At 19.3% G+C, this 57,671-nt stretch carries 53 protein-coding genes, 6 tRNA genes and 1 other RNA gene (1 of these 60 running past the window's edge); 30 read left to right on the top strand and 30 right to left on the bottom strand.

The window, feature by feature from the left end; translation table 11 throughout:
- Window positions 1–1,689, top strand: the 3' portion of a protein-coding gene (pta, locus tag GJT95_RS00320) for a phosphate acetyltransferase (protein ID WP_169785815.1). The gene continues 462 nt to the left of window position 1, outside the view; the window shows 1,689 of its 2,151 coding nt (coding positions 463–2,151); its start codon lies off the left edge, out of view; it ends in the stop codon at window positions 1,687–1,689.
- Between the two features lie 14 nt (window positions 1,690–1,703).
- On the opposite strand, the gene gpmA is transcribed toward pta, so the two are convergent.
- The 3 genes from gpmA to rpsT all read right to left on the bottom strand — a co-directional run bounded on the left by gpmA (window position 1,704) and on the right by rpsT (window position 3,077).
- Window positions 1,704–2,402, bottom strand: coding sequence for a 2,3-diphosphoglycerate-dependent phosphoglycerate mutase (gpmA, locus tag GJT95_RS00315; RefSeq protein WP_169785814.1), 699 nt, complete (start codon window positions 2,400–2,402; stop codon window positions 1,704–1,706).
- A gap of 35 nt (window positions 2,403–2,437) precedes the next feature.
- On the bottom strand, window positions 2,438–2,752 hold the full coding sequence (erpA, locus tag GJT95_RS00310; protein WP_169785813.1) for an iron-sulfur cluster insertion protein ErpA: 315 nt from the start codon (window positions 2,750–2,752) through the stop codon (window positions 2,438–2,440).
- Window positions 2,753–2,813: 61 nt separating this feature from the next.
- On the bottom strand, window positions 2,814–3,077 hold the full coding sequence (gene rpsT / locus GJT95_RS00305; protein WP_169785812.1) for a 30S ribosomal protein S20: 264 nt from the start codon (window positions 3,075–3,077) through the stop codon (window positions 2,814–2,816).
- A gap of 131 nt (window positions 3,078–3,208) precedes the next feature.
- Here rpsT and ileS point away from each other — a divergent pair, with 131 nt between their 5' ends.
- The 3 genes from ileS to dapB are packed head-to-tail and all read left to right on the top strand — an operon-like array spanning window position 3,209 to window position 7,272.
- Window positions 3,209–6,007: an isoleucine--tRNA ligase gene (gene ileS, locus GJT95_RS00300; RefSeq protein ID WP_169785811.1), complete on the top strand. Its 2,799-nt coding sequence runs from the start codon at window positions 3,209–3,211 to the stop codon at window positions 6,005–6,007.
- Window positions 5,982–6,467: a signal peptidase II gene (gene lspA, locus GJT95_RS00295; protein ID WP_169785810.1), complete on the top strand. Its 486-nt coding sequence runs from the start codon at window positions 5,982–5,984 to the stop codon at window positions 6,465–6,467. The genes ileS and lspA overlap by 26 nt, the downstream gene beginning before the upstream one ends.
- Before the next feature lie 28 nt (window positions 6,468–6,495).
- Window positions 6,496–7,272 carry a 4-hydroxy-tetrahydrodipicolinate reductase gene (gene dapB, locus GJT95_RS00290; RefSeq protein WP_169785809.1) on the top strand — a complete coding sequence of 259 codons (777 nt, stop codon included), beginning with the start codon at window positions 6,496–6,498 and terminating at the stop codon, window positions 7,270–7,272.
- Between the two features lie 80 nt (window positions 7,273–7,352).
- Here dapB and rplY read toward each other — a convergent pair whose 3' ends face one another.
- Genes rplY through GJT95_RS00275 form a run of 3 tightly spaced genes read right to left on the bottom strand, consistent with a single transcriptional unit; the run spans window position 7,353 to window position 9,614 of the window.
- On the bottom strand, window positions 7,353–7,646 hold the full coding sequence (gene rplY / locus GJT95_RS00285; RefSeq protein ID WP_169785808.1) for a 50S ribosomal protein L25: 294 nt from the start codon (window positions 7,644–7,646) through the stop codon (window positions 7,353–7,355).
- A gap of 27 nt (window positions 7,647–7,673) precedes the next feature.
- Window positions 7,674–8,636, bottom strand: a complete 963-nt coding sequence (pfkA, locus tag GJT95_RS00280) for a 6-phosphofructokinase (protein WP_169785807.1) — start codon at window positions 8,634–8,636, stop codon at window positions 7,674–7,676.
- A 33-nt stretch (window positions 8,637–8,669) separates the two neighbouring features.
- A complete protein-coding gene (locus GJT95_RS00275; RefSeq protein WP_281352183.1) occupies window positions 8,670–9,614 on the bottom strand; it encodes a cation diffusion facilitator family transporter in 945 nt (314 codons plus the stop codon).
- A gap of 183 nt (window positions 9,615–9,797) precedes the next feature.
- On the opposite strand from GJT95_RS00275, the gene glyQ reads away from it, so the two are divergent.
- Together glyQ and glyS are read left to right on the top strand one after the other, a co-directional pair.
- The gene (gene glyQ / locus GJT95_RS00270) at window positions 9,798–10,676 is read left to right on the top strand and encodes a glycine--tRNA ligase subunit alpha (RefSeq protein ID WP_169785806.1); all 879 of its coding nucleotides are present in this window, start codon (window positions 9,798–9,800) and stop codon (window positions 10,674–10,676) included.
- A 29-nt stretch (window positions 10,677–10,705) separates the two neighbouring features.
- Window positions 10,706–12,781, top strand: a complete 2,076-nt coding sequence (glyS, locus tag GJT95_RS00265) for a glycine--tRNA ligase subunit beta (protein WP_169785805.1) — start codon at window positions 10,706–10,708, stop codon at window positions 12,779–12,781.
- Here glyS and dapA read toward each other — a convergent pair.
- From dapA to leuA, 6 genes are all read right to left on the bottom strand, one after another.
- Window positions 12,773–13,651, bottom strand: coding sequence for a 4-hydroxy-tetrahydrodipicolinate synthase (gene dapA / locus GJT95_RS00260; protein WP_169785804.1), 879 nt, complete (start codon window positions 13,649–13,651; stop codon window positions 12,773–12,775). The genes glyS and dapA overlap by 9 nt on opposite strands.
- 129 nt (window positions 13,652–13,780) lie before the next feature.
- On the bottom strand, window positions 13,781–14,452 hold the full coding sequence (locus GJT95_RS00255) for a nucleoside monophosphate kinase (protein ID WP_169785803.1): 672 nt from the start codon (window positions 14,450–14,452) through the stop codon (window positions 13,781–13,783).
- A gap of 17 nt (window positions 14,453–14,469) precedes the next feature.
- Complete coding sequence (gene leuD / locus GJT95_RS00250; protein ID WP_169785802.1) at window positions 14,470–15,069, bottom strand: 3-isopropylmalate dehydratase small subunit; 600 nt, start codon at window positions 15,067–15,069, stop codon at window positions 14,470–14,472.
- Window positions 15,070–15,080: 11 nt separating this feature from the next.
- Window positions 15,081–16,478: a 3-isopropylmalate dehydratase large subunit gene (gene leuC, locus GJT95_RS00245; protein ID WP_169785801.1), complete on the bottom strand. Its 1,398-nt coding sequence runs from the start codon at window positions 16,476–16,478 to the stop codon at window positions 15,081–15,083.
- A 15-nt stretch (window positions 16,479–16,493) separates the two neighbouring features.
- Window positions 16,494–17,582, bottom strand: coding sequence for a 3-isopropylmalate dehydrogenase (leuB, locus tag GJT95_RS00240; protein WP_169785800.1), 1,089 nt, complete (start codon window positions 17,580–17,582; stop codon window positions 16,494–16,496).
- 15 nt (window positions 17,583–17,597) lie between these two features.
- Window positions 17,598–19,142, bottom strand: coding sequence for a 2-isopropylmalate synthase (leuA, locus tag GJT95_RS00235; RefSeq protein ID WP_169785799.1), 1,545 nt, complete (start codon window positions 19,140–19,142; stop codon window positions 17,598–17,600).
- 281 nt (window positions 19,143–19,423) lie between these two features.
- Here leuA and ribD point away from each other — a divergent pair, with 281 nt between their 5' ends.
- The 3 genes from ribD to nusB are packed head-to-tail and all read left to right on the top strand — an operon-like array spanning window position 19,424 to window position 21,478.
- Window positions 19,424–20,536: a bifunctional diaminohydroxyphosphoribosylaminopyrimidine deaminase/5-amino-6-(5-phosphoribosylamino)uracil reductase RibD gene (gene ribD / locus GJT95_RS00230; RefSeq protein WP_169785798.1), complete on the top strand. Its 1,113-nt coding sequence runs from the start codon at window positions 19,424–19,426 to the stop codon at window positions 20,534–20,536.
- A 24-nt stretch (window positions 20,537–20,560) separates the two neighbouring features.
- Window positions 20,561–21,058: a 6,7-dimethyl-8-ribityllumazine synthase gene (gene ribH / locus GJT95_RS00225; RefSeq protein ID WP_169785797.1), complete on the top strand. Its 498-nt coding sequence runs from the start codon at window positions 20,561–20,563 to the stop codon at window positions 21,056–21,058.
- Window positions 21,059–21,478 (top strand): transcription antitermination factor NusB, encoded by a 420-nt coding sequence (nusB, locus tag GJT95_RS00220; protein WP_169785796.1) that lies wholly within the window; start codon window positions 21,059–21,061, stop codon window positions 21,476–21,478. It abuts the gene before it with no gap.
- Window positions 21,479–21,553: 75 nt separating this feature from the next.
- Here nusB and GJT95_RS00215 read toward each other — a convergent pair whose 3' ends face one another.
- From GJT95_RS00215 to tadA, 3 genes are read right to left on the bottom strand one after another with little or no spacing between them, the layout of a single operon-like run.
- On the bottom strand, window positions 21,554–22,120 hold the full coding sequence (locus GJT95_RS00215) for a DJ-1/PfpI family protein (protein WP_169785795.1): 567 nt from the start codon (window positions 22,118–22,120) through the stop codon (window positions 21,554–21,556).
- 48 nt (window positions 22,121–22,168) lie between these two features.
- Entirely contained in the window at window positions 22,169–23,419 is a 1,251-nt protein-coding gene (locus tag GJT95_RS00210) for a serine hydroxymethyltransferase (protein WP_169785794.1), read from the bottom strand.
- Between the two features lies 1 nt (window position 23,420).
- Entirely contained in the window at window positions 23,421–23,900 is a 480-nt protein-coding gene (tadA, locus tag GJT95_RS00205) for a tRNA adenosine(34) deaminase TadA (protein WP_169785793.1), read from the bottom strand.
- A gap of 231 nt (window positions 23,901–24,131) precedes the next feature.
- Between tadA and hisS the strand changes: the two genes are divergently transcribed.
- From hisS to dapD, 7 genes are all read left to right on the top strand, one after another.
- Window positions 24,132–25,433 (top strand): histidine--tRNA ligase, encoded by a 1,302-nt coding sequence (gene hisS, locus GJT95_RS00200; protein WP_169785792.1) that lies wholly within the window; start codon window positions 24,132–24,134, stop codon window positions 25,431–25,433.
- Between the two features lie 453 nt (window positions 25,434–25,886).
- A complete protein-coding gene (gene der, locus GJT95_RS00195; RefSeq protein ID WP_169785791.1) occupies window positions 25,887–27,254 on the top strand; it encodes a ribosome biogenesis GTPase Der in 1,368 nt (455 codons plus the stop codon).
- A gap of 54 nt (window positions 27,255–27,308) precedes the next feature.
- Window positions 27,309–28,289 (top strand): tRNA dihydrouridine(20/20a) synthase DusA, encoded by a 981-nt coding sequence (gene dusA, locus GJT95_RS00190; RefSeq protein ID WP_169785790.1) that lies wholly within the window; start codon window positions 27,309–27,311, stop codon window positions 28,287–28,289.
- Between the two features lie 58 nt (window positions 28,290–28,347).
- Window positions 28,348–29,724, top strand: a complete 1,377-nt coding sequence (dnaB, locus tag GJT95_RS00185) for a replicative DNA helicase (protein ID WP_169785789.1) — start codon at window positions 28,348–28,350, stop codon at window positions 29,722–29,724.
- 93 nt (window positions 29,725–29,817) lie between these two features.
- Entirely contained in the window at window positions 29,818–31,227 is a 1,410-nt protein-coding gene (cysS, locus tag GJT95_RS00180; protein WP_169785788.1) for a cysteine--tRNA ligase, read from the top strand.
- Window positions 31,209–33,275 (top strand): NAD-dependent DNA ligase LigA, encoded by a 2,067-nt coding sequence (ligA, locus tag GJT95_RS00175; protein ID WP_169785787.1) that lies wholly within the window; start codon window positions 31,209–31,211, stop codon window positions 33,273–33,275. Before cysS ends, ligA begins: the two co-directional genes overlap by 19 nt.
- Before the next feature lie 91 nt (window positions 33,276–33,366).
- Window positions 33,367–34,194: a 2,3,4,5-tetrahydropyridine-2,6-dicarboxylate N-succinyltransferase gene (gene dapD, locus GJT95_RS00170; protein ID WP_169785786.1), complete on the top strand. Its 828-nt coding sequence runs from the start codon at window positions 33,367–33,369 to the stop codon at window positions 34,192–34,194.
- A gap of 116 nt (window positions 34,195–34,310) precedes the next feature.
- Here the strand turns inward: dapD and GJT95_RS00165 are convergent.
- From GJT95_RS00165 to recA, 5 genes are all read right to left on the bottom strand, one after another.
- Window positions 34,311–34,383: transfer RNA gene (locus GJT95_RS00165), tRNA-Arg, on the bottom strand.
- 7 nt (window positions 34,384–34,390) lie between these two features.
- A tRNA-Ser gene (locus tag GJT95_RS00160) sits at window positions 34,391–34,477 on the bottom strand.
- Between the two features lie 72 nt (window positions 34,478–34,549).
- Entirely contained in the window at window positions 34,550–34,741 is a 192-nt protein-coding gene (gene csrA / locus GJT95_RS00155; RefSeq protein WP_168893719.1) for a carbon storage regulator CsrA, read from the bottom strand.
- Between the two features lie 66 nt (window positions 34,742–34,807).
- Entirely contained in the window at window positions 34,808–37,447 is a 2,640-nt protein-coding gene (gene alaS, locus GJT95_RS00150; protein ID WP_169785785.1) for an alanine--tRNA ligase, read from the bottom strand.
- A 63-nt stretch (window positions 37,448–37,510) separates the two neighbouring features.
- A complete protein-coding gene (recA, locus tag GJT95_RS00145; RefSeq protein ID WP_169785784.1) occupies window positions 37,511–38,509 on the bottom strand; it encodes a recombinase RecA in 999 nt (332 codons plus the stop codon).
- A 105-nt stretch (window positions 38,510–38,614) separates the two neighbouring features.
- On the opposite strand from recA, the gene GJT95_RS00140 reads away from it, so the two are divergent.
- Complete coding sequence (locus GJT95_RS00140) at window positions 38,615–38,866, top strand: sulfurtransferase TusA family protein (protein WP_169785783.1); 252 nt, start codon at window positions 38,615–38,617, stop codon at window positions 38,864–38,866.
- 9 nt (window positions 38,867–38,875) lie between these two features.
- Here the strand turns inward: GJT95_RS00140 and rsmD are convergent, their stop codons facing one another.
- Window positions 38,876–39,457 (bottom strand): 16S rRNA (guanine(966)-N(2))-methyltransferase RsmD, encoded by a 582-nt coding sequence (rsmD, locus tag GJT95_RS00135; protein ID WP_169785782.1) that lies wholly within the window; start codon window positions 39,455–39,457, stop codon window positions 38,876–38,878.
- A gap of 123 nt (window positions 39,458–39,580) precedes the next feature.
- Between rsmD and ftsY the strand changes: the two genes are divergently transcribed.
- The 6 genes from ftsY (at window position 39,581) to metG (ending at window position 46,276) form a co-directional block, all read left to right on the top strand.
- On the top strand, window positions 39,581–40,537 hold the full coding sequence (ftsY, locus tag GJT95_RS00130) for a signal recognition particle-docking protein FtsY (protein WP_169785781.1): 957 nt from the start codon (window positions 39,581–39,583) through the stop codon (window positions 40,535–40,537).
- Between the two features lie 55 nt (window positions 40,538–40,592).
- A complete protein-coding gene (rpoH, locus tag GJT95_RS00125) occupies window positions 40,593–41,474 on the top strand; it encodes an RNA polymerase sigma factor RpoH (RefSeq protein WP_211080545.1) in 882 nt (293 codons plus the stop codon).
- Between the two features lie 78 nt (window positions 41,475–41,552).
- Window positions 41,553–42,071 (top strand): single-stranded DNA-binding protein, encoded by a 519-nt coding sequence (gene ssb, locus GJT95_RS00120; protein WP_169785779.1) that lies wholly within the window; start codon window positions 41,553–41,555, stop codon window positions 42,069–42,071.
- Window positions 42,072–42,114: 43 nt separating this feature from the next.
- Entirely contained in the window at window positions 42,115–44,052 is a 1,938-nt protein-coding gene (locus GJT95_RS00115) for an exoribonuclease II (RefSeq protein WP_169785778.1), read from the top strand.
- Window positions 44,053–44,082: 30 nt separating this feature from the next.
- On the top strand, window positions 44,083–44,604 hold the full coding sequence (locus GJT95_RS00110) for a metal-dependent hydrolase (RefSeq protein WP_169785777.1): 522 nt from the start codon (window positions 44,083–44,085) through the stop codon (window positions 44,602–44,604).
- Between the two features lie 40 nt (window positions 44,605–44,644).
- Window positions 44,645–46,276, top strand: coding sequence for a methionine--tRNA ligase (gene metG / locus GJT95_RS00105; protein WP_169785776.1), 1,632 nt, complete (start codon window positions 44,645–44,647; stop codon window positions 46,274–46,276).
- A 52-nt stretch (window positions 46,277–46,328) separates the two neighbouring features.
- Here metG and alr read toward each other — a convergent pair whose 3' ends face one another.
- The gene (gene alr, locus GJT95_RS00100; RefSeq protein WP_169785775.1) at window positions 46,329–47,408 is read right to left on the bottom strand and encodes an alanine racemase; all 1,080 of its coding nucleotides are present in this window, start codon (window positions 47,406–47,408) and stop codon (window positions 46,329–46,331) included.
- Between the two features lie 211 nt (window positions 47,409–47,619).
- On the opposite strand from alr, the gene hspQ reads away from it, so the two are divergent.
- The gene (gene hspQ, locus GJT95_RS00095; RefSeq protein WP_169785774.1) at window positions 47,620–47,940 is read left to right on the top strand and encodes a heat shock protein HspQ; all 321 of its coding nucleotides are present in this window, start codon (window positions 47,620–47,622) and stop codon (window positions 47,938–47,940) included.
- A 65-nt stretch (window positions 47,941–48,005) separates the two neighbouring features.
- Here the strand turns inward: hspQ and gltX are convergent, their stop codons facing one another.
- Window positions 48,006–49,412 carry a glutamate--tRNA ligase gene (gene gltX / locus GJT95_RS00090; protein WP_169785773.1) on the bottom strand — a complete coding sequence of 469 codons (1,407 nt, stop codon included), beginning with the start codon at window positions 49,410–49,412 and terminating at the stop codon, window positions 48,006–48,008.
- A gap of 143 nt (window positions 49,413–49,555) precedes the next feature.
- On the opposite strand from gltX, the gene GJT95_RS00085 reads away from it, so the two are divergent.
- Window positions 49,556–49,628 (top strand) — tRNA-Val (locus GJT95_RS00085).
- A gap of 37 nt (window positions 49,629–49,665) precedes the next feature.
- Window positions 49,666–49,738: transfer RNA gene (locus GJT95_RS00080), tRNA-Lys, on the top strand.
- 861 nt (window positions 49,739–50,599) lie between these two features.
- Here GJT95_RS00080 and GJT95_RS00075 read toward each other — a convergent pair.
- Window positions 50,600–50,673 (bottom strand) — tRNA-Arg (locus GJT95_RS00075).
- Window positions 50,674–50,766: 93 nt separating this feature from the next.
- Between GJT95_RS00075 and folD the strand changes: the two genes are divergently transcribed.
- Entirely contained in the window at window positions 50,767–51,615 is an 849-nt protein-coding gene (gene folD, locus GJT95_RS00070) for a bifunctional methylenetetrahydrofolate dehydrogenase/methenyltetrahydrofolate cyclohydrolase FolD (protein WP_169785772.1), read from the top strand.
- Window positions 51,616–51,638: 23 nt separating this feature from the next.
- Here folD and rnpB read toward each other — a convergent pair.
- Window positions 51,639–51,995: RNase P RNA component class A (gene rnpB / locus GJT95_RS00065), an RNA gene on the bottom strand.
- A gap of 32 nt (window positions 51,996–52,027) precedes the next feature.
- Entirely contained in the window at window positions 52,028–52,894 is an 867-nt protein-coding gene (gene rsmI, locus GJT95_RS00060) for a 16S rRNA (cytidine(1402)-2'-O)-methyltransferase (RefSeq protein WP_169785771.1), read from the bottom strand.
- Window positions 52,895–52,981: 87 nt separating this feature from the next.
- Between rsmI and GJT95_RS00055 the strand changes: the two genes are divergently transcribed.
- Both GJT95_RS00055 and GJT95_RS00050 read left to right on the top strand, forming a co-directional pair.
- Window positions 52,982–53,066: transfer RNA gene (locus GJT95_RS00055), tRNA-Ser, on the top strand.
- A 26-nt stretch (window positions 53,067–53,092) separates the two neighbouring features.
- Entirely contained in the window at window positions 53,093–53,392 is a 300-nt protein-coding gene (locus GJT95_RS00050) for a TusE/DsrC/DsvC family sulfur relay protein (protein ID WP_169785770.1), read from the top strand.
- A gap of 110 nt (window positions 53,393–53,502) precedes the next feature.
- Here the strand turns inward: GJT95_RS00050 and mreD are convergent, their stop codons facing one another.
- From mreD to GJT95_RS00035, 3 genes are read right to left on the bottom strand one after another with little or no spacing between them, the layout of a single operon-like run.
- A complete protein-coding gene (gene mreD, locus GJT95_RS02305; RefSeq protein WP_169785769.1) occupies window positions 53,503–53,964 on the bottom strand; it encodes a rod shape-determining protein MreD in 462 nt (153 codons plus the stop codon).
- A 3-nt stretch (window positions 53,965–53,967) separates the two neighbouring features.
- Complete coding sequence (gene mreC, locus GJT95_RS00040) at window positions 53,968–54,789, bottom strand: rod shape-determining protein MreC (RefSeq protein ID WP_169785768.1); 822 nt, start codon at window positions 54,787–54,789, stop codon at window positions 53,968–53,970.
- 25 nt (window positions 54,790–54,814) lie between these two features.
- Window positions 54,815–55,861: a rod shape-determining protein gene (locus GJT95_RS00035; protein WP_169785767.1), complete on the bottom strand. Its 1,047-nt coding sequence runs from the start codon at window positions 55,859–55,861 to the stop codon at window positions 54,815–54,817.
- Between the two features lie 198 nt (window positions 55,862–56,059).
- Here GJT95_RS00035 and aroQ point away from each other — a divergent pair, with 198 nt between their 5' ends.
- The gene (gene aroQ, locus GJT95_RS00030; RefSeq protein WP_169785766.1) at window positions 56,060–56,515 is read left to right on the top strand and encodes a type II 3-dehydroquinate dehydratase; all 456 of its coding nucleotides are present in this window, start codon (window positions 56,060–56,062) and stop codon (window positions 56,513–56,515) included.
- Window positions 56,516–56,547: 32 nt separating this feature from the next.
- On the opposite strand, the gene murB is transcribed toward aroQ, so the two are convergent.
- On the bottom strand, window positions 56,548–57,576 hold the full coding sequence (murB, locus tag GJT95_RS00025; protein ID WP_169785765.1) for a UDP-N-acetylmuramate dehydrogenase: 1,029 nt from the start codon (window positions 57,574–57,576) through the stop codon (window positions 56,548–56,550).
- Window positions 57,577–57,671: the final 95 nt, after the last annotated feature.

Genomic DNA, 57,671 nt, shown 5'->3' with positions numbered 1-57,671 from the left:
AAGATTAAAATTCTTTTTAAAAAAAAATTAAATAATTTTAATATTAAAAATACATATTTATTTATTAAAAATAAATATGAATATCAAAATAATAACCCTTTTTTTTATAATTTAAATATTTTTAAGTATTTTTTTTATATAAAAAAAAATAATTTTGTACATAAAAAACCTTTATTTCCCAAAAAAAAAAATATTATATTAATTCCATGGTTAAAAAATTTTGTATTTGGTATTAATGTAAAATTAATATGTAATTATTTAAATTGTAATGTAATTAATAATACTAAATTTAAAAAAATTAAATATATTATTTACTTTGATAATAAAATATTTATAGATCCACAAAAATTTAGTAAATCCTTACTAATTATTTCTTTTAAAAATGAAAAAATAATAAAAAATATATATAAAATATTATCTAAAAATATTTTTTTTAATACAATTTTATTTACAGATTTTATAAAAAATGATAAAACTTATGAAAATAATATAATAGATAAAATTATTAAAATTATTATTAATAATAATATATCTATATTTTATATAGAAGATAATTTATATAATACTTTTATAAAATTAGAAAATATTTATAAATATGATTTTCCAATAGACGATACTAATTTAATTACAAATATTATTAATTATACTAAATTATACATTCCTTCAAATATTTTTAATCAAAAATATTTGAATTATAAATTTTACATTTCTCCATTTATTTTTAAATATAATTTATTAAATAAAGCAAGTAAAATTAAAAAAACAATTTTATTACCAGAAGGCAATGAATTACGAATTTTAAAAGCAGCATCAATATGTTCTGAAAAAAATATTGCTAATTGTATTTTATTAGGAAAAATTGAAGAAATTATAAATATATCTAAAAAGAACAATATTATTGTTAATAATATTAATGTTATAGACCCAGATTTAATAAGAAATGATTATATAGAAAAATTAATATATATAAGAAAAAATAAATTTTTAAAAAAATACGAGGCGATACAATTATTAAAAGATAATATGTTTTTAGCAACTATGATGTTAAAAGAAAATAAAGTTGATGGTATAGTTTCAGGAGCTAATACAACTACAGCTAATACTATTAGACCTGCATTACAAATCATTAAAACTTTATCTAAATATTCTATTATTTCATCTATATTTATTATGTTATTACCTACAAATATATTAATATATGGTGATTGTGCAATTAATCCTAATCCTAATTATAAACAATTAGCTGAAATAGCTATACAATCAGTAGAAACTAGTAAATTATTTAATTTTAGACCTAAAGTAGCAATGATTTCTTACTCAACAGGTGCATCAGCTAAAGGTGTTGAAGTGGAAAAAGTATATAAAGCTACTAAATTAGTAAAAAATAAACTACCAAATCTTTTAATAGATGGTCCTCTACAATATGATACAGCTGTTATAAATGATGTTGCTAAATATAAAGCTCCAAACTCATTAGTTGCAGGGAAAGCTAATATTATTATATTCCCTGATCTTAATACAGGTAATACAACATATAAAGCAGTGCAAAGATCTTCTGATATTATTTCTATAGGACCTATTTTACAAGGTATAAAACAACCAATTAATGATCTTTCAAGAGGAGCTTCTATCGAAGATATAATTTATACTATTGCAGTAACAGCTATTCAATCTGCTAATAAATATTAGAAGATTGTATTTTATTAATTATTTAAATAATATTTATTAATATAATCTAAATTATTATTAAATTCATAAATAATAGGTATACCCGTAGCTATATTTAAATTGATAATATCTTTATCATTTATATTTTCTATATGTTTTATTAAAGCTCTTAATGAATTACCATGAGCAACAATTAAAATACGTTCTCCATTTCTAATTTTATTAGATATATGATTATCCCATACATGTATTACTCTTTTTAAAGTTGTAGATAAACTTTCTGATAAAGGTAATTGATAATCTTCTAATTTAGAATATTTAAAATCAAATCTAGGCCATCTGAAATCATCTATAGATAATGGGGGGGGAGCTATATTAAAACTACGTCTCCATTGTTTAACTTGTTCCTTACCAAATTTTTTTATAGCTTGATTTTTATTCATCCCCTGTAATTTTCCGTAATGTCTTTCATTTAATCTCCATGTTTTTTTTACAGGTATCCATAATTGATCTAATTTATTTAATGTTAACCACAAAGTACATATTGCTCTTTTTAAAAAAGATGTATATGCATAATCAAATTTTAAATTATTTATTTTTAAAATTTTTCCTGCTTGTTTTGCTTCAATTTCTCCTTCTTTGGTTAATTCAATATCATGCCAACCAGTAAATAAATTTTTTTTATTCCATTCACTTTCTCCATGACGTAATAAAACTAATTTAGTATTAGACATATATTTCCTCTTACAGAATAATTCTAGTTTTAATATTAAATGTCAAAAGAATAACCACAATTACATTTATTTTTCATATATGGATTTTTAATAATAAATTTTGCTTCTTCAATATTTTCAATATAATCAATTATACTTCCTGATAAATATTGTAAACTTATCATATCAATAATAATATTTACACCTAATGTTTTTATTAAAAAATCACTTTTTTTTATAATTTTATCTAATATAAAATCATATTTAAAACCACTACATCCTCCACCTTTAATAAATACTCTAAAATTCATATTTTTATGATTTAAAGATTTTATTTTTTTTGCGGCTTTGCTTGTCAAAGAAATTAGCATATTAATTATATAATACCTATTAATTATATTAATTTTATAATTTTACATAATTTAATAATATTTAGATGATTTTTGTAATTTTACTATAAATTCTAGATTTATAACGAGATGCTTTATTTTTATGAATTAAATTTTTTTGTGCTTGTTTATCTATTATAGATTGCATTTTTCTAAACATTTTTTTAGATAATTCAATATTTTTTTCAAAAATAGCATTATTAACTTTTTTAATAAAAGTACGTAACATAGAACGATATTTTATATTATGTTGTCTATTTTGTTCTGCTTTTAAAACTCTTTTTTTAGATGATTTTATGTTAGCCATATAATATCCAATAATTATAATACTTATTATATTTTATTTTTATAAAATATTTACATAAAATATTATTATATATAATATTCTTAAATAAATAAAATAAAATTTTATATTTGAAATAAATTTCAAAATTAAAGATGATAAGTATGAAAAATAAATTTCAATTAAATTTACCAAAAACAAAATTTCCAATGAAAGCTAATTTAGCAACTAATGAATTAATAATATTAAAACAATGGGAAAAAGATAATTTATATAAAAAAATTTTGAATATAAAAAAACAAAAAAAAAGAAAATTTATTTTACATGATGGACCACCTTATGCAAATGGTGATATTCACATTGGACATGCTTTTAATAAAATTTTAAAAGATATTATTTTAAAATCTAAAAATATGAATGGTTATTATACTCCTTTTGTTCCTGGATGGGATTGTCATGGTTTACCTATAGAACAAAAAGTAGAAAAAATTTTAAAAAATAAGAACAAAAATTTTTCTAAAAAAGAATTTAGAATTGAATGTAGAAAATATGTTTTAAAACAAATTTCCAGACAAAAAAAAGATTTTATTAGATTAGGAATATTAGCTGATTGGTTAAATCCTTATTTAACAATGAATTTTAAAACAGAAGCAAATATTGTACGTACTTTAGGTAAAGTTATTAAACATAATTATATATATAAAGGAGTAAAACCAGTATATTGGTGTATAAAATGCATTTCTTCTTTAGCAGAAGCTGAAGTAAATTATATAAAGAAAAAAACATTAACATGTTATATTAAATTTACTATTGTTAATAATGATTTTTTTTCAAAAATTTTAAATTTAAAAATAAAGAATAATAATAATATTTCTTTTTTAATATGGACTACTACACCGTGGAGTATACCAGCAAATCAAGCAATTGTTATTAATCCAAAAATATATTATCAATTAATTAAAATTAATAAAGATATTATAATTATAGCAAAAAACTTAGTAAATATTATTATGAATAAAGCAAAAATTATAAATTGGAAAATTTTAGGAGAAATACAAGGCCAAAATTTTAAAAATTTATTAATATATAATCCTTTAAATAATAAAATTTCATATTTAATTATAAATAATTATGTTTCTGAACAATCAGGTACTGGTATTGTTCATATAGCTCCTAATCACGGATTAGATGATTATAATATATGTCATCAACATAATATAAAACCTATGAAAAATATTATAGATAAAAAAGGATTTTTTATAAAAGGTATTCATCCTAAATTAGATAATATTAATGTATTTTATTCACAAAAAATAATATTAGATATTTTAAAAAAAAAAGAGTCATTATTTTTAATAGATGATTATATACATAAATATCCATATTGTTGGCGTCATAAAATTCCAATTATTTATATATCTACCCCACAATGGTTTATTAATATAGATAAAGATAATTTTAGACAACTAGTAAAAAAATCAATTAAAAAAGTAAAATGGATACCTAATTGGGGATATAAAAAAATGTCTATTATGTTAGATAAAAGACCTGATTGGTGTATTTCTAGACAAAGAATTTGGGGCATTCCAATTCCTTTATTTATTCATAAAAAAACACAAAAAATACACAGTCATTCATTAAAATTTATTGAAAAAATAGCTTGTATAATTGAACAAAAAGGTATACAAGCATGGTGGGATTTAGATATTAAAGAATTTTTAGGTAATGATTCTATTTTTTATGAAAAAGTTACAGATACATTAGATGTATGGTTTGATTCAGGTTCAACTTACAATTCAATTATAAATCAAATTAAAGAATTTAAAAATAATACTATTGATATGTATTTAGAAGGAACAGATCAATATAGAGGATGGTTTATATCATCATTAATTATTTCATTCATCATACATCGTCATCCTCCTTATAAAACAGTTATTAGTCATGGATTTACTGTAGATAGTCAAGGAAAAAAAATGTCTAAATCTTTAGGTAATATTATTAAACCTCAAGATATAATAACTAATTTAGGTAGTGATATTCTTAGATTATGGGTAGCTTCTACAGATTATTCTAATGAAATTAATATGTCTAATGACATTTTAAAAAGAATTACAGAAATTTACAGACGTATTCGTAACACAGCTAGATTTTTATTATCAAATTTATATGATTTTAAACCAGATAAAAATATAGTAGAACCGAGTAAAATGGTAATTTTGGATAAATGGATTATTAATAAAACAAAAATTGTGCAAAATAAAATTATTAAATATTATAAAATATATAATATACAAAATGTTATTAAAGAAATAATACAATTTTGTTCTATAGATTTAGGTTCAATATATTTTGATATTATTAAAGATAGACAATATACATTTAAAAAATGTAGTATAGAAAGATTAAGTTGTCAAACTGCTCTATATATGATTCTTGAATCTTTAGTAAGATGGATTGCTCCAATATTATCTTTTACAGCTCATGAAATTTGGAATTATATTCCTGGGTTAAGAAGTAAATATATTTTTATGGAAGAATGGTATTCTAATTTATTTTATTTTTCATCAAAAGACATCATGAATAATGAATATTGGAATGATATTTTTATTTTTAAAAATGAAATTAATCAAATTATAGAATTTGCAAGAAATAAAAAAATTATTAAAAGTTCTTTAGAAGTAGATATAATTGTATTTGTAAAAAAAGATACTTATGATAGGTTATCATTATTAGGTTCAGAATTACGTTTTTTATTACTAATTTCTAATATTACTATTTTTTTAGAAAAAACAGAAATTAAAAATAAATTAATACAAAAATTTCAAATTATGAAATCAAAATATATGAAGTGTCAACGTTGTTGGTATCATGAAAAACATATAGTAAATAATATTTGTAATCGTTGTCAATTAAATATGACAGGAAATGGAGAAAAACGTCTATTTATTTAATATTTTGTTTAAAACAATAAAATATTTATTTAATATTTATATTATATTACTTATAATTATAGATTTTTTTAGTAAAATTTTAATTATTAAAAATATAAAATTATATGAATATTATTATATAAATAATTATATAAATTTTACTTATATACGTAACTATGGTATTAGTTTAGGTTTTTTAAAAAACAATAAAATTACTATTTATTTTTTTACAATGATAAGTATTTTAATTTTATTTTATATTAAATTTTTATTAAAAAATAAAAATATTCAGTTATCATATAATTTTATAATTAGTGGAATATTAAGTAATCTAATTAATAGAATTTATTGTGGTTTTGTAATAGATTTTATCAATATACATATTTTTAATTATCAATTTCCTATTTTTAATTTTGCAGATATTTTAATTTTTATTGGTTTTATTGTTATATTAAAAAATAATATTTTTCTATCATTTTAAAAATAATATATTTTATAGGTTTATATTTATGAATAAAAATCAAATTCGTTTAGCTATTGCAGGAATTAATGGGCGTATGGGGCAAAGTATTTTAAAACTATTAAATACTCAAACAATAAAAAATATTTTATTAAATGGGGTTATAGAAACAAAATCTTCCTTGAAAGAAAAAAAAAAAATTCTTTATAAATCTAATTTTTTAAATATTAAATCTAATTTGATAGACATCATAAATTATTTTGATATTTTAATAGATTTTACAAATCCTAAATCAACTATAGAACATCTTCATATATGTAAGTCATATAATAAAAAAATTGTGATTGGTACCACAGGTTTTAGTATACAACAAAAATTAATAATTAAGAAAATATCAAAAAATATAGCTATTATTTTATCTTCTAATTTTAGTTTGGGTATTAATATTTTATTAAAAATTTTAGAAAATATTACAAAAATTTTTTGTAAAAATAAATTAGAAAATAAAATAGATATAGATATAATAGAAAAACATCATAAAAATAAAATAGATGCTCCTTCTGGAACAGCTTTATCATTAAAAAATAATATAATTAAAACCTATAAAAAATATAATTTTAAAAAAAAAATTAAATGTCATTCTATTAGAGCTGCTGATTTATATGGAGAACATAATGTTTTATTTTCTTTTATTGGAGAACAAATTGAATTAATTCATAGAGCATCTAATAGAAAGTCATTTGCAGAAGGTGCAATTAAAGCTGCTATTTGGTTATATACAAAAAAAACTGGTATGTATAATATGAGTAATGTATTAAAAATATAAATAATAAAATTTTTATAAAAGGATTAAATAATTATTTATCTTTATTTTAAATAAAGATTTTGAATTTTTAACATTAATTATTATATAATAATAAAATCTATATGATATAGTTTATTAATTTTAAAAGGATGATATTGAATATTTATAATTTTTACTTTAAATAAAATATTTTTTTCATTTATTAAAGTTAATAAAATTTTTTTTTTAAAAAAATTTTGCAAATTAATATGAGTTATATCGTTATTATTTATAATAATAGGCAGTGTTTTTATTTTTTTACCATAAACAATTGCTGGAATTTGATTATTTATTCTTAAACGTCTACTAAAACTTTTTCCTGTCTTTATTCTTTTAAAAAATTGTATTTTATACATATTTATATCTCAATTTTAATTTATTAATTAATATAATTTTTTAGCAATATTTAATAAATCTTTTTTAAAAATTTTTTTCATATTTAAAATAGCATCTATAATATCATGATATACCATTTTATCATTTTGAGTTCCTATACATTTTCCACTATATCCTTTATATAATAATTCAACTGAATAAGACCCCATTCTTGATCCTAAAATACGGTCATATGCTACAGGAGATCCTCCTCTTTGTAGATAACCTAAAACTGTAGTTCTTGTTTCACGTTTAATTTTTTTTTGGATAAACCTGGCTAATTTATTAATATCACAAATAAATTCTGTAATCAATACTATTGCATGTTTTTTACCTTTTTCTATTCCTAATTTTATTTCTTTAACCAAATCTTCTTGATTATAATCAATTTCAGGTAAAACAATAAATTCACATCCTCCTGCGATAGCTGCAGCTAAGGTTAAATCTCCGCAGTATCTTCCCATAATTTCTATAAGAGAGATTCTTTGATGAGAAGTAGAAGTATCTCTTAATTTATCTATTGCTTCTACTATAGTTTCCAAAGCTGTAAAATAACCAATACTATAATCAGTACCTACTACATCATTATCTATTGTTCCTGGTATTCCTATACAAGGAAAACCCATTTCTGTTAATAATTTAGCTCCCATGTATGTTCCATCACCACCTATTACAACTAATGCATTAATACCATGTTTTTTCATATTATTTATAGCAATAGAACGTATTTTTTTATTTTTAAATTGAGGAAAACGTGCAGATCCTAAAAAAGTACCTCCTTTATTAATTATATCAGATACACTATATCTATTTAATTTAATAATATTATTATTATATAATCCCATATAACCATTATATATTCCAAATACTTCAATATTATAACTAATAGCAGTTCTAACAACACCTCTTATAGCTGCATTCATGCCAGGTGCATCTCCCCCACTTGTAAGAACACCAATTTTTTGAATCATAAAATACCTCAAAATGTATAATTTTATTAATAATTAATTTTTAAAAAAACCTCTATATTTTTCAGATACAATAGAATATGGATCTTGATGAATAATTATATCCGAATAAGGAAATTTTTTATTTAAAGCTTTCTCTATTTTTTTTGCAATTGAATGTGATTCTAATAAAGGTAAATTATCCTCTAATACTAAATGAAGTTGTATAAAACGAGTAGGACCTGATTGTCTTGTTTTTAATTGATGTGCTCCTTTAACTTTAGGCCAAGATGTTATTAAATTTATTATAATTTTTTTTTCTTTGTCTGGTAAAGATCTGTCTAATAAAGATTGTATTGCTTTATATCCTACTTTAAAAGAATTATAAAAAATAAATATACTTATAATTAATGCTATAAAAGAATCTGCTTTTTTTATATTTAAAATATTTAAAATCAAAGCTAATAAAATTGCCGTATTAATTAGAATATCTGATTCATAATGTATCATATCAGCATGAGTTGCTTGACTATTTGTTTCTGCTATAACTTTTTTTTGAAAAATAACTAATATTAAAGTTAAAAAAAATGAAATAATAATAACTAATATTCCTATTATAGGATAATATATTTTTGTAGGATGAGATATATAATATAAACTATTTAAAAATAAAAATATTGCTGTTCCACAAATAAAAATACTTTGAGCTAAAGCAGATAATGATTCAGCTTTGCCATGACCAAAAGTATGTTCTGAATCTGCTGGTTGTAAAGAATAATATATAATTAATAAATTAATTGTTGAAGATGTAATATCAATTAATGAATCTATAGATGCTGCTAACATACTTATAGATTTAGTTTCCCACCAAGCCAATAATTTTAATATTAATAGTATTATAGATAATAAAATTGCTAAATTTGTAGCTTTAGTAATTAATTTATTATATTCATTTTTTTCTTTTTTTAAAAAAATTTTATTATATATATCATTTATATTCACAATTAGTTCCTGTTATTATTTATAATAAAATAAAATAATTTTATTTTAAATTTTATTAATAATAAATTATTTTAACATTATTTTTTTCTATAAAAAAAATATGTTAAATTTTAATTTGTATCTTTTAATATAAAATAATATATAATGATCATGTTAAAATAAAAAATTTAATAAATTTGAAATATGAAAATATTTAGTGAAAAAACTTTTCAAGGTATGATTTTAATTTTAAAAAATTATTGGGCAAAACAAGGTTGTAGTATTATTGAACCAATTGATATAGAAGTAGGAGCAGCAACATCTCATCCAATGACATGTTTATACGCAATAGGTAATAAACCAATAAAAATAGCTTATGTACAATTATCTAGAAGACCTTCAGATGGAAGATATGCTAATAATTCTAATAGATTACAACAATATTATCAATTTCAAGTAATAATGAAACCTCCACCTTATAATTTTCAATTTTTATATTTTGAATCTCTAAAAAAATTAAAATTAGATTTAAAAAATAATGATATTCGTTTTATAGATGATAATTGGGAAAATCCTACTTTAGGAGCTCATGGGATTGGTTGGGAAATATGGTTAAATGGAATAGAAATTACTCAATTTACATATTTTCAACAAATGGGAGGAATAAATTGTGATCCAATTACAGGAGAAATTACTTATGGTTTAGAACGATTAGCTATGCATATACAAAATATAAATAATATATTTCATATAGTATGGAATAAAAATAAGAATAAATATATTACATATGGTGATTTTTTTTATAAAAATGAACTTGAACAATCTATTTATAATTTTGAATATACAGATATTAATTTCATTAATTTATGTTTTCAACAATATGAAAAAGAAATTAATACTTTATTAAAATTAAAACAACCATTAATTTTTCCTGCATATGAAAAACTTTTAAAAGCTTCACATTGTTTTAACTTGTTAGAAGCACGTAAATCTTTATCTCATACAGAACGACAAAGATATATTTTAAAATTACGTAGTATGACTAAATTAATTGTTATAAAATATTGTGATTTTATAAGTTAAAATTCTTAATAATTAGGTAATATAATTTTATGGATAATAACATTTTATTATTAGAGATAGGTATAGAAGAAATACCTGCTAATTATTTATTAAAATTATCTCAAACAATTTTAAAAAATTTTAAAAATGAACTAAAAAAAAATTATTTTACATATAAAACAATAAAATGTTTTTTTACTTCTAGACGTATTGCAATACAAATATATTTATTAAATGTGATACAAACTAATTTTCAACATGTAATTAAAGGACCTTTTGTAAATAAAGAAGAAGAAATTTTTACAAATAAACAAGTTAAGTTTTGGATAAAAAAATATAATATTAAAAATAATAATAATTTAATATATAAAAATAATTATATTTTTTATAAAAAAGAAATTAAAGGATTACATATTAAAAATTTATTATCTAATATGTTAATAAATTCTTTAAAAGAAATAGTTTCTTTTCCTCATTTTATGTATTGGGAAAAAAATATATTTAAATTTATTAGACCTATAAGAAATATAGTATTTGTTCTTGGAAAAGAAAATATTAAACAAAAATTGTTAAATATTCAATCTAATAATATTATTCAAGGACATAGATTTATGTGTGAAAAAACAATTATTTTAAAACATGCAAAGGAATATGAAGATTTATTATTTAAAGAAGGTAAAATTGTCGTTGATTTTATAAAACGTAAAAATATTATTCTTAATAATATAAAAAATATTACAAATAACTTGAAGGCAATTGTAAAAATTAATAATTATTTTTTAGAAGAATTAACTTCGATGGTTGAGTGGCCTGTACTTTTAGTAGGAAAATTTCATAAAAAGTTTTTAGTATTACCATCTAAAATATTAGAATATGTAATGATAAAATATCAAAAATATATTCCTTTATATGATAAAAAAAATAATTTATTAACTTCTTTTATTATATTAATAAATATTAAAACCGAAAATAATGAAGTTATTATTCATAGTAATGAAAAAGTACTTACTTCAAAATTTGAAGATATTAAATTTTTTTTAAAAAATGATTTAAAAATAAAATTTGAAAATTTTTTAGAAAAATTAAAAAATATTATTTTTCAAAATAAATTAGGTAATTTATTTGAAAAAATTATACGCATTGAAATGATATCTAAATTTATAACTAAAACAGTTAAAAATGTTAATTATTTAAATTGTATTAGAGCAAGTAGATTATTTAAATGTGATCTAGCAACACAAATGGTTTATGAGTTTCCAGAATTACAAGGTCTTGTTGGCATGTATTATGCTAAATATAATAAAGAAAATATAGATGTTATTATAGCAATTAAAGAACAATATCAGTATAAGAAAAATAATTTGATACCTAAAAATATTATTTCTTGTATTTTATTTATTGCAGATAAAATAGATACTTTAGTAGGAATATTTAGTATATCTTTAATTCCTAAAGGTAATAAAGATCCTTATGCTTTAAAAAATATTACTTTATGTATTATACAAATTATTATAAAAAATAAATTAAACATTGACTTAATAAAATTAATTAATTTTAGTTTATCTTTATATAAGATAGAAGATAATTCATATAAAAAAGAAATTATAACTAATATAATTTCTTTTTTATATGATAGATGTAAAAATTGGTATATTTTTTTAGGTTATCAAAAAAATATTATTACTTCTATTCTAGATAAAAAAATTAATAATTTAGTAATTTTAGATCTTAAAATAAAAGCATTAGATATGTTTTTTAAAATTGAAAAAAAACAAAGTAAACTTTTAATTTTAACTGATAAAAGAATTAATAAAATTTTATTTAAAAATAATATATATATAAATATTAATGATGATATTAATGTTTCTTTATTAGAATATAAAGAGGAATTTATATTATTTAATCATATACGTAAATTATCTAAAATTATTAAATATCAAATAAAAAATAATGAATTTTATAAAATATTATTAATATTATCAGAATTATTTTATCCAATAAATATTTTTTTTAATAAAGTAATAATTAATCATAAAGATGATAAAATAAAAAGAAATAGAATTTTAATTCTAAGTAAAATAAAAAAATTTTTATCTAAAATAACTAATTTAAGTAGATTATATTAATTTTAATTTTTTTAATGTTATTTCTAAAATTTTCTGATTACACTTTTTAAGTGGTGTCATAGGAAGTCTCATTTTATCACTAATAATTAATCCTAATCTTTTTGCTACCCATTTTATGGGTATAGGATTAGATTCAATAAATAATTGATTATGTAATATATTTAAGTGTTGATTTATTTTTTTTGCTTTAATAATTTTATTATTTTTCATATAAAAACAAAATTTTTTCATTTCTACAGCGGCAATATTAGCTGTAACAGATATAACTCCATCTCCTCCTAATAACATAAATTCAAAAGAAGTTTTATCATCTCCACTAATTAAAAAAAAATTTTTATTAATTAAATTTCTAATTTTATTTACACGAGATAAATCACCAGTAGCTTCTTTAATACCTATTATATTATTAATTTTAGATAATTTATATATAGTTTTTGGTAATAAATCACATCCAGTACGTGATGGAACATTATATAATATTTGAGGTAATTTTGTACTATTTGCAATTTCTTTAAAATGTTGATATAAACCCTCTTGAGTAGGCCGATTATAATATGGGGTAACATTTAAACAACCAATAATTCCTGAATTTTCAAGATTAGATATTATAGATATACTTTTAGATGTTGAATTAAATCCTGTACCTGCTATAATAGGTATTTTTTTTTTTGCAAAATCTAATGCATACATTATTGTACTTATACGTTCATTATAAGTACATGTAGAAGATTCACCAGTAGTTCCCATAATAACAATAGCTTTTGTACCACTATCAATATGGTAATTAATAAGTTTTTTTAAACTATTTTTACAAATATTACCTTTAATATCCATTGGAGTTATAAGTGCTACAATACTTCCAGTAAACATATAGATTATAATCCATATTATTTGTATTTCAGATTTACTAATAATATCAAATTTAAAATAAATAAACAAATTATTATAAATATAACTATTTAATTAATTCTTAAAATAAAAAATAGTATTTAATTAAAATTAAATTTTTTTTATTTTAAAAGATTGTAAGATATTATCTATTTGTTTTTGCACATCTACAATAGGTAATGTATTATAAATTTTTTTATATAAAATTTTATTTTTTAAAAATTCTTTTTTATAATATTTTATTAATGGTTTAGTTTGTTTTGAATATTCTTTTAAACGATTATTAATTATTATAATATTATCATCTGTTCTAGTTATTAATTTTTCTCCAGTAATATCATCCCTATCTTTTATTTTTGGAGGATTTAAAATAGTATGGTAAATTCTTCCAGAAGGTAAATGTATTCTTCTACCTATAATTCTTTGAATTATTTCAGTATTTGGAATATATAATTCTAAAATTATATTTATATTAATTTTTTCTTTTTTTAAAATATGAGCTTGTAAAATGTTTCTAGGAAATCCATCTAACAAAAAACCTTTATTATAATTTATATTAAATAGTTTTGTTTTTACAATATTAAAGATGATATCATCAGGAATCATAACTCCTTTATGAATAAATTTGTTTAATTTATTGGTTAATAATAAATTTTTATTATTTAATAAAAAATTTCTTATTATATCTCCTATAGAAATATTAATTAAATTATATTTTTCAGATATAAATCTTGCATAAGTACCTTTACCTACTCCTGGAGGTCCTAATAAAATTATACGCATTGAATAATTTTCTCATTTTAAAAAAATTTAAAATATGTTTTTTCAAATACATAAATTTCTTTAGAATATTTCATAGTTAAATCTATTTGATCTAAATTATTTGTAATAAAATTAATTATATCTTTTTTTATTTTAAAAGTAAAAGATTGATTATTTATAGTAATTGTTTTATAAATTAAGTTTATATAACAAATTATTCCAGGAAATTGTTTAATTATTAAAAATAATTTTTCAATAATACTTTTTTTTAAAGTAATTAATAATAATTTATTATTAATTGCATTATTATAAAATATATCTGCATAACTAGAAGAAATAATAGTATGGAAACCAAAATCTAATAATGCCCATGGGGCATGTTCGCGCGAAGAACCACAACCAAAATTTTCTTTAGTTAATAAAATTTGAGAATTTTTAAATTTTTTTTTATTTAGAATAAAATTAGGATTAATAATTTTATTTTTTTCATCCAAATATCTCCAGTTATGAAATAAATTTTTACCAAACCCTTTTTTACTATTTTTTTTTAAAAATTGTTTTGGTATAATAGCATCTGTATCAATATTTGAAATATCTAACGGTAATATAATACCATTATATTGAAATTTTTTTTTCATAATTATATATTTTATAAAGTATTAATATTAATAAAATAACCATATATAGCTGTTATTGCAGCCATAATAGGACTTACTAAATGAGTTCGGCTATCTCTTCCTTGACGTCCTTCAAAATTTCTATTACTAGTAGACGCACATCTTTCCATGGGTTCTAATTTATCATTATTCATAGCCAAACACATAGAACAACCTGGATATCTCCATTCGAAACCAGCATTTTTAAAAATTTCATCTAATCCTTCTTTTTCTGCTTGTTTTTTTACCATATTAGAACCAGGCACGACTATTGCTATAACATGAGAAGCAATTTTTTTACCTATAATAATATTTGCAGCAGATCTTAAATCTTCAATTCTAGAATTTGTACAAGAACCAATAAAAACTTTATTGATTTTTATATTAATTAATTTTGTTCCTTCATATAAATTCATATATTTTAATGCTTTTATAGCCAATTTTTTTTTATTTATATCTTTATAAGAATTAATTAAAGGAATACATTCATCTATACCTATAATTTGTTCTGGATTAGTCCCCCAAGAAATTTGAGGTGTTAATTCTGAAATATTTATATTAATAATTTTATCAAATTTAGCATTATAATCACTATATAATGTTTTCCAATATTTTTTCGCTTGTTGCCATAATTGTTTTTTAGGAGTAAACTTTCTATTTTTTAAATATTGAAATGTAATATTATCTGGTGCAATTAATCCTGTTCTAGCACCCATTTCAATAGACATATTACAAATTGTCATTCTAGATTCCATACTTAATTTTTTTATAACATTTCCACTATATTCAATAATATATCCATTACCCCCGCTAATGCCAACTTTTTTTATAATTGATAAAATTATATCTTTTGCTGTAATATTTTTAGGTATATTACCAGTAATATTTATTAGCATATTTTTAGCACGATTTTGTTTTAAAGTTTGGGTAGCTAATACATGTTCTACTTCAGAAGTACCTATTCCAAAAGATAATGAACCAAATGCTCCATGTGTTGAAGTATGTGAATCACCACATACAATAGTCATTCCTGGTAATGTGATACCTTGTTCTGGACCTATAACATGTACTATTCCTTGTAAAGGATGATGAAGATCATATAATTTTATATTAAAATCATGACAATTTTTAATAAGTGTTTCCATTTGTTTTTTTGCTATATATCCAGATGCATTAATATTTTTAATTTTCGTAGAAACATTATGATCCATTGTTGCAAATGTTTTATCTGATCTATAAACCTTTCTATTTTTATTTCTTAAACCTTCAAATGCTTGAGGAGAAGTTACTTCATGAATAAAATGTCTGTCAATATATAATAAATTATTATTTTTTTTTATATTACAAATAATATGTTTATTATATATTTTTTCATATAATGTTTTTCCCATATTATTACCATTAATCTATAAAATAGATTCCATAATTAATGTTCCCATATCATCAGTTGTAACTATTTTTTCTTTTGAGCTATTTATTGATAAATCTTTAGTTCTATAACCTAAATTTAAAACTTTTTTAATAGCATCTTTAATTTTTAAAGATATATATTTTTCTTTTAAAGAATATTCAATTAACATCGCTAATGATAAAATTTGTGCAATTGGATTAGCTATATTTTTACCTGCAATATCAGGAGCAGATCCTCCTGCTGGTTCGTATAAACCAAAATAATTTTGGTTGAAACTAACTGATGGTAAATTACCTATTGATCCAGTAATAATTGCACATTGATCAGAAATTATATCTCCAAATAAATTTGGACATAATATAACATCAAATTGTGAAGGATTTTTAATTAATTGCATAACAGCATTATCAATGTACATATGTTTTAATTTAACTGATTTATATTTTTTAGATACTTCTATTAAAACTTCTCTCCATAATATGGATGTTTGTAATACATTTGCTTTGTCTATAGAACATATTTTTTTATTTCTTTTTAATGCTATATTAAAAGCAATATGTGCAATTCTTTCTATTTCAAATCTTGAATAAATTTCAGTATCAAATGCATATTCATTCATTCCTTGACCTTTTCTACCATTTAAACCAAAATATATACCACCAATTAATTCTCTAATACAAATAATATTAAATCCTTTATTTAAAATTCTTTCTTTTAAAGGACTTAAAATATTTAGATTTTTATAAAAAAAAGAAGGACGTAAATTAACAAATAAGTTAAAATGTTTCCTTAATTTTAATAAAGAACCTTTTTCAGGTCTTTTATGTAAAGGCAAATAATCCCATTCAGGACCACCAACTGATCCTAATAATATAGCATCAGATTTTTCACAACCATTTAATGTTTCTTTAGGTAAAGGATCATTATATTTATTAATAGCAATTCCTCCTATATAATAGGTATTAATAATTATTTTTTTTTTTATATATTTTTGAATATATTCTAATATTTTAATTGCTTGTGTCATTATTTCAGGTCCAATACCATCTCCTGGTAATATAGCTATTTTAAATATATTTGACATAATTATCTCTTCTTTTTAAGATTTATTAATTTGTAAAATATTTTTTTGTACTTGATTAGATCTCCATATATTATTGAGACAATTAATAATTGATATAACTGAAGCTTTAATAATATCTTTAGAAAAACCTATTCCATTAAATATTTTTTTTTTATATTTTATTTTAACATTAACTTGTCCTATTGATTCTTCAGTTTGACTTTTAGCTGTTAATATATAATTGATTAATTTTATATTATAATTTGTTATTTTAATTATAGTTTTGTATATTGCATTAACAACTCCTAAACCTGTTGCTGATTCTAATTTACTTAATTTTCCACATTTTAATTTTATTGTAGCAACAGATATATCAGAATTTGATTCTACATTAAAATATTTTAATGTAAAATATTCTGTATTATTATCTTTTTCACTATTAAAAGCTAATGATTCTAAATCGTAATTAAATATTTGTCCTTTTTTATCAGCTAATTTTATAAAATTACTATATAATAAATTAATATCATAAGTATTTTTTTTATATCCCATTAAATCCATATGATATTTTATTGCAGCTCTTCCTGATTTAGAAGTAAGATTAAATTCTGTTTTATCTAAACCAATATTTCTGGGATTTAATATTTCGTAAGTATTTCTATTTTTTATTATTCCATCTTGATGGATGCCAGAAGAATGAGAAAATGCATTACTTCCTACAATAGCTTTATTTGTTGATATAGGAATATTACATATTTTACTTACCAGTTTACTGGTATAATAAATATTATGAATATTTATATTAGTATAAAAATCCATACTTTTTTTTCTTGTATATAATGCCATAATTATCTCTTCTAAAGCACAATTACCTGCTCTTTCTCCTATTCCATTAATTGTTCCTTCTATTTGTCTTGCTCCTGCATTTATTGCTGTAATAGCGTTACCTACAGCCATTCCTAAATCATTATGTGTATGTACTGAAATGATACATTTATCTATATTATTTACTTTATTTTTTAAATTAGAAATTATATTAAAATATTCTTGAGGAAACGTATAACCTACTGTATCTGGAATATTAATTGTTGTAGCTCCTGCATTTATTGCAGTTTGTACAACATAACATAAATCATTAATAGGTGTGCGGCTGCTATCTTCACAAGAAAATTCAACATCATCAGTATATTTACGTGCATATTGAATCATAAATGATATTTTTTCTATTACTTTATTTAAAGTAGTTTTTAATTTTGTAATTATATGTATAGGGGAAGTTGCTAAAAAAATATGAATTCTAAAATTTCCTGTTTTTTTAAGTGATTTATATACCATATCTATATCTTTTTTTTTACATCTTGCTAAACCACATAATTTACTATTTTTTATAATTTTTGATAATTCTTTAGAAGTTTGATAATCTATTGGAGATGAAATAGGAAATCCTACTTCGATAATATCAATACCCATTTTCTCTAATGCTAATGCTATTTCTATCTTTTCCTTAGTATTTAAATTAAATTTTAAAGATTGTTCACCATCACGTAATGTAGTATCTAAAAGAATAATTTGTTTTTTCATATAAATATCATCTCTTTCAATAAAATTTTTTAAAAAAATTTTATTTATTAATAATTAAAAATTTTTATTTAAAAATATATTTTATATAAATAAAATAATATATTCTAAGTATAGAAAGAATATTTATTCTATTACATTTATTTTAAATAAATAATTAATTTTTATAATTATTTATTTAATTTTATATTTTAGATATTTGTAATATTAATTTAGTATAATTAATACTATATATATTAAAATTATTAAAACATTTTATTATTAAATAATAAATTAAGGTTATTATGTATTTAATAGATGAATTTTATATGATGCATGCAATTAGATTAGCTAAATTAGGTGTTTTTACTACAACCCCTAATCCTAATGTAGGATGTATTATTGTTAACAATAAAAAGATTATTGGTCAAGGATATCATTTTAAAACAGGTGAACATCATGCAGAAATTAATGCATTAAAAATGGCAGGAAATAATGCTGAAGGATCAACAATGTATGTTACATTAGAACCTTGTAATTATACAAATCTAACACCATCATGTTGTATTGCATTAATTAATGCTAAAATTAAACGTCTTGTAGTAGCAACAAAAGATCCTAGTCCGAAAGTAAATGGTAAAGGATTAAAATTTTTACATAGTAAAGGTATTAAAATTACAAAAAATATTTTATCAAAAGAAGCACAAGTTATAAATTCAGGTTTTTTTAAAAGAATACATACAGGTATACCTTGGATCCAATTAAAATTAGCAACATCATTAGATGGTAAAATTGCATTATTAAATGGAAATAGTAAATGGATATCATCAAAAACTTCTAGAAAAGATGTTCATAAATTAAGAGCTAAAAGTACAGCAATTTTAAGTACAAGTAAAACTATAATTAAAGATAATTCTACTTTATTAGTTAAATGGAATAAATTAAGTTATAATATAAAAAAAATTTATCCTAAAAAATTATTAAGACAACCTATTAGAATTATTTTAGATAGATTAAATAAAATCAAGCCTACTGACAAAATAATTTTATTTCCAGGAAAAATATTATTAATTAAGTCAAAATATACTTTTGATAATTGGCCAAATTATGTAGAACAAATTATTGTTCCAGAAATTAATGGATATTTTGATTTAAAATATTTATTTAAAATATTAGGTAATAGAAAAATAAATTCTATTCTTATAGAAGCTGGAAGTACGTTATCAGGATTTTTAATTACTTATAATTTAATAGATGAATTAATTATTTATCTTACACCTAAATTATTAGGTAATGTAGCATTAAATTTATGTAATATTAATTCATTTATGAATATTATTAATGTTCCTCATTTTTATTTTAAATATATAAAAAAAATAGGACCAGATTTAAAATTAATATTAAAACCTATTAAATAATTTTTAAAGGATATAAATTATATTATGAAAATTATTGATGAAAATGTTATAGCACCTAATGCATTTATTGCTATTGTTATATCAAGATTTAATACATTTATAAATAAACATTTATTATATGCAACTATTGATGCTTTACAAAGAATAGGCATGGTACAAGAAAAAAATATAACTATTTGTTGGGTACCAGGAAGTTATGAAATAGCATCAGTAATACAATTATTAATACAAAAAAATGTATATGATGGTATAATAGCTATAGGAAGTATTATAAAAGGAGAAACATCTCATTTTAAATATTTATCTCAAGAAGTTTGTTCGCAAATATCTAATATATCAGTAAAAAATAATATTCCTATTTCTTTTAGTATTTTAACAACTGATAATATTGAACAAGCTATTGAAAGATCTGGTATTAAAGTTGTTAATAGAGGTACAGAAGCAGCTATAACTTTATTAGAAATGATTAATATATTTAAGTCAATAAAATTATTACATACAAAAAATAAAAAAGGAACTTAAGTGAAATTTACTTATAGATATCAATCTAGAAAATATGCTTTACAAGCTATTTATTCTTGGCAATTATCTAATAATAATTTTAGTGATATTCAATATTATTTTTTAAATGAATCAATAAAAAATATAAAATATATAGATGTTGATTATTTTAATGATTTAATAAATGGTGTAATAATAAATAGTCAATATTTAGATAATATAATGAAACCATTTTTATCTCGGAAATTATTTGAATTAGGACAAATTGAAAAAGCAATATTACGTATTTCAATATATGAATTAATAAATCGTTTAGATGTACCATATAAAGTTGTAATAAATGAAAGCATTCATTTAGCAAAAAGTTTTGGAGGAGTAGAAAATAGTTATAAATTTATTAATGGTGTTTTAGATAAAATGGCAAATAAATTAAGAATTTAATTAAAAATTTTATAAAAAAATTAAGTATAAATATTTTTATTTTTAAAATAAATTTTATAAAAATTCAATAATTAATTATAATTCTTGTTCAATTTTTAAAGATATTTTTTCACCTAAAAGGATTTTAATTAATTTTAAATTGAATTTAATTGCATATTTAACACTTTGTGCTGTTAATAATTTATATTTATTATCCCAAAAAACTGGGTATTTTTTCCATTGTTGATATGGAATTAAATGTTTTAATCCTAAATATCCAGTCATTTTTGCATTTGGAAAAAGATTATTTGAACATATAACCATAGATGGAGATGCACATATTGCTCCTATTATTTTATTATTTTGTTTAAAAAATTTTAAATATTTTAATAAAATTTTATTTTTTTGAAAATGTTCTGATGCTTGTAATCCACCAGGAAGAATAAGTGCAGATTCATTACTAAGATTAATATTTTTTAAATCATTTATAAAAATATTACTAATAATTTTTGTACCATGTGCACATTTTATTTCACGTTTATTATTTGTACTTACTAATTTAGTATCTATATTACTTCTATTTAAAATATCTATGGAAGATATTGTTTCTATATCTTCGATACCATCTGTAACAAAAATTACAACAGAAAAAATTTTTATCATTATATTGACCTTATTATTTTACTTAAATATATTTAATTTTATTAAATTCTATTTATTAATATATATAGGAAATTTATTACATAATTTAATTATATCATTTTTTATATTTTTAAAATATATATTTGTATGATTTAAAATATTTATAATATAAATTGTTAATATCTTTATTTCTTTTTCTTTAAAACCTCTTTTTGTAACAGCTGGAGTACCTATTCTTATACCAGATGTGATTGAAGGAGGATTTTTATCATAAGGAATACTATTTTTATTAACAATAATATTATAATTTTCTAATAAAATTTGAGCTTCTAAACCTGTTATATTTTTATTAGTTAAATTAAGAATAAACATATGAGTATCAGTATCATTAGATACAATTTCATAATTATGTTTTTTAAATATTTTTACCATTAATTTTGAATTTATTAAAATTTGTTTTTGATATATATTAAAATTAATATTTAATGCTTCTTTAAAAGCAAAAGCTTTAGCAGCAATAATATGCATTAATGGGCCTCCTTGACTTCCAGGAAATACTGCTTTATCAATTTTATAAAATAAATTTTTATTTTTTTTTGTTGATAATATCATACCACCTCTAGGACCAGATAAAGTTTTATGTGTAGTACTAGTTATAACATGCGCATAAGGTAATGGATTAGGATATAATCCAGCAATAATTAAACCTGCAATATGTGAAATATCAACAAAAAAATATGCATTCACTATATCAGCAATATGTCTCATTTTTATCCAATTACATATTCTAGAATATGAAGAAAATCCTCCAATAATCATTTTTGGTTTATATTTTATTGCTAATTTTAATAAATTATCATAATCGATTATTCCATTATTATTTATTTTATAAGATATATTTTGATAAAATTTTCCTGAAAAATTTACTTTAGATCCATGAGTCAAATGACCTCCGTGTGAATTTTCTAAACCCATAATTATATCTCCAGGTTTTAATAAAGCCATATATACAGCAAAATTAGCTTGTGAACCTGAGTGTGGTTGTATATTTACATAATCTGCATGAAATAGTTTTTTAGCTCTTTTAATAGCAAGATTTTCAATTTGATCTATATATTTACAACCACCATAATATCTATTATTAGGATATCCTTCTGCATATTTATTTGTTAATTTTGATCCTTGAATATTCATTACACCATATGATGTATAATTTTCAGAAGCTATTAAATTAATATTATTTTCTTGTCTTTCAGATTCTTTTTTAATAATATTAAATAATTTTGGATCAAAATTAAATATTTTTTCTAATTTTTCCAAATTAATAAACCTTTTTAAGAAAATTATTTTTTTTCCTTTTTAAGAAAAAAAATTTTTTTATAATATTTGTACATTCTTTTTTTAAAATACCAGAATTAATTTTTAATGTATAATTAATATTATATGTACTTAATAAATCTATAAATGATCCTGTATTATTATATTTTTTATTATAAGTACTAAAAACTAAACGTGAAATTTTACTAATAATTATAGCTCCAGAACACATTAAACATGGTTCTAATGTTACATATATAGTTGTATTTAATAATCTATAATTTTTTAAATATTTTGCTGCTTTTCTTAAAGCTATAATTTCTGCATGTCCTGTAGGATCATTATTTTTTATTGAATTATTAATTCCATAAGAAATAATTTTATTATTTTTTATAATAATAGCTCCTACTGGTATTTCTTCAGAATATTCTGCTAATTTAGCAAAATTTAAAGCACATTTCATCCAATAAATATCATTTTTCATTTAAATATACATTGTTTTGTTTAACTATATTAAATATAATACTTATTATCATTTATATGATATATATCATCATATATATTTTATAAATAATTTTAAAATATTTTATAAATAAATTTAAAATTAATAATTTTAAATTTTATTAACATCTGAAGTAATTAAATTTTTTTTTATATTATTATAATGAAATTTAAATTTTACTAAAATTAATATTTATAATAAGAGATATTTATAGTGATAAAATTAATAACAGCTGTCCATGGCATGCATGACTGTTTATTTCCTAATACTATATTATGGAAAAATATTGAAAATATAATTCAAGATACTTTAAATAATTATGGTTATCAAGAAATTAAATTACCAATTTTAGAAAAAAGTGAATTATTTAAAAAAACTATTGGAGAATATACAGATGTTATAGAAAAAGAAATGTATACTTTATCTGATAAAAATAATAATTCTTTAACTTTACGTCCAGAAGGTACTACAGGTTTTATTAGAGCTATAATAGAAAATAATATATTCCATAATAATAGAAGATTTTGGTATAATGGTCCTATGTTTCGTTATGAAAGACCTCAAAAAGGAAGATATAGACAATTTAATCAAATTGGTGTAGAAATTCTTGGGTTAACATCTCCATATATTGATGCTGAAGTTATTATTATAATGAATAATATATGGAAAAAATTAAATATTACAAATAATATTTTTTTAGAAATTAATTCTATTGGATCATTAACAGATAGACAAAAATATATAAAACAATTAATATTATTTTGGAAAAAAAATTATTTTTATTTAGATTTAAATGATAGAAAAAAAATATATACAAATCCTTTAAGGATACTAGATAATTATAAATATAAAAATATTAAATTATTAAATTATGCACCTAAATTATACAATTTTTTAAATAAAGAAAGTATAAATAAATTTAATAAATTTTGTGACATTTTAAATTTTATGAATATAAAATATAATATTAACCATTATTTAGTAAGAGGATTAGATTATTATAATGATATTGTTTTCGAATGGAAAAGTTATGATATAGGTAGTAAAAATATTTCTAAAACTATTTGTGGAGGAGGAAGATATGATAAATTAATTAATAGTATGAGTAATGGTAAAAATAATAGTGGTTTTGGTTGTGCTATAGGAATTGAACGTTTATTATTATTAGTACAAGTTAATAAATCATTAGAATTAAATATTAATCACTTAATTGATATTTTTTTAATTCCTATGGAATCTAGTGATAGTTTAAAAAAAATTTTAATAATTGGAGAGTTAATTAGAAAAAAATTTCCTAAATTTAGAATAATTATTAGTTATCTTTTCCAAAAAATAAAAAAACAAATCATCCAAGCAAATAAATATAAAGCACGTTTTATATTAATAGTAGGTCCGAAAGAAATAAAACAAAATTTAATTATTTTCAAAGATTTATATCTTAGAAAACAAATAACTGTATCAGAAAATCAATTAATATTTAATTTAGAAACATATTTTAATAAATATTTATTTTAAAAAATGAATATTAATTATTGAAAATAAAATTTATGATTAATTAAATTAATCATATTATATTTTATATATATAAAAATAATATTTACTAAAAAAATATTTTTTATTCTATTAAAATAAAATAATTAAATTAATTAATAAATTTTTTTAGAAAAATAATATTTTTAATATAATTATGTTACAAATAATAGTATTATTTTTATCTTTTAGAATATGTTAGAATAAAAAGGTTTAAGTTATTAAAAAAATTATTTATACAAATAAATTTAATATTGAATATTAAAATAAAGTTATAATTTTAAAAAAATTATTCAAATTTGTATTATAAAATATTTTATATAATTATTATTTATATAATAATTAGTAATTAATTAGATATAAGATAAATTTTTTTAATAATAAAAAAATATTTATATAAAATATATATAATATATTTATTTAAGATTTAAATTACATATGATAAATACAAAAAATAAGATAATATTCCAATACCCTATTATTACTATATTAGGTGATAATAATGTAGGTAAATCTTCTTTATATAATATTTTAATAAAAAAATATGACTCATTAGTTAATAAAATACCAAATTTTACAATAGATAAAAAATATAGTATAGCTAATATTAAAAATATAAAATATATCTGTGTAGATACAATTAGTTATAATAAATTCCAAGAAAATAATTCTTTAATAAAGAAAGAAATTTTATTCTCAATTAAAGAATCAAATTTAATTTTATTATTAATAAGAGGAAATAAATTAAATATTTTAGATTATAAAATTATAAGTTATATTAGAAAATATAATAAACAAGTAATTATTATTTTAAATATAAAAAAACAAATATTTTTAGATAATGAATTTTATTCTTTAGGTTTTAAATTTTATTTAATAAATATTAAAGATCGTAATAATATTATAAAATTAGAAAAAATATTATATAAATACATCAAAAAAATACGTGATTATAATAAAAATAACACTAATATTTTATATAATAAAATTTATAAAATAAATAAAAATAGTATTAAAATAGCTATTATAGGTATGCCTAATGTAGGTAAATCTACTTTAATTAATAAATTTATTAATGAAAAAAGAATAATTGTTAATGATATGCCTGGAACAACTAGAGAAAGTATTTATATACCATTAAATACTTTAAATATTTTAAATAAAAATATAATTTTAATTGATACTGCTGGGATAAAAAAAAAAACTAAAATTAAAAATAAAATAGAAAAATTTTCAATTTCAGAATCTTATAAAACTATTCATAAATCAGATATTATTTTATATATAATAAATGGAGAAAAAAATTTTTTTTGTAAACAAGATATACAATTAATACAATATATCATATCAAAAAAAAAAATTATAATTATTATTATTAATAAAATAGATCTTTTAACAAAAGAAAATATTTTTTTTTTAAAAAAATTAATAAAAATAAAATTTAAATTTTTTTCTGTAATTGCTATTTCAGCTAAATTTATTTCAAATCTAGATAATATTTTAAAATTAATTTATAAAACTTACAATATGTCTACAAAAATATATCGTACTTCTCAACTTATGAAAATATTAAATTTAGCAACTAGTTTAGTTTTACCTCCATTACATAATGGAAAAAGAATAAAATTAAAATATATACATCAAGTAAAAAATCATCCTTTATTATTTAAAATATATGGTAACCAATTAAAAAAATTAAGTCATAATTATAAACGTTATTTATTAAAATTTATTTATAATAAACTTCAATGTTTTGGTAATATTATAAATATAAAATTTCAAGAAAATAAAAACCCATATAATTAAATACTTTCAAAGTTTATAACTATTAAAACAAAATAAATTATTATCTATTTATAAATGAAAAAAGAAATCCCATATTTTACTTTTGAAATAGCTCCTATGTTAGGGAAAACTAATAAATATTGTAGATATTTTTATCGTAAATTAACTAAAAAATCACTTTTATATACTGAAATGATTCATTCTAATGCAATTAAAAATAATAAAAATCTTTTATTAGATAATAAAAATGTGAATAATATTGTATTACAATTAGCAGGTAATGAACCAAAATTATTAGCTTTGTGTGCCAAAAAAGCAGAAAAAATAGGATATAAAGAAATTAATTTAAATTTAGGTTGTCCTTCCTTAAAATCTCAAAAAGGTAATTTTGGAGCATGTTTAATGAATCAACCTTTAATAGTATCAGATTGTATTAAATCTATGAGCGATAGTGTTTCTATTCCTATAACTGTAAAAATGCGTATAGGTATTAATAATAATGATAATTATTATTTTTTACATAAATTTATTAATCTACTTATAGAAAGTGGTTGTAAAAGATTTATTATTCATGCTAGAAAAGCATTATTATATCAAAATATTAATGTTAAAAAAAATTTAATATTTCCTAAATTAAATTATAAGATTATTTATCAAATAAAAAAAAATTTTCCAAATATAAAGATATCAATTAATGGAGGTATTAAAACTTTATTAGATATAAAACAACATATAAAATATGTTGATGGAGTTATGATGGGAAGAGAAATTTTTAAAAATCCTAAAATATTAATAGATATAGATCCATATATTTATAATTATACATCTATTTTGCAAAATCCTATAATGATAGTAAAATCTATGTTTTCATATATAGAAAAAGAATTACAAAAAGGTAATTCTTTAATAACTATTATTACTCCTTTATTAAATATTTTTTATGGTATTAATGGATCAAATAAATTTAAAAAATTTATTTTTGATAAAAAAAATTATATAAATAATAATAATATAGAAATATTAAATAAAGCTTTATCTTACATAAAAATAGAATAATATATTTACTATTTTAGTAAATTAAAAATTATATTTATATATGGTAAAAAATAATTGAATGAAACAATTTAAAAAAGATCCTCAAATTGAAAAAATAAAAACCCCTCCTCATTCTTTGGAAGCAGAACAATCAATATTAGGAGGATTAATGTTAGATAATAATCGATGGGATCATATTACAAAAAAAATAATAGTAGATGATTTTTTTATTTTATCACATAAGATAATTTTTAATGAAATGAATTATTTAATAGAATTAGGTAAACCTATTGATTTAATAACACTTTCAGAATCTTTAGAAGGTAAAAATAAATTAAGTCAAGTAGGAGGATTTGCATATCTTGCTGAATTATCAAAAAATATTCCTAGTATATCTAATATATCTGCATATGCAGATATTGTTCATGAACGTGCGATTATTAGAGAAATGATATCAGTTGCTAATACAATAGCAGAAGCAGGATATTATCCTAATGGAAGAAATAGTGAATATTTATTAAATTTAGCAGAATCACTTGTATTTAAAATAGCAGAAAAACGTTTAAATAAAGATACTAAACCAAAAAATTTAGAAGAAATACTAGAAGTTACTATTTCTAAAATTGAATCATTTTATAATATGCCTAAAGATGGTATAACCGGAATAGATACTGGTTATCATGAATTAAATAAAAAAACAGCTGGATTACAAAAATCTGATCTTATAATAATTGCTGCACGTCCCGCTATGGGTAAAACTACATTAGCAATGAATATTTGTGAATATACAGCAATATCTCAAGATAAACCTGTATTGATATTTAGTTTAGAAATGCCTTGTGAACAAATTATGATTCGTATGTTAGCATCTCTTTCTCGTGTTCATCAAAGTAAAATTAGAACAGGACAATTAAATGATGACGATTGGAAAAAAATATCAACTACTATGGAAATTTTATTAAAAAGAAAAAATATATATATTGATGATTCTTCTGAATTAACTCCTACAGAAATTAGATCACGTGCTAGAAAAATATTTAGAGAACATAATGGATTATGTTTAATTATGATAGATTATTTACAGTTAATCAGAGTACCATCTTTATCTTTTAATAGAACTTTAGAAATTTCTGAAATTTCTCGTTCTTTAAAAGCTTTAGCTAAAGAATTACATGTACCTGTAGTTGCGTTATCTCAATTAAATAGATCTTTAGAACAAAGATCTGATAAACGTCCAATGAATTCTGATTTAAGAGAATCAGGTTCAATAGAACAAGATGCGGATCTTATTATGTTTATTTATAGAGATGAAGTATATAATGAAAATACTAATTTACATGGTGTTGCTGAAATTATTATAGGAAAACAAAGAAATGGACCTATTGGAACTATAAAATTAATTTTTAATAATCAAATTACACGTTTTGATAATTATTCTAATTATTATAATAATTAGAATAATTAAATTTAAAAAATATTTTTATGATATTTTATATAAAAAAGATTTAATATAAAAATATTATGTAAGATTTTTATTAAGAGATAATCAATGTTAAAAATTTTTAATACATTAAGTAAAAAAAAAGAATTTTTTTCCCCTATTAATAAAAAACAGGTAAAAATTTATGTATGTGGTATAACCACATATGATATGTGCCATATTGGTCATGGAAGAACTTTTATTATATTTGATGTTATTATTAGATATTTAAAATTTTTAGGTTATGAAATTAAATATATAAGAAATATTACTGATATTGATGATAAAATTATTAATATAGCAAAAAAAAAAAATCAAAATATAAAATATTTTACAAAAAATATAATTAATAATATTTCTAAAGATTTTAATAATTTAAATATTTTACCTCCTTATTTTGAACCTAAAGTTACTGATCATATAAAAGATATTATTTGCATAATAGAAAAATTATTAATAAATAATACTGCATATATTGCTAAAAATGGCGATATTATGTTTTCTATTAAAAAATATTTAAATTATGGAATATTATCCAAACAAAAAATAAATTTATTAAAATCAACTTTAAGAATTAAAAATATTAATTTTAAAAAAAATTACAAAGATTTTATTTTATGGAAATTAATTTCTAAATTAGAAATAGGTTGGATTTCACCTTGGGGATATGGTCGTCCTGGTTGGCATATAGAATGTTCTACCTTAAGTCGTAAATATTTAGGAAAATGTTTTGATATACATGGAGGAGGTAATGATTTAATTTTTCCCCATCATGAAAATGAATTAGCACAATCTTCTTGTATAGATAAAAAATTTTATGTTAATTATTGGATACATACAGGAATGATTATTATTAATAATAAAAAAATGTCAAAATCTTTAAAAAATACTTTAAAAATAAAAGATATTTTATCAAAATATAATAAAGAAGTTGTCAGATATTTTTTAACTGCTACTCATTATCGTAGTCCTATTATATACAATGAAATTAAATTAAGACAGGTACAGTCAGTTTTACATAAATTATATATTTCTTTATCTTATCAGAGTTATTCTTTTAAGATAGTAGAAAATTTGAAAAATAATTTTTTTTTATTAGAACAACAATTCTATAATGCTATGAATGATGATTTTAATACTCCTAAAGCATATAGTATTTTATTTAAAATTTCACGTAAAATAAATATTGCGTATCAACAAAAAAAATATTTAATTACTAATTATTTAATTTTAAAATTAAAAAAATTAGGAAATATTTTAGGACTTTTATTTTATAATCCTAAAACATATTTACAAAAAAATATAAATTTACATAATTTTTATGATAAAAATGAAATTGAACAATTAATAAAAATTCGTAATATTGCACGTCATAATAAACTTTGGAATAAAGCAGATTTAATTAGAAAAAAATTAAAAAATAAAAATATTTTTTTAGAAGATACTATTAATGGAACTATATGGAAGAAAAAAATTTAAAATTTTATATTAATAAAATAATAAATATTTTATATAAAATTTCTAAGCTTTTTTTTTATAAAAAAAAAATAATAAAGTTACGTAAAATAATTAATAATTATAATTATAAATATTATGTTTTAAATAATTCTAATATTTTAGATTATCAATATGATAAATTAATTAATAAATTAAAAAAATTAGAAGATTTATATCCTTATTTAAGAGATAAATATTCTCCTACTCAAATAGTAGGTACTAAATCAACATTAATATATCAAAAAATAAAACATAAAATGTTAATGTTATCATTAAATAATGTTTTTAATGAAAATGATCTATTAAAAAATTTTTTTTATCCTATAAAAAAAATTGTTAATAAATTTGAATTTTGTTGTGAATTAAAATTTGATGGAATAGCAGTTAATTTATTATATAAATATGGAATACTATTTAGTGCCTCAACAAGAGGAGATGGTTTAATAGGAGAAAACATTACTAAAAATGTATTACAAATTGAGGATATTCCTCATATTTTAAAAGGAAATATATTTCCTAAATATCTAGAAGTTAGAGGGGAAATTTTTATTTTAAAAAAAAATTTTCAAACATTAAATCAAAAAAAAATTATTAGATCTAAAGTATTTAGTAATACAAGAAGTGCTACTTATGGAATTCTAAAATCAAATAAAAATTATAATAAAAAATATTTAAATTTACTAAGTTTTTTTAGTTACGGTATTGGATTTGTAAATAAAAAATTTGCTTTTAGTCAAAAAGGAATATTAAATAATTTAAAAACTTGGGGTATTCCTATATCACAATATACTAAAGTTTTATCTTCTTATAATAAGATAACTAATTATTATAAATTTTTTCAAAAAACTAGAAATTTATTACCTTATAATATTGATGGTATTGTTATTAAAATAAATAATATTCAACAACAAAATATTATTGGTTATACCAATCATGCTCCTAAATGGTCTATTGCATATAAATTTCCTTCACAAGAAAAAATAACATTACTAAAAAAAGTAATTTTCCAAATAGGACGTACAGGAATTTTTACCCCAATTGCTAAATTTGATACTGTTAATATTACTGGAGTTAATATTAATTTTGCAACATTATATAATATTAATGAAATAAAAAAATTAGATTTAAAAATAGGAGATACAATTGTTATACAAAGATGTGGAGATGTAATTCCTAAAATTACTCATGTAATTAAAACAAAAAGATTTTCTAAAAAAATAAAAAAAATTTCTATACCTAAAATTTGTCCTAGTTGTTATTCTTCACTTCAAATAAAAGAGAATTATTTATTTTGTCCAGCAGGACTATCTTGTAAATCTCAACTAAAAGCATATTTAAAACATTTTATTTCTAGAGATGCTATAAATATTAGTTTTATAGGAAATCAATTAATTAATAAACTTGTAGAACAAAATTTAATAAAAAATGTTATAGATTTATTAAATTTGAATATTAAAATTTTATCTAAAATAAATAATTTAAACATTAAATCTATTAAAAAAATTTTAAAATCTTTACAAAAAAAACAAAATGTAATATTCAATAAATTTTTATTTTCTTTAGGTATTCCTGGAATTGGAAAAGTAACATCATATAAAATATCATTATCTTTCAAAACATTAAATAAGTTTTTAAATACTAATATAATTGAATTACATAATATAAAAGGAATAGGAAAAAAAAATTTAATAAATATTTTAAATTTTATTAAAAATCAAGATAATATCTATGTAATTACTAAATTATTAGAAAAAATAAATATTATTTATCCTAAAAATATTTTAAAAAAAAATTTTTTTTATAAAAAAAAAATTTCTATTACTGGGACATTTATTTCTATTAAAAGATCATATATTTTAGATCAATTAATTATTTTAGGTGCTAAAATAGTTGAAAGTATTAATAAAAAAACTAATTTATTAATTTTAGGTAAAAATCCTGGTTCTAAATTATCAAAAGCAAATAAATTAAATATTAAAATTATTAATGAAAATCAAATAATTTCTTTATTAAAAAAAAAATCATTTTGATTTTTTTTACAAAATTTAAATTTGTGAATTATAAAAATCAATGATATTATTGTCAATAATATTTTAATAAAATTTACAATAATTTAATTATATGAAAAACTTAAAAAATATTATAGAAGATTATTTTATTAATTATAAAAAAAATGATAATTTTTTATATAAAAAAGAAGTTATTAATAATATTAATACAGTAATTAAATTTTTAGATAAAGGTATAATTAGAGTAGCTGAAAATATTAAAGGACAATGGATAATTAATAAATGGATAAAAAAAGCTATATTATTGTATTTTAAAATCAGTAAAAATTTTTTATTAAAAGGATCATATAATAATTTTTACGACAAAATACCTTTAAAATTTAATTATAATAGTCAAAAAAATCATTTTGAAGATATAAAATGTCGAGTTGTACCTCCTACTGTTGTAAGATATGGTTCTTTTATTTCTAAAAATGCAATTTTAATGCCATCTTTTATTAATATAGGTGCTTTTATTGGTAAAAAAACTATGATAGATACTTGGTCTACAATAGGATCTTGTGCTCAAATAGGAAATAATGTTCATATCTCTGGTGGAGTAGGTATTGGCGGTGTTTTGGAACCTATACAATCCAAACCTACTATTATAGAAAATAATTGTTTTATAGGAGCTAGATCTGAAATAGTAGAAGGAGTCCTTGTAAAAGAAGGATCAGTAATTTCAATGGGAGTATATATTGGACAAAGTACTAAAATTTATGACAGAGAAAATGGATTGATTCACTATGGTATAGTACCTAGTTATTCAGTTGTTGTTCCAGGTACTTTACCGTCTAATAATGGAAAATACAATTTATATTGTGCAATAATAGTAAAAAAAGTAGATAAAAAAACTTTGAGTAAAGTTGAAATAAATGATATTTTACGTAATTCTCTATAAATAAAAATAAATAAAATAGATAAAATAAATAAAATATAAATTTTAAACTTTGCAAAATTAATAATATTTTTTTTCAAAAAAGTTCTAATTATTATTTGAATAAAATAAGTTTTAACTGCATCCGGGAGGATTTGAACCCCCGACCACTCGGTTCGTAGCCGAGTACTCTATCCACTGAGTTACGGATGCTTTTCCCCGGTGAGAGAGAGATTCGAACCCTCGATGTAGCATACTACATACACCCTTAGCAGGGGTGCGCCTTAAACCACTCGGCCATCTCACCATTATATATAAATGTATATTATATCTAATAGACAAATTTTGTCAAATTTTTTTTATGAAAAAAATAATAAAATTATTTTATTAAATTTGTTTGTTGATTTTTTTCTGCTTGTATACGTTGATATATTTCTTCACGATGAACAGCAATTTCTCTAGGAGCATTAACACCTATTCGAACCTGATTTCCTTTTATTCCCAATACTGTTACCATAACTTCATCACCAATCATAAGTGTTTCGCCTATTCGACGAGTAAGAATTAACATTCTTTTCTCCTTAAAAGAAATAAAATATAAAATATGTATTATTATATTATAATTTTATTTAAATTATTAACTTAATTTATTTATTTTATTTAAAATACATGTTCTTATCTTAGATAAGATAAAATAATATTGTTCTATATTAAGATTAATATTACCTTGAACTATATTAGCACATCCATTGATATTACAAACATTTTTATCTAAATTTCTTTTCATAATATCTAAAACATTTATTTTATTATTAATATTTTTTGTAATTTTAATTATAAAAAATATTTTTTTTTCCCATTTAGTAGATAAAATTATTATAACTTTACTTAATTTTTTTAGTATTTTTTTTAAAATAAAATTAAAAAATATTGGATTAAAATTATATATTTTACTAATGATTATATTTACATTATTTAATAAAATATTATTTTTCAATAAAATATTTTCTTCTTTTAAAAAAAAATATTGTTGTAATTCTTTAAAATTTTGTTTTAATAAATAATTTTTTTTTTTATTTAATAAAATATTTTGTATTAAATATTCTTCATTTGTATTAAATAAATTAGAAATATATTTAATATTTTTATTTTGTTTTTGTATATATTCTAATGCTATATTATGTGTAATTGCATGTATACGTTTTATACCATTAGCAATATTTAAAAATTTAGTAATGATAAAAAAACCAATTTTACCGGTATTTTCAACATGTGTGCCACCACATAATTCTTGTGAAATATTTTTAATATTTACAATTCTTATAAGAGAAGAATATTTATTTTTAAATAATGCTATTATATTTTTTGTATTTTTTATTTCTTCTTTTTTTTTTATATATATTTTTATAGGTATATTTTTAAAAATATAACCATTAATTTTTTTTTCAATATATAAAATGTCGTCTAATTTTAAAGAATTATTTAATATGAAATCAAATCTTAAATATTTATTAGTTATTAACGATCCTTTTTGTTGTACATATGTACCAAATTTTTTACGTAATATAGTATGTAATAAATGTGTTGCAGAATGATTTCTACTAATCATCATACGATTTAATATATCTATTTTAGAATATAAATAATCATTTTTTTTAAATGAACCTAAAATCATTTTTCCTATATGAATAATTATATTTCCTTGTATTTTTGTATCATATACTTGAAAAATATTTTTTTTATCTTTTTCTAAATATCCTATATCCCCTTTTTGGCCACCTGATTCTCCATAAAAGGGTGTGATATCTAGTATTATTTCTCCTTGATCTCCTAAGTTAATTTGATTTTGAGTAATTTTATTTACATAAATGTCAATTATCTTACTATAAGTTATAAAATTTGTATATCCATCAAATTTAGAAATATTATTCTTATAATAAATATTATTTTTATCATTAAAAAAGTTATTTTTTTTTGATTTTTGACGTTGAATTTCCATATATTTAATAAATTCTTTTTTATTTATATTAATATTTTTATTTATACATATATTTTGAATTAAATCTGGAGATAATCCAAAAGTATCATATAAATAAAACATTTGTTTTCCTGTTAAATAATTATTATTAGATTTTTTAAGTTCTTTATCTAATAATAAAATCCCTGAATGTATAATTTGATTAAATTTTTTTTCTTCATTTTTAATAATATTTATAATTAAATCAGATTTTTTATTTAAAAATATTTTTTCATTATCACTTATATATTTAATAAAAATTTTTACTAATTGATAAAAAAATGGTTCTTTTTTACCTAAAATTTTTCCATGATTTATAGCTCTTCTAATAATTTTTCTTAAAACATATCCTCTTTTTTCATTATTAGGAACAATACCTTCTGCTATTAAATAAATAGTAGATCTAATATGATCTGCTATAACTTTTAAAGAATTATGTTCTAAATCTTGTACTTTAATTATATTAGCTATTTCTTGAATAATTTTTTTAAAAAAATATATTTTATAATTTGAATCAACTCCTTCTAAAATACTAGTAATACGTTCTAATCCCATACCAGTATCTACTGATTTTATTATTAAAGGAATTAATTTTCCATTTAATGTTTTGTTAAATTGTATAAAAACAATATTCCATATTTCAATAAAACGATTACCTGAATTATTTTTAATATTTCCTTGTAAATGATCACCTAAATCATAAAAAATTTCAGTAGATGGACCACAAGGGCCAGTTTCAGACATTTGCCAGAAATTATCAGAATTATATTTTTGATTATTTTTGTCTTCTATTAAAATTAAGTTTTTTTTAGATATACCAATAATTTTATTCCAAATATTATAAGTTTCAATATCTTTATAATATACAGTAATAAATATTTTTTTTTGTTCTAAATTAAACCATTTGGAATCGGTTAATAATTCCCATGCATAAAAAATAGCTTTTTTTTTAAAATAATCTCCAAAACTAAAATTACCTAACATTTCAAAAAATGTATGATGTCTGTTTGTAAAACCTACATTTTGAAAATCATTATGTTTACCTCCAATACGTATACATTTTTGTACTGTAACAATTCTAGAATAAGGAGATTTTTTATATCCTAAAAAATATTCTTTAAATTGATTCATACCTGCATTTGTAAATAATAATGATGAATCATTGTAAGGTATTAATGAACTTTCTTTAATTATTTTATGTTGTTTTTTATTAAAAAATTCTAAAAAAATTTTACGAATTTCTTCAATTTTATTATCCATGTTATAAATTAACCTTAAATTTTTTTTAAAACATTATTTATAAAACTTAAATATATACTTATATTATTTTTTTTTAAAAAAAATTTTTTTTAATTTTTCTTCTATTTCTGTTGATTGTTTTTTATTCTTTTTAAGAAAATTTACAGCATTCATTTTTCCTTGACCAATTTTTTCATTGTGGTAACTATACCATGAACCACATTTTTCAATTATTTTTTCTTTTACTCCTAAATCTAATAATTCACCGTAAATATTAATTCCTTCACCATAAATAATTTGAAATTCGGCTATTTTAAAAGGTACAGCAACTTTATTTTTAACAACTTTTACTCTAGTTTCACTACCAATTATATTATCTCCAATTTTAACATTACCTATTTTACGAATATCTAATCTAACAGAAGCATAAAATTTTAAAGCATTTCCTCCAGTTGTTACTTCAGGATTACCAAATAAAACACCAATTTTCATTCTTATTTGATTAATAAAAATTAATAATGTATTCGTTTGTTTTAAATTACTTGCTAATTTTCTCATAGCTTGACTCATCATTCTTGCTGCTAAACCTATATGTGAATCTCCTATTTCTCCTTCTATTTCAGCTTTTGGAGTTAAAGCAGCAACTGAATCTACTATGATAACATCTATAATACCTGATTTAGCTAATGAATCACATAATTCTAATGCTTGTTCTCCTGTATCTGGTTGAGAACATAATAATTTATTAATATCAACATTTAATTTTTTAGCATAGAAAGCATCTAATGCATGTTCCGCATCAATAAAAGCACAAATTTTTTGTAGTTTTTGAGCTTCTGCAATAATTTGCAATGTTAAAGTGGTTTTACCAGAAGATTCAGGCCCATATATTTCTACGATTCTACCTATTGGTAATCCTCCAATACCTAAAGCTCTATCTAAAGATAGAGATCCTGTAGATATAGATTCTATATCCATAGTTCTATTATCTCCTAATCTCATAATAGAACCTTTACCAAATTGGTTTTCTATTTGTGTAATAGCATTTTCAAGAGCTATTTGTTTTTTTTTTTCTAAATTCATAATATATACCTTATTTAATAATAAATATAATTATAAATTTTATAAAAAAATTATTTATTATATTAAAATAATTTATAATAATTTATTATTAATAATATAAACAAAATGTTTAAAAAAGAAAATTTTTATAAAAATGTAAATTATGTTTTAGATATAAGAGAATTACAATGTCCAAATACAATTATAATGATAAAAAAAAAATTAATCCAAATAAAAAAAAAAGAAACTTTAATCATCATTACTAATGATATATTTGTTAATATAGATATAAAAAATTTTTGTTATTTTATGAAATTTAATATTATTAAAAAAAAAATAGATAAAATACCATATTATTTTTTAATACAAAAAATATAATAATTCTTTTTAAAAGAAAGCTATTTTATATAATAAATATGTTACAATACCAAATTTATTTTGTCGATATTTAATCCATTTTTTAGATAAAAATAATTTATTACTTTTAGTTTTATACTGAATAAAAACTTTTGTATTATTTTTTAACCAATTATTATTTTCTAATAACATACATGTTTTTTCTAATAAAATATTTTTTTGACAAAATGGAGGATCAATAAAAATTAAATCATATTGTATATTAGATTTTTTTGATAATACTTTTAAAGTATTATCAAAAATTAAAGAAATATTATTTTCTGTTAAAAAATAAATATTTTTTTTTAATTGTTGAAATATTTTTTTATTATTTTCTATTAAAGTAGCTGAATAAATATTTTTTCTAGAAATAGCTTCAAAACTTAAAATACCAGTTCCTGCATAACAATCTAAACAATTTAGATAAGTATCATTCATAATCCAATTAAATAAATTTTCACGTATAAAATTCATTGTAGGTTTTAATATTTTATTATTTATTACTTTTATTTTTTTATTTTTCCATTTTCCTGCAATAATACTAATTTTATTAAGATATTTTTTTTTTTTCATAATTTATATAAAAAAATTTAAAAGATTAATTACTTTAAATTTTTATTTTATTATATTATTATGTTAATGTAATTGATTAAATTTATTATTTAATAATAAACATCTTATATATTTTATAGAAAAATGATAAATAAACAAAATTTTAATATAAAAAAGAAACATGGTTTTTTTAATTATTTAAAAAAAAATTTAATTAGAACTACTAAAAACATCAGTCAAGAAATTATTAATCTTTTTAAAAAAAAAAATATTATTGATAAAGAATTATTTAATAAATTAAAAGAAACATTAATAATTGCTGATATAGATATACATACCACAAATAAAATTTGTAACTTAACAAAAAAATATGCACAAAAAAATAAAATTCAAGACTCTTTTAAATTGTATGATTATCTAAAAATAGAAATGTTAAAAATATTACTTCCAGTAGAAGTTCCTTTAATAATTAAAAATAAAAAAAAACCTTTTATAATATTAATTATAGGTGTAAATGGTGCAGGGAAAACTACAACAATAGGAAAACTTGCATATTATTTTTATAAACAAAACAAATCTGTACTTTTAGCTTCTAGTGATACTTTTAGGGCAGGTGCTTATGAACAATTATCTACTTGGAGTAAAAGAAGTCATAGTATTTTATTAGAAAATTATAAAAAAAAAGATAGCTCAGCTATTATTTTTGATGCAATTTCTTATTCTAAAAAAAAACAAATTGATATTTTAATTGCAGATACATCTGGAAGATTACATAATAATATAATGTTAATGGAAGAATTAAAAAAAATTACACGTGTAATAAAAAAAAATAATAATATGTGTATTGATGAAGTTATGTTAATTTTAGATGCTAATATTGGACAAAATTCTATTAATCAACTTAAAATATTTCACGATAATATAGGAATAACAGGAATTACAATAACTAAAATTGATGGAACCGCAAAAGGTGGTGTAATTTTTTCTTTAGCAAATAAATTTAACATTCCAATAAGATATCTATGTTCTGGTGAAAAAATCACTGATTTAAATTTATTTAATGCAAAAAATTTTATAAACGCTATTTTTATAAATAATTAATTATTCTTTTAAATTAGTTTAAACTATGCTGATAATATTTATTTTGGAGAATTTAATGTATAAAAATGTATTTACCTCTAATTTAAGAACATCTAATATCCTTATAGGAACATTGGATTCTTATATTTATAATACTAATAATTATCCAATTTTAACCTCTAAAGAGGAAAAAGAATTGTCTAAAAAATTATACTATAAAGGCGATTTGGAAGCTGCTAAAAAATTAATTTTATCACATTTAAGATTTGTTGTGCACGTAGCTAAATATTATTCTGGATATGGTTTGCAACAAGCAGATCTTATTCAAGAAGGTAATATAGGATTAATGAAAGCTGTACGTAAATTTAATCCAGAAATTGGTGTGCGTTTAGTATCATTTGCTATCCATTGGATTAAAGCAGAAATACACGAATATGTTTTACGTAATTGGCGTATAGTTAAAGTAGCAACTACAAAAGCGCAAAGAAAATTATTTTTTAATTTACGTAAAGCAAAACAAAAATTAGGTTGGTTTAATCAAGATGAAATCAAAATAGTAGCTAAAAAACTAGGAGTTTCAATTAAAGATGTTTGTGAAATGGAAACACGTATGTCAGCACAAGATATGAATGATAATCTTAATATTAAAGATAATTTTAAAAATAAAAATATAAATACAAATATCTTTTTAAAAGATCATAATTCTAATTTTGCTAATATGATTGAAAAAAATAATTGGAATAAATTTCTTTCAAATAAATTATATAAAGCACTTTCAAAATTGGATTATCGTAGTCGTAACATTATTAATCTTAGATGGTTAAATAAAAAAAAAAAAAAAATCACATTACAAGAATTAGCAATATATTATGGTATATCAGCAGAACGTATAAGACAATTAGAGAAAAACGCAATGAAAAAATTACGTTGCATTATTGAAAATTTATTTCCAATATAATTTATATTTTTCTTATTAAATTTATGTAATAATAGAATGAGATTATAGATAATCTTTTTTTATAAAAGGATAAAAGAAGTGGCTGGGAAAAGAGGTATAAATAAAGTTATTATAGTAGGTTTTTTAGGTAAAAATCCTGAAATACGTTATATGCCTAATGGAAATCCTGTTGTTAACATTATAGTTGCAACTTCAGATAATTGGAAAGATAAAAATACAGGAGAAAATAAAGAAAAAACCGAATGGCATAGAATAGTAATATTTGGAAAATTAGCAGAAATTTCTAATGAGTATTTAAAAAAAGGATCTCAGGTATATATTGAAGGATCTTTACAAACAAGAAAATGGAAAAATCAAAATGGACAAGATAACTATATAACTGAAATTATTGTAAGTATAGGAGGTACTATGCAAATATTAAACAATTTACGTAATCATGATAATATTACTTTAAATAAAGAAAAAAAATTAATAAAAGATAAAAATATTTGGAATAAAAAATTGAATAAACCTAATTTAGTAGAAAATAATAATAACGAATTATCTATTAATAAAAATGAAAACATTCTTGATTTTGAAGATGATATCCCTTTTTAATTTAAAATATTTTTAATTATATTAAAAAATTTAAATTTTATTTATGCTTTATAATAATATATTACTTTTACAATTAAAAAAAAAATTTACAAAAAATTTACCTTCTATTAAAGGTTATGTTAAAATTTTAAATAAAAAATTAGGAATTTTAGAAACAAATAAAAATGATATATATCATATTTCTGAAATTCATTTAAAATATGTAATGGAAGGAGATTATATTGTAGCTGAAAATGATATTCATAATTTAATTAAAGTTATACCAATAAAATTAATAAAATCTAATATTAATATTTTTAAAGGAATAATAAAAAAAAAAAATAATATTATCTATATAATTCCAGAAAAAAAAATTTTATGTAGAAATATTATTCAATGTTCTATAAAAAAATTTCCAAAAAATTTAAAAAATGATGATAAAGTAGTAGCTAAAATTATTAAACATCCTTTAAATGGGGAAAAAGATATTTTTATAGCTGAAATAACAGATATTCTAACTATAGATAATAAATATTTATTACCATGGTGGAATATATTATTAAAATATAATCTTTCTATTGATTCTCCAAGTAATTCTTTATGTGAAAAAATTAAATTTTTAGAAGAAAATATATATAGAAAAGATTTAACTAAATTATGTTTTATTACAATAGATAATAAAGATACCAAAGATATAGATGATGCATTATATATAAAAGAAATATCTGAAAAAAAATTATTGATTTATGTAGCTATAGCAGATCCTACTTCCTATATTAAAACAAATAGTCTAATAAATCAAATAGCTTCGCAAAGAATGTTTACTAATTATTTACCTGGATTAACAATTTCTTTATTACCAAAAATTTTATCAGAAAATTTATGTTCTTTAAATTTTCAAAAAAAAAGACCAGCCTTAATTTGTAAAATGATTATTGATAAAAATGGATTTTTATCTAATAAAATAATTTTTTTTACAGGATGGATAAAATCAAATGCAAAATTAAATTATAATGATGTTTCAAATTGGATAGAAAAAAAAGGAAATTGGAAACCAAATAATGCTAAAATAAAAGACCAAATACTTTTTCTATATAAATTTTATTTATATCGTGAAAAATGGAATATTAAAAATATTACAAATTTTTATAATATTGATTATAAGTTTGTTTTTGGAGAAAAAAGGACTATACTAGATATAGTAATTGAAAAAAAAAGAATAGCTCATAAAATGATTGAAGCTGTTATGATTACAGCTAATATGTGTGCATCTGATTTTTTATATAAAAATTCAAGTTTTGGAATATATAATATTTATTATGGTTTTAATATAAATAAACTTCATAAAATAATAAAATTACTGAAAAAATATAATATTGAATGTAATGAATCATATTTAATGACATTAGAAGGATATAAAAATATTTTTCGTAAATTAAAAAATTTAAAATTATCATTTATTTTAAATAGAATAAAGAAGTATCAATTAATTTCTTTATTTAATATAAAACCTGGTCCTCATTTTGCTTTAGGCGTAAAAAGATATGCAACATGGACCTCTCCTATACGTAAATTTGGAGATTTAATTAATCATCGATTAATTAAATCAATTATTTATAAAAAAAAATTTTTAATAGAAAAATCCTTAAATAATATTCATATTGAAATGAATCAAAAACGTTTTTTAAATAAACAAGCAAAAAAAGATATATCAAATTTTTTATATTTTCAATATTTTAAAAATATATCAATACATAATAGAATTTTTATTTCTGAAATTATTGATATATCTTTTTATGGTATAAAAGTAAGATTAATTAAAAATGGAGCGTATGCATTTGTTCCTAAAAAATTTTTATGTAATAATATAGATAATATTGATATTGATCAAGAAAAAGGAATTATTTTTAACAAAAAAAAATTTTTATATAAAGTTACTGATAAAATTAAAGTAATTATAAAAAAAATTAGTATTAATAGTATTATAGTTAAAATAATTTAATTTTTGTAATTTATTTAAAATAAGGTTTATATGACAATTAAAGGACATATAATATTTGCTATATCTAGTAGTATTTTAATACAACATTTTATTTTTTCTAATATGATGTATCATGATGATTGGTGGCGTATTATTCCTGCTTCTATTGTTACTTGTTTATTGCCGGATATTGATCATCCTAAATCTTTTTTAGGACGTAAAGTAAAGATTATATCATATCTTTTTAATAAATTATTTGGACATAGAGGATTTACACATAGTTTATTATCTATATTAATATTTGGATATATGGTTTTTTTTATTAATATAAACTTAATGCATATTTTTGATATGAAATTAGGTTTACTTATAGGGTATTGCAGTCATATTATAGCAGATATATTAACTCCATTAGGAGTTTCATTATTTTGGCCATATAAAAAAAAAATTAAGTTACCTCTTATTACAAATAAATTTATTAATGAAGATATTTTTTGTTATTTATATTTAATATTTTCTATATATTTATTGTATCCTGTTTGTAATAATATTATAATAAAATTTTTCAATTGAAATAATTAATACTTTATATTAAATATATATAAAAAATATTATGTTTTTAAAAAAAAAAAAAATGTTAGTTACATGTGCATTACCATATGCTAATGGTAGTATTCATTTAGGTCACTTATTAGAACAAATACAAGCAGATATTTGGGTTAGATATAATCGTATGTGTGGTCATGAAGTATATTTCATTTGTGCTGATGATGCTCATGGAACACCTATTATGTTAAAAGCTAAACAGTTAAATGTTAGACCAGAAAAAATAATTAATAAAATATATATCGAACATGTTTTAGATTTAAAAAAATTTCATATTCATTATGATAATTATCATACTACAAATAGCGTTGAAAATTTTTTTTTTGTTAAATTAATTTTTAATCTTTTAAAAAAACAAAATTTTATAAAAAAAAAAATTATTAAACAATTATATGATTATAAATATAATCTTTTTTTACCTGACAGGTTTATAAAAGGAACTTGTTCTAGTTGTAAATCTATTAATCAATATGGCGATCATTGTGAAAATTGTGGAACAACTTATTCTTCTGTTAATTTGATTAATCCGATTTCTATTCTATCTAAAAAAAAACCTATATTATGTAATTCTGAACATTATTTTTTTGATTTACCTCAGTTTAATGATTTTTTAAAAAATTGGGTTAATTCTAATGTATTAGATCATGTTATTAAAAATAAAATTAAAGAATGGTTTTGTTTAGGATTAAAACAATGGGATATTACTAGAGATGGACCATATTTTGGTTTTAAAATACCTAAAACTATTAATAAATATTTTTATGTTTGGTTAGACGCGCCTATAGGATATATAAGTACTTTTAAAAATTTATGTGATAAAAATACAAAATTAAATTTTTATCAATGGTGGAGTAAAAATGCTAATACAGAATTATACCATTTTATTGGAAAAGATATAATTTATTTTCATTGTTTATTTTGGCCTGCTATATTAGAAGGTATAAATTTTAGAAAACCTACTAAGGTATTTGTTCATGGCCATATAACATTGAATGGATATAAAATGTCTAAATCTAGAGGAAATTTTATTACTGCCAGAAAATGGTTAAAATTTTTAGATTCTGATAGTTTACGTTATTATTATGCTTCTAAATTATCATCTAATATTAATGATATTGATTTAAATATTAATGATTTTACATTTAAAATTAATGGAGATATTGTTAATAAAATTGTTAATTTAGCTTCAAGAAATGCATATTTTATTAATAATTATTTTGATAATAATTTATCTAAAAATATTAATCTTGTATTATATTTAAAATTTATTAAAAAATCTGAAATAATTCATAATTATTTTTTTACACGTAAATATAGTCATGTTATTAAACAAATTATAATTTTATCAGATATAGCTAATTCTTATATTGATAAATATAAACCTTGGTTATTAATAAAAGATAGTTTAAAAAAAAAAAAAGTTCAAAATGTTTGTTCAATGGGAATAAATATGTTTCGTGTAATTATGGTTTATTTAAAACCAATTATGCCTATTTTATCTAAAAAAACTGAATTATTTTTAAATCATAAATTATGTTTTAATAATATTAAATATCCTTTAATTAATCAAAAAATTAATAAATTTAAACCATTATTCACTAGAATAAATATAAAAAATATAAAAAAAATAATAACATAAAAATGTAAATATATATTTTTTATATTTATATTTTTTTAATTATAAATTAAATTTATTTTAAAATTCTAGGTACTCTTTTTGATAAGGAACACATTAATTCATATCCAATAGTATTTGCTGATTTGGCTACATCATCTATTTTGATATTATCACCCCATAATTCTACTGAGTTTCCTATTTGAGCTGTTGGAATATTTAGTAAATCTATAGCTATCATATCCATAGATATGTCACCTAATATTTTAGCTTTAATACCTTTAACTGAAACAAATGTTTCATTATTTATATTTCTAGGATAACCATCTGCATAACCACATGCTATAATTCCAATTTTACGTTTTTTATTTGAATAATATTTACAATTATAACCTATAATTTGTCCTGGATATATTTTTTGTATAGATATAATTTTACTTTTTAGTGTCATTACTGGTTTAATCTTTTTTTTAGCAATATCTTCCCATATTCCAGTTGGTGAAGCTCCATATAAAATAATTCCAGTTCTTACCCAATCATAATGAGTATCTTTATGCCATAAAATAGCAGCAGAATTAGCAAATGAACATGGAAAATTATAATAATTATTAATATGTTTTTTTATATTATTTATTTGTTTTTTTATAAAATTAGAGTTTATTGTTGTATCTGAAAAATGAGTCATTAAACTAATTTTAGAAAAATTAATATTATTTTTAATAATATATATTATTTTTAGAATTTTTTTTGTAGGGAATCCTAATCTATTCATACCACTATTTATTTTAATATATATATTAATAGGATATTGTGATTTATATTTAATTAATGTTTTTAATTGCCAATTACTATGTAAAGTAATAGTTAAATAATATTTATAAATTAAATATAATTCTTTTTTATCAAAAAAACCTTCTAATAAAAGAATTGGTTTATTACAACCATTTTTTCTTAAAATTATAGCTTCATCTAATGTTAAGACAGCAAAACCATCACTATTAGAATTAATAAATGGATATATATTTTTAATACCATGTCCATAAGCATCTGATTTTAAAACAGACCAAACTTTAGATTTAAATGCGATGTTTTTAATAATTTTTAAATTATTTTTTAATGCAGCAGTATTAATAATTGCTGAAATTGGTCTAACCATATATAATTTTTTTTTAAAAAAAAATTTTAATATTTTATATTTTATATAAAAATTATTTTAATATTATTTAATATAATATATGTTATATTAAAAATAAAAAAATTCAATAAAATATAAAATTTTATATATTTAATTTTTAATATTTAATTTATAAAAAATTTATTATATAATTAATATTAAAACTCTAATATATCTTAGAAAGGATCTTATAATGATTACCAGTAAATTTGGTATTGGTCAACAAGTAAGACATAAATTATTAGGTTTTTTAGGAGTTATAGTTGATGTTGATCCTGAATATTCTTTACGTGATCCTAAAATTGATGAAGTTGCAGAAAGTATAACATTACGTAATAAACCATGGTATCATGTAGTAATGGAAGATGATGCAGGACAACCTATACATACATATCTAGCAGAAGTGCAATTATCAGGAGAACCTTTAGAAAATGAACATTTAGATAATTCATCATTAGATGAATTATCTGCTTCAATTAAAAAACAATTAATAACACCTAGATTAAGAAACTAATATAAGTAAAATTATTTTTTATATATTTATATTATTATTGATGATTAAAAAATAAGTTTTATAATTCATGAATTATTGAATTTAATAAAACTTATTGCATTTTTAATATGATATATAATTTTTTTCTTACCCATTAAATATAAAATATTATTAATAGGAGGAGTGTTTTCAATTCCAGTTATAGCTAGGCGTATAGTCATTGCTATTTCTTTAAAATTTACATTTAATTTAGATAATATTTTTTTTAAAACGTAATCTATATTTTTTGTAGACCATATTTTTATATGATTAATATTTTTTAAAAATAAATATAAAATTATTTTTGTATTATTGTTTAAATATTTTTTAATTACTAATTTTTTATTATAAGTTGGATTTTTATAAAAAATTATACATAAATTACTTATTTCATTTAATGTATTACATCTATTATAAAATATTTTATATAAATCTTTTAATTTAGGTCCATTATTAATGTCTATATTTTTTTTATTAAAAAAATTTTTTAAATAATTAAGCATATCTTTTTCTGATAATTTGTTTAAATAATATTTATTTAACCAATTTAATTTTTTTATAGTAAAAATACTAGAAGATTTATTTAAATTTTTTAAATTAAATAATTTTTTCATTTCTTCTAATGAAAAAATTTCTTTATTATTATAAGACCAACCTAAACGTAAAATATAATTTAATACTGCATGAGGTAAATAACCATTTTCTTTATATTTTATAATATTAAAATTATTGTCTCTTTTAGAAATTTTTTTACCTAATGTATCTGTAATTACAGACACATGAGTATAAGAAGGAATTAATGCTTTAATAGCATTAATAATATGTATTTGTTTTGGAGTATTATTGATATGTTCTTCACCTCTAATTACATGAGTAATTTTCATATCCCAATCATCTATTACTACACAAAAATTATATGTAGGAATGCCGTTTGAACGTCTAATTATAAAATCTTCTAATATATTATTCTGAAATGTAATTTTTCCTCTAATAGTATCTATAAATGTAATATGTTTATTTTTTGAAATATGTAATTTTACTGTATAAGGTTTATTACTACTAATAGTATTTTTAATATTTCGACATTTACAATTTCTAATATTATTTTTAATAATATTTTGTTGAAATTGATTTTGTTCTAATTTTTTTTTAGAACAATAACATTTATATGCATTACCATTATTTAACATGATATTAATCATATGATTATATCTATCTAATCTTTGACTTTGTAAGTATGGACCTTCATCCCAATCAATTTTTAACCATTTTAATGTTTCAATAATATTTTTAATAAAAATATCTTTTGATCTTTTAAGATCAGTATTTTCAATACGTAATATAAATTTACCATTATTTTTTCTAGCAAATAACCATGAATACAAAGCAGTGCGAATATTACCTATATGTAAATAACCAGTAGGACTAGGTGCAAATCTAGTGACAATTTTCATAATATATAAAATTTTTAATTTTGGGCTTATATTATAATATATATATACTATAGTATAGTAATTATATATTTTTATTTTAAAATTTCTAATAAAAATATTGACATTTAAGTAGTAAAAATAATAGCATATAAGTATTATCTTTTGGGTGATTAGCTCAGTAGGTAGAGTATCTCCCTTACAAGGAGGAGGTCGGCGGTTCAAATCCGTCATCACCCATAATAAATGAATATATAAAAATTTATAAGATAAATTTGGGTCGTTAGCTCAGTTGGTAGAGCAGTTGACTTTTAATCAATTGGTCACAGGTTCAAATCCTGTACGACCCAAAATAAAATATATTTATTGATATTGAATTTAAATATTTTTTGTATTGTTTATTAAAAATAATATACATATTTATTTACATTTTTAATGTATAATATATTATGTATTATTGTTTTAATTATCTATAAGTAGATGTAATTTATTTTTATAATAATAATAAAAAATTTTATCTGTACATAAAAAATAAATATAAAAAAAAATATGATATTATCATATTTTTTTATACTAAATTAATACATATAACTTTAAAATTTTAATAATTATAAAAAATATAATTATTTAAAAAGATTAATTCTATAATATTAGACAGAAAATTATTTTATTATTAGAAAATATTTTTTACTAATGATATTTTTATTTTTTATATAATTATATAATTATTTATATTGGAATTTGCAAATTTAATTATGTATTTAGTAATTATAAAGATAATAATTATAAATTATTTAAAATTATTAATAAAGGAATATACAAAATATAATTTATAATTATTTATAATAAAAAAGTTTTTAAATATTTTAATATATTAATTAAAATTATTCTTTTGTAAAATTTTAAATAATTTAAAAATAAGAGTAATTAGAGTAATTAATATTTTATTAAAATAAAATTTAAATAATTAGTATTTTTACTAAACATTAATAGATTTTTCATTTCAAAATTTATTAAATTTAAAAGTTAATTTAATTATTTATTTATAATAATTGTATAAATATATATTCTGATATAATTTTAAAGTTCGTTATTATCTAATTATAAATTTTATTAATTATAAAATAATAAAAAATATTTGAAAATACATTAATTTCTAGTTTATTAACTTCTAATAAGTATTAAAAAAAACTTTATATTTATTAAAATTTTGCGCTCTACAGGATTTGAACCTGTGACAAATAGCTTAGAAGGCTATTGCTCTATCCAACTGAGCTAAGAGCGCAAAAATATTATAAATAATAATATCATTATTATGATATATATTCAAATTAATTAAATTATTTTATTTATTATTTTTTATAATGAGTTATATCAAATGAATGCTAAAATTATTAATGGACATGTTATTGCTGAAAAAATATATATTAACATATATAAAAAAATGAAAAATATTTTATTATCTAGAAAGAGGAAACCTGGATTAGGAGTAATATTAATAGGAAATAATTCAGCATCTAAAATTTATGTAAAAAATAAACTTAAAATCTGTAAAAAATTAGGATTTTTTTATGATATTTATGATTTATCAAATAAAACTAATGAATATGAAATAATAAAAATAATTAATTTTTTAAATAAAAATAAATATATCGATGGTATTTTAATACAATTACCATTACCTAAACAAATTAATTTTATAAAAATAATAGAAACAATAGATTTTAAAAAAGATGTAGATGGTTTTCATCCTTATAATATTGGTCGTTTATGTCAAAGAGCTCCATTATTACGTCCTTGTACTTCTTTAGGAATATTACAATTATTAAAGTATTATAAAATTAATACTTATGGATTAAATACTGTAATTGTAGGTGCTTCTAATATAGTAGGTCGTCCTATGGCTATGGAATTATTATTAGCTGGATGTACTATTACAATTACACATCGTTTTACAAAAAATTTACGATATTATATAGAATATGCAGATTTACTAATAGTAGCTATTGGAAAACCTAATTTTATACCAGGTAATTGGATAAAATTAGGTGCTATTGTAATAGATATTGGAATTAATAGAATTAATAACAATAAAATTGTAGGTGATGTTCATTTTGAACAAGCTAAAAAAAGAGCTTCTTATATTACCCCGGTACCTGGAGGAATAGGACCTATTACTGTAGCTACTTTAATGAAAAATATTTTATATGCTTATGAAAAAGCATAATTTTATATACAAAATTATGTTAATTATAAAGTTATTTTTTAAGCCGGATTCTGTCTTGGAACAGTCATTTATCTAGAATAATAATCACTTATTATTTCAAGCAGCTTACCCAAGTTTATAGTACGGGTTATACAAACTTATATTTAGCCTTGCTCCTGGTGGAGTTTACATTGACATATATTATTACTAATATACCGGTATGCTTTTACCATGCCTTTTCACCCTTACCATATTTTATCTTTTATATTATTATGGCGGTATTTTTTCTGTTGCACTATTCGTAAGTTTACACTTCCCAGTAATTATCTGGCACCATACCCTATGGAGTCCGGACTTTCCTCTTTTATTTTTAATAAAAGCGACTGTTTTTTATTAACTTTAAAATTAATATATTATCATATAATAATATTATTTAATATTTATTTTTTATATAAAATTTATATAAAAAATTTCTTTTAATAGAATATATATTTGCAGTAATATTTATTGATTTTTTTAATGATAATTCTTTATTTAAATCTAATAATGTTTTAATTACTTTAGGAGATAATTCTAAATTTGTTTTAGGTAATTTTTTATATCCACTAATAATTAAAATAATTTCTCCTTTTATTTTATTTAAATCTAATTTAATCCATTTAATTAAATTAGATACATTATTTCCATGTATATTTTCCCATTTTTTTGTTAATTCTTTAGCAATAACTATATATCTATTTTTTCCTAAAATATTTTTTATATCATATAAACATTTTAATAATCTATGAGTCGATTCATAAATAATTATAGTTCTATATTCTAATTTTAATTCTTGTAATCTTTTAATTCTTTTATTTTTTTTATAGGATAAAAATCCTTCATAACAAAATCTATTTGTTGGTAAACCTGATACAGATAAAGCTGATATAGCTGAACATGGTCCTGGAATTGGTATAATTTTTATATTAATATATTTTTTACGACATAATTTTATAATTCTATATCCAGGATCATTAATTAATGGAGTTCCTGAATCTGATACCAATGCTGTATTATATCCTTTTTTAATTTTTTCTAAAAAATTTTTTGCTTTTTGTTTTTCATTATATTCATGATAAGAATATAATTTTTTTTTAATATTAAAATGTTTTAATAATAATCCTGTTTTTCTAGTATCTTCTGCTAAAATAAAATTTACTTTATTTAAAGTAATTAATGCTCGTTTACTAATATCATCATAGTTACCTATTGGTGTTGCGACTACGTATAAATTACCTGATTTAATATTATTATTTTTCATATATTACTAATTAATTAAATATTAACTTTAATTTTTTTATTAAATGTAATATTATACATATAATAATAAGTTTTTTATATAAAAATTGGAGGAATGGCCGAGTGGTTGAAGGCACCGGTCTTGAAAACCGGAAATAGGAAACTATTCGAGAGTTCGAATCTCTCTTCCTCTAATAATATTAATTATTAATATAATACAATGAGTTTATATATAAAAAAAAATAATAATATTTTATGGAATACTAAAATAGCTATTAATGTAGCTAATTTAGAAAAAATTAAATTGAATAATGATCATTGGAAAGTAATATACGTATTACGTAGTTTATATTTTAAATATAATATACATCCAAATATACGAATACTTATTAATGAACTTAAAAAAAAATATAAAAATATAGAATGGAATAGTGTTATCTTATTTGATTTATTTCCTAATGGAGTAATAAAACAAGCTTCTAAAATATCTGGACTTCCACAAAGTAATATTTGTTTATAAAGAATAAATAGATAAAAAAAATAATACTTATAAAAAAATAAAACATTATTATTAATATATATTAAATTAATAATGTCTTGTTTTTTTATAAAAATAAATAATTTTTATGCTTATTTGTAATAGATTTTTTTGAAGTAAAAATAAATAATTACCCATATAAAACTATTTAAAATACTTTGTAACAGTAATTTTACGTAATTATAATTAATACTATTTATATTATATACAATAAAATTAATTAAAAATAAAATACAAGTTATAAATAAAAACTTATATATTAAATTTAGATTTATAATTATTTTTCGCTTATATAATAAAAAATAAGTTATTATACATAGTAATAAACTATGTACTCCTAAAATATAATTTGTAAAAAAATCTATTATTAATCCAACAAAAAAACTAGTAATAATATTAATGTTATATGGATGATATAATATCCAATAAATTAAAATTAATATTAACCATTGTATATGTAAAATAATATTACTATTTTTAGTAAAAAAAATTTGTAAAAATAATGATATCATAAATGTTGTATAAATAAATAATTTAAAAAAATAATTTTTCATGTTTTATTGAGAATTTATTAATAATAATACATATTTTATTTGTTTTATTTGTAAAAATGGTTTTACATAAACTATATTAAAGTTTTTTTCTTTATCAAAAACTATATTATTTATTGTACCTACAGGATATCCTTGAGGATATTGTTCATCTAAACCAGATGTAACTAATATATCTCCTTTTTTAATTATTGTATCAGTAGATATATATTCAGATTTTAAAAATTTTGTACATCCATTCCCATTTATTATAAATGTAGTATTACTATTTTGTATTTGTACTGGTAAAGAAAAATTTTTATTACAAATTAATAAAACTTGGCTATTTGTTTTTCTACTGGATATTACTTGACCTACTACACCTTGTTCATTAAGTACTATTGTACCTGGAGAAATATTATCTTTTGATCCTTTATCAATAAAAATTTCATTTTTACATCTAGGTAAAATAATTGGTATTTTTTTTGCTAAAATACTAATTTTTTCTTTTAAAAGAGGTAATTTTAAAATATGTTTTAATGTATTATTTTCTTGTTTAATTTCTTTTAAATCATATAATTGTATATTTTGTTGTAAAATTTTATTAAATAAATATTTATTATTTTTTTGTATAATATTATTTTTGAAAAAAAAATTTGATATATTTTCATATATAGAAAATGGTTTATTTAAAATAAAATATATAGGACTTATAATATGATTAGTATCATATCTTATTTTTACAAAAAAACTAGAATACATATCAATAACTATGATAATAGTTGATATGATAATAAAAATTATTGTTTTTAATTTACAAATTGGTCTTTTATTAAAAATTAATTTCATAAATATATTATCTTAAAATTATAATTTATTCTTCACTAAATAAATCACCTACATGTGTATCAATCATTTCTAATGCTTCTCCTCCACCTCTTGCTACACAAGTTAGTGGATCTTCAGCAATAGAAACTGAAATACCTGTTTCTTCTATTAATAATTTATCAAAATTTTTTAATAATGCCCCACCTCCTGTTAATATCATTCCTCTTTCAGCAATATCAGCTGCTAATTCTGGAGGACATTTTTCTAACGCAATCATTATAGCACTTACTATCCCAGTTAATGGTTCTTGTAGTGCTTCTAAAATTTCATTAGAATTTAATGTAAAACTTCTTGGTACTCCTTCAGCTAAATTTCTTCCTCTTACCTCTATTTCTAATATTTCTTCATTATTATTATAAGCAGATCCTATTTTGTGTTTAATTTTTTCAGCAGTTACTTCTCCAATTAAAGAACCATAGTTACGTCGTACATGGTTAATAATAGATTCATCAAATTTATCTCCTCCTATTCTTACAGAAGAAGAATATACTATCCCATTAAGAGATATAACTGCAACTTCAGTAGTCCCCCCCCCTATATCAATAACCATAGATCCTGTAGCTTCTGAAACTGGCAAACCAGCACCAATCGCAGCAGCCATCGGCTCTTCTATTAAAAAAACTTCTCTTGCTCCAGCACCTTGAGTAGATTCACGAATAGCTCTTCTTTCAACTTGAGTTGCTCCTACAGGAACACATACCAATACTCTTGGACTGGGTCTCATAAAATTATTACTATGAACTTGTTTAATGAAATGTTGTAACATTTTTTCAGTAATAAAAAAATCTGCTATAACACCGTCTTTCATAGGTCTAATAGCTGTAATATTACCTGGAGTTCTTCCTAACATTTGTTTTGCATTATATCCAACAGCAGCTACCCTTTTAGGGAATCCTGCTTTATCTTGTCTTATAGCTACAACAGAAGGTTCATTTAAAACAATACCTTTACCTTTTACATAAATTAAGGTGTTTGCTGTTCCTAAATCTATAGATAAATCATTAGAAAACATTCCCCGAAATTTTTTTAACATAATAAAAAAATCCAATTTTATATTTTATATTTATTTTAATTAAATTAAATCTACCGTAATTATATAATAACATTTTATTTATAAAAAATATATTATTTATTATAAATAAAAAAAAATTAAAAACTAATTTACATTATCTCTAAAAATAGATTAAAATTATAAATTAAATAAATTTTTTTTACAAAAAATATAAATGATATGGAAAAAAACAAATATCATATTTTAATTTTAAATGGTCCTAATTTAAATCTTTTAGGTATTAGAGAACCAAATAAATATGGTAATGAATCTTTGCAAGATATTATTCAAATTTTATTAACAAAAATTAACAAAAAAAATTGCAAATTAAGTCATTTTCAATCTAATGCAGAATATAAATTAATAGATTATTTAATAACATATAAAAATCGAATTGATTATATTATTTTTAATCCTGCTGCTTTTACACATACTAGTATTGCTTTACGTGATACTTTGTTGGCAATTAATATCCCTTTTATAGAAATACATATTACTAATATATATAAAAGAGAAATTTTTCGAAAAAAATCTTTTTTTTCAGATATTTCGAATGGAGTTATATCAGGATTAGGTTCATATGGATATATTTTAGCATTAAAAGTTATTATTAAAAGATTAAAAATAAGTATTTAATTTAAAAATAGATTTAATTAATAATTATTTTATTATTTAAAATAAATTAAAGGATTTATTTCTCCATAATTGTCTATAATTCTTATTTCAGGTACTAACCAAATATTAAATTTTTTTCCGACAGTATTATATATTTTGATTGCAAAATTTAGTATATCCATACCTGAAGAATTATTAAATTTATTTAAAATTATTAATGACTGTTTAGAATAAACTGTTACTCCTTTATAAAGATATTTTTTAAAATGACATTGGTTAATTAACCATCCTGCAGATAATTTAATACAGTTATCTTTCAAAGTATAGGGCATATTAGGAAATGTTTGTAATAATTTTAATCCTTTTTGTAAAGATATATAAGGATTTTTAAAAAAACTACCTGCATTACCATAAATTTTAGGATTAGGAATTTTTTTTTTTCTTATATTACAAATATAATTAAAAATTTTTTGAGGAGTAATATTAAAAATTTTTAAATGTTTTAAACAATAATATTTTAAATTTGGAACCCATTTTTTAGGTAAAAATAAACCAACAGAAATGATAATGTATTTTTTATAATTTTTATGTTTAAAAATACTATCTCTGTATTTAAATTGACAATCTTGATTATTAAATCTTTTAATTTTTTTATTTATAGGATCAATAACATCAACATATTTGCAAAAATCTTTTATACTAGAACCATAAGCTCCAATATTTTGAATTGGAGCTGAACCTACACAACCAGGTATAAGTGCTAAATTTTCTAAACCATAAATTTTATTTTTTATTGTAAATTTAACTAATTTATGCCAATTTTCTCCAGAATTTACATGTAAATTCCAATATTTTTTAGATTCTTTAATATATATACCTTTAATTCTATTAATAATAACTAATCCATAAAAATTATTTAAAAATAAAACGTTACTTCCTTCTCCTAATACTAAACAAGGATAATATTTTTTTTTATATTTTGTCCATAATTGACAAAGTTTTTGTAAATCTTTAATTATAGATATTTTATATGCGTTAACTTGTAAATTAAAAGTATTTAATATTTTTAATGAATTATTCATATACAACAATATAAACTTTTTAACTTATCCTGGTATTTACCTACTCTCACATGAGGAGACCTCACACTACCATTGGCACTACAATGTTTCACTTC

Source organism: Enterobacteriaceae endosymbiont of Donacia crassipes (genome assembly GCF_012569785.1).
In the GTDB taxonomy this organism is placed as follows: domain Bacteria; phylum Pseudomonadota; class Gammaproteobacteria; order Enterobacterales; family Enterobacteriaceae.
The sequence above is the reverse complement of the archived record's forward strand: the minus strand, read 5'-3'. Positions and strand labels throughout refer to the sequence as shown.

Bases quoted from the DNA above. Each gene is read 5' to 3' on its own strand.
- GJT95_RS00035 (WP_169785767.1), bottom strand. From the start codon at position 55,861: ATGTTAAAAAAATTTCGGGGAATGTTTTCTAATGATTTATCTATAGAT.
- rsmD (WP_169785782.1), bottom strand. From the start codon at position 39,457: ATGAAAAAAAAAAAATATCTTAATAAAATTAGTATTATTGCAGGAAAA.
- dapB (WP_169785809.1), top strand. From the start codon at position 6,496: ATGAATAAAAATCAAATTCGTTTAGCTATTGCAGGAATTAATGGGCGT.
- dusA (WP_169785790.1), top strand. From the start codon at position 27,309: ATGAAAAAAGAAATCCCATATTTTACTTTTGAAATAGCTCCTATGTTA.
- leuB (WP_169785800.1), bottom strand. From the start codon at position 17,582: ATGTCAAATATATTTAAAATAGCTATATTACCAGGAGATGGTATTGGA.
- pfkA (WP_169785807.1), bottom strand. From the start codon at position 8,636: ATGATTCAAAAAATTGGTGTTCTTACAAGTGGGGGAGATGCACCTGGC.
- dnaB (WP_169785789.1), top strand. From the start codon at position 28,348: ATGAAACAATTTAAAAAAGATCCTCAAATTGAAAAAATAAAAACCCCT.
- lspA (WP_169785810.1), top strand. From the start codon at position 5,982: ATGGAGAAAAACGTCTATTTATTTAATATTTTGTTTAAAACAATAAAA.
- alr (WP_169785775.1), bottom strand. From the start codon at position 47,408: ATGGTTAGACCAATTTCAGCAATTATTAATACTGCTGCATTAAAAAAT.
- hspQ (WP_169785774.1), top strand. From the start codon at position 47,620: ATGATTACCAGTAAATTTGGTATTGGTCAACAAGTAAGACATAAATTA.
- rpsT (WP_169785812.1), bottom strand. From the start codon at position 3,077: ATGGCTAACATAAAATCATCTAAAAAAAGAGTTTTAAAAGCAGAACAA.
- dapA (WP_169785804.1), bottom strand. From the start codon at position 13,651: ATGTTTACTGGAAGTATTGTAGCACTTATAACTCCAATGGATATTAAA.
- leuA (WP_169785799.1), bottom strand. From the start codon at position 19,142: ATGAAAAAACAAATTATTCTTTTAGATACTACATTACGTGATGGTGAA.
- GJT95_RS00140 (WP_169785783.1), top strand. From the start codon at position 38,615: ATGTTTAAAAAAGAAAATTTTTATAAAAATGTAAATTATGTTTTAGAT.
- GJT95_RS00255 (WP_169785803.1), bottom strand. From the start codon at position 14,452: ATGCGTATAATTTTATTAGGACCTCCAGGAGTAGGTAAAGGTACTTAT.
- glyS (WP_169785805.1), top strand. From the start codon at position 10,706: ATGGATAATAACATTTTATTATTAGAGATAGGTATAGAAGAAATACCT.
- leuC (WP_169785801.1), bottom strand. From the start codon at position 16,478: ATGGGAAAAACATTATATGAAAAAATATATAATAAACATATTATTTGT.
- cysS (WP_169785788.1), top strand. From the start codon at position 29,818: ATGTTAAAAATTTTTAATACATTAAGTAAAAAAAAAGAATTTTTTTCC.
- glyQ (WP_169785806.1), top strand. From the start codon at position 9,798: ATGAAAATATTTAGTGAAAAAACTTTTCAAGGTATGATTTTAATTTTA.
- GJT95_RS00215 (WP_169785795.1), bottom strand. From the start codon at position 22,120: ATGATAAAAATTTTTTCTGTTGTAATTTTTGTTACAGATGGTATCGAA.
- ribH (WP_169785797.1), top strand. From the start codon at position 20,561: ATGAAAATTATTGATGAAAATGTTATAGCACCTAATGCATTTATTGCT.
- mreC (WP_169785768.1), bottom strand. From the start codon at position 54,789: ATGAAATTAATTTTTAATAAAAGACCAATTTGTAAATTAAAAACAATA.
- csrA (WP_168893719.1), bottom strand. From the start codon at position 34,741: ATGTTAATTCTTACTCGTCGAATAGGCGAAACACTTATGATTGGTGAT.
- aroQ (WP_169785766.1), top strand. From the start codon at position 56,060: ATGGAAAAAAACAAATATCATATTTTAATTTTAAATGGTCCTAATTTA.
- rpoH (WP_211080545.1), top strand. From the start codon at position 40,593: ATGTATAAAAATGTATTTACCTCTAATTTAAGAACATCTAATATCCTT.
- murB (WP_169785765.1), bottom strand. From the start codon at position 57,576: ATGAATAATTCATTAAAAATATTAAATACTTTTAATTTACAAGTTAAC.
- rsmI (WP_169785771.1), bottom strand. From the start codon at position 52,894: ATGAAAAATAATAATATTAAATCAGGTAATTTATACGTAGTCGCAACA.
- ftsY (WP_169785781.1), top strand. From the start codon at position 39,581: ATGATAAATAAACAAAATTTTAATATAAAAAAGAAACATGGTTTTTTT.
- gltX (WP_169785773.1), bottom strand. From the start codon at position 49,412: ATGAAAATTGTCACTAGATTTGCACCTAGTCCTACTGGTTATTTACAT.
- gpmA (WP_169785814.1), bottom strand. From the start codon at position 2,402: ATGTCTAATACTAAATTAGTTTTATTACGTCATGGAGAAAGTGAATGG.
- GJT95_RS00050 (WP_169785770.1), top strand. From the start codon at position 53,093: ATGAGTTTATATATAAAAAAAAATAATAATATTTTATGGAATACTAAA.
- folD (WP_169785772.1), top strand. From the start codon at position 50,767: ATGAATGCTAAAATTATTAATGGACATGTTATTGCTGAAAAAATATAT.
- der (WP_169785791.1), top strand. From the start codon at position 25,887: ATGATAAATACAAAAAATAAGATAATATTCCAATACCCTATTATTACT.
- GJT95_RS00110 (WP_169785777.1), top strand. From the start codon at position 44,083: ATGACAATTAAAGGACATATAATATTTGCTATATCTAGTAGTATTTTA.
- recA (WP_169785784.1), bottom strand. From the start codon at position 38,509: ATGAATTTAGAAAAAAAAAAACAAATAGCTCTTGAAAATGCTATTACA.
- alaS (WP_169785785.1), bottom strand. From the start codon at position 37,447: ATGGATAATAAAATTGAAGAAATTCGTAAAATTTTTTTAGAATTTTTT.
- dapD (WP_169785786.1), top strand. From the start codon at position 33,367: ATGAAAAACTTAAAAAATATTATAGAAGATTATTTTATTAATTATAAA.
- ligA (WP_169785787.1), top strand. From the start codon at position 31,209: ATGGAAGAAAAAAATTTAAAATTTTATATTAATAAAATAATAAATATT.
- rplY (WP_169785808.1), bottom strand. From the start codon at position 7,646: ATGTATAAAATACAATTTTTTAAAAGAATAAAGACAGGAAAAAGTTTT.
- ribD (WP_169785798.1), top strand. From the start codon at position 19,424: ATGTATTTAATAGATGAATTTTATATGATGCATGCAATTAGATTAGCT.
- mreD (WP_169785769.1), bottom strand. From the start codon at position 53,964: ATGAAAAATTATTTTTTTAAATTATTTATTTATACAACATTTATGATA.
- leuD (WP_169785802.1), bottom strand. From the start codon at position 15,069: ATGAAAAAAAAATTTCAATATAATGGTATTATATTACCGTTAGATATT.
- metG (WP_169785776.1), top strand. From the start codon at position 44,645: ATGTTTTTAAAAAAAAAAAAAATGTTAGTTACATGTGCATTACCATAT.
- GJT95_RS00115 (WP_169785778.1), top strand. From the start codon at position 42,115: ATGCTTTATAATAATATATTACTTTTACAATTAAAAAAAAAATTTACA.
- erpA (WP_169785813.1), bottom strand. From the start codon at position 2,752: ATGCTAATTTCTTTGACAAGCAAAGCCGCAAAAAAAATAAAATCTTTA.
- tadA (WP_169785793.1), bottom strand. From the start codon at position 23,900: ATGAAAAATGATATTTATTGGATGAAATGTGCTTTAAATTTTGCTAAA.
- ileS (WP_169785811.1), top strand. From the start codon at position 3,209: ATGATAAGTATGAAAAATAAATTTCAATTAAATTTACCAAAAACAAAA.